Genomic DNA, 57671 nt, shown 5'->3' with positions numbered 1-57671 from the left:
TTGCCGGACGCGCCGGCTCGGCGCTCACCGCCGAGATAGGCTTGATGAAGAGCACAGAGCAGCTCTCCAGCCTGGAGATGATGGCAATCGATCCCCTGCGTCAGGTGATCGCGCCGCGCTTCTGGGCCGGGGTGATCAGCCTGCCGCTACTGGCGTTGATGTTCACCGCCGTGGGTATATATGGTGGCCATCTGGTCGGGGTGGAATGGAAGGGGATCGACAGCGGCAGCTTCTGGTCTATCCTGCAGGCCTCGGTGGAGTGGCGTCAGGACATAGTGAACTGTCTGATCAAGAGCCTGGTATTTGCCGTAGTGGTGACCTGGATAGCCCTGTATCGCGGCTACCATGTGATCCCAAATCCCGAGGGCATCAGCCGGGCGACCACACAAACCGTGGTGCAGTCCAGCCTGGCGGTGTTGGCGCTGGACTTCCTGTTAACGGCCATGATGTTTGGCCGCTGATTAAATTTTGTTTATGGATAAACCTATATATTTGCCGTCGTGGTATGTATAGAACTGAGTGGTAATTGAGTATGTTGACTCGAAAAATTGAACTATTAGTTGGCTTGTTTATTCTGTCGGGCCTGATGGCCTTTCTGGTATTGGTGTTCAACGTGGCCAATGTCGAGGTGAAGCCTGGTCAGAGCCATTACACCCTGTATGCCAAGTTCACCAATGTGGGTGGTCTCAAGGTGCGTTCCCCGGTCAAGGTGGGCGGTGTGGTTGTTGGCCGAGTGACGAACATCAGCCTGGATCCAGAGGAGTTGGTGGCAGTGGTCGAGCTGGCCATGGATAAGCAATACGATCAGTTCCCCGAGACTAGTAGCCTGTCTATCTTGACCTCGGGTCTGCTGGGTGAGCAGTTTTTGGGGCTGACGCCAGGCTTCGTGATGGACGATATTGCCATGCTCAAAGATGGCGATCGTATCGACGATACTCACTCAGCCTTAGTGCTCGAAGATCTCATCGGCCAGTTCTTATACAGTATGAAGTCTAAAGAAAATTAATAGGGACGAATATGAAACAGTTGTTGCAAGTGCTCTTCTCCTCCATGGTGTTGCTGGTTAGCAATCTGGTAAGTGCCGAGGATATATCGGTCAACACCAGGGACCCCTATGCCTTGGTGGAATCTGTGGCCAACAAGACTTTTGCCCGTTTTCATCAGGATTTTGCCACAATTCAGGCCAATCCAGACCATCTTAAGGTGATAGTCTCTGACGAGTTGATGCCTTACATAGATTATAAGTATGCCTCCTATAAGGTGATGGGGCCCTACTTGCGTCAGAGTACGCCGGATCAGCGCGAGCGTTTCGCCGAGGCGTTTAGGAGTTACCTGATCGCCACCTATGCCCAGGCTTTTACCGAGTACACGGACCAGCAGGTGCAGTTCGCGCCGGCTAAGGGGTTCGAGGGCGAGAAGATGGTGGATGTCAATGTGCAGATCATCGAGCAGGGACGTCCACCCATCAAGCTGATCTTCAGGGTGCGTCGCTTGAAAGACGATAGCTGGAAGGCATTCGACCTGGTGGCAGAAGGGGTAAGCCTGCTCTCCTCTAAGAGTGCGGAGATCTCTAACCTTATCCGCCAGAATGGCATAGATGCGGTGATCAAAGAGCTAGAGACTCATACAAATAACCATATCAGCTTGGTTAACAAGGGGACTAAGCTATAATGCTGGCCTTTAATCAGGAGGCGGGGCACTGTCAGGTCAATGGCGAGCTGTCCCAGGCGGCGGTGGTGGAGCTCTGGCCAAGGCTAGAGACACTGCTCAATGGCGCCTGTGAGCGACTGGATCTCTCAGGCGTGTCCTATAGCGATAGCGCCGGCGTCGCCCTCCTGTTGCATCTGGTCGCAGAGCGGCAGGCCAAGAGTAAGCCCCTGATGCTCTGCAATCCGCCGCAGCAACTGAAAAAGTTAATAGATTTATATGATTTACAAGACTTCTTCATCGAAGAAGCCAAATAAAAGGGTTATCCGTTTATGGAATGCAATGAGATTGAACAGCTGCTTAGCCAAGCGCTGGCACTAGATGAAGTACACGTGAGCCAGGATGGGACACACTATAAGATTGTTGCCGTCGGTGAGTGTTTCGACGGTGTGAGCCGCGTCAAGCAGCAGCAGATGATCTACGGCCCTTTGATGGAACATGTGACCAGTGGGGCGCTGCATGCCATCACTATCAATGCCTTTACCCCTACGCAGTGGAAGCGTGAAAAAATCTTCAACATGTAAGGCTAGAGACTCATAGTGGATAAATTAACAATTCAGGCCAGTGGTGCACTGGCCGGTGATGTGGTGATTTCAGGCGCTAAGAACGCCGCCCTGCCGATCCTGATGGCGGGCGTGCTGGCCGAGACAGATTTTGTGGTCAGCAATGTACCTAACCTGAGGGACGTCAATACCAGCTGTGAGCTGCTGCGCTGCCTCGGCGCCGAGGTGAGCCGTAGCGATGAGGGTAAGATCACCATCTCTACTACCCATCTCAACGAGTTCTGCGCGCCTTATGAGCTGGTGAAGACCATGCGTGCCTCTATCTTGATCTTGGGTCCCTTGCTGGCACGTTACGGCACCGCCGACGTCTCCTTACCTGGTGGCTGCGCCATCGGCGCTCGCCCGGTAAACCTGCACCTCAATGGTCTGGAACAGATGGGTGCCCAGATAGAAGTGAAAGAGGGCTATATCAAGGCCCGCGTCGATGGTCGCCTCAAGGGCGCCCATATCTTTATGGATATGATCAGCGTCGGTGCCACCGAGAACCTGCTGATGGCGGCGGCCCTGGCCGACGGCGAGACTGTGATCGAGAACGCGGCCCGAGAGCCCGAAGTTATCGATCTGGCCAACTGCCTCAACGCCATGGGTGCCAAGATCAGCGGCGCGGGTAGCGATACCATTCGCATCCAGGGCGTCGAATCCCTTAGCGGCTGTGAATACCGCGTGATGCCGGACCGTATCGAGACAGGCAGCTTCCTGGTGGCTGCGGCGGTAACCAAGGGTAAGATACGTTGTGTCGATGCCGATCCTAAGACCCTGGAGGCCGTACTGGCTAAGCTGGAAGATGCCGGCGCCAGCATCACCACGGGTGAAGACTGGATCGAACTGGACATGCAGGGCCAACGCCCTAAGGCGGTCAACATCAAGACCATGCCTTATCCAGGCTTCCCTACGGATATGCAGGCGCAGTTCTGTGTGCTCAACGCCCTGGCGGAAGGCACGGCGACCATCACCGAGACAATCTTCGAGAACCGTTTCATGCATGTGCCCGAGCTTATTCGTATGGGCGCCACCATGGAGCTGGAAGGCAATACTTGTATCATCAAGGGTTGTGAGCAGCTCAACGGCGCTCAGGTGATGGCGACGGATCTGCGGGCCTCGGCGAGTCTGGTGATCGCAGGCCTGGTGGCCGACGGGGTAACCACGGTAGATCGCATCTATCACCTCGACAGAGGGTATGAGCATATCGAAGAGAAGTTTAAGGGCCTAGGCGGCGAGGTCGTAAGGGTCAGTTAAACTTAACTTCATCATCGAAAGCCACCCTAGGGTGGCTTTTTTGTCACTGGGATAAACTTGCTGCGATATTGTCTAGGGGGTCACGGCAAGTCATGTTGAGCCGGTGTTAAAGTCTGGTCATGGCGACCTTCATAGTGTTCAACATCTATCTCTTCTACGGTCTGGTGTTCTTCTCCATCGGCTGTGTCGTCGTATTTCGTAACTTTAAGTACAGTCAACTCACTATCTCCCCCACGCTGTGGGCGCTCGCCCTATTTGGCTTTACCCATGCCTTTCATGAGTGGTCCGAGCTATATGTGATTCTGTTTGCCGACGGCATTTCACGGCAATATCAGGTGTTGGTGGAGTGGCTGAGACTACTCAAGTTAGCACTCTCCTTCGCCAGCTTAATGGTATTTGCCTGGCTACTCTTCTCTACCTTATCCCGGCGCATTGCTCGTATCGGCCATGGTGTGATCTGGCTTATCTTGTTGGCCTATCTGGTATCGGTTGTACGCTTCTCTACCTCGCTGGAACTAACCGATGAGATGTTTGCCGAGGCCTCTTACTACACACGTTTGTTGTTGGGGTTTGGTAGTGCCTTTCTTGCCGGTTGTGGGATGGCGATATATGGCTATGGCCTGCTACGAGAACGACATGACTATGGGCAATACTTTGTGGCCACTGGTGGGGGATTATGGCTTTACGGCATACTCGCGGGTCTGGTTGCCACCGACTTGCATATGTCGATTCCTGTGCTGCGTACTCTGGCTAGCGGCCTGGTGCTCGTCACTCTGTTTAAGGCACTCAAAATTTTTGATATTGAGCGGGAGCAACAGACAGAGGCCAAGCTGAAACGAGCGGTGGAGACAGATAAATATAAGGCGATAGGACAGCTTGCCATGGGGGTGGCCCATGAGATCAATAACCCGCTGGCCTCCTCCACGCTGGCGCTGGATCTATTGGAGCGAAAGTATCCATCGCAGGATCCCGCTCAGAAAGAGTATATGCAGCGAGTGCGCCTAGGCATCAATCGCGCCGCCGAGATCAGTCGGGAGTTGTTAGCCTATGCCCGCCCTGCATCGGAGGAGGCGACACGGGTGAGGCTGGTCGAGGTGATAGGTTCGGCGATTAAACTCTTGTCCCATAAGCAAAGAGAGTTCGATATCAGGGTCGATTGTGCCCATGGGCTGAAGATCATGGGGCAGAAAATTAAGCTGGAAGAGTTACTGATTAACCTGCTTAACAATGCCATGGATGCCAGCGATAAGGGCGGCAAGATCTATGTCGAGGCAGTGCAATGCGATACAGGTATTGCGCTGACGGTGAAGGATGAGGGATTGGGGATGGACGAGGCCTGCCGTGCCCGCGCCCTGGAACCTTTCTATTCCACCAAGGCGATAGGTAAGGGCACAGGATTGGGATTGGCCATCTGTGAGTCGATCGTCAGGGCGCATCGCGGCACCATGCGCATCGAAAGCCAACCGGGGCAGGGCACTCAGATATCGATTGTTTTTGAGGAACAAGCATAATGGCGAACGTTTTAATTGCTGAAGATGATGCAGACTTGCGTACCAATATGGTGGATATATTGGAGTTAGAAGGACACCAGATCGTTGCCGTCGAATGCGCGGAGGCGGCGATTTCTGCCTGCGAACATCATTGCTTCGACATCGCCCTATTGGATCTGCTGATGCCTGGAATAACTGGGGTTGAGGCTATCTCTAATCTACGCCAGCTAAACCCTTTTATTGCCGTCATTATTATCACTGCCTATGCTACCGTCGATACAGCGGTCGATGCCATGAAAAAAGGCGCCGATAGCGTGATGACCAAGCCCTTCAATGCCGGTGAATTACTGATGAGTATCAAACGCAGCATTGCCGAGAAGCAGTTATTGAAGTCGGCTGCCGATATCGATCCCGATAGTGTTTATGCGGCCCTGGCAAATCCCTTGAGGCGTATGACGCTCAAACAGCTAGGCACTCATAAGCAGCTTAAATTCATGGATCTTTGTCGTTTAGTGGGCGTAGAGGATCACACTAAGTTTAACTTTCATCTGCGCCAATTAAAGAAGGCAGGTCTGGTGCAACAAAATGAGAGCAAGATCTATATTCTTACAACAACGGGTCAATTTGTTTTACAAAATCACAATCTTTCATGATGGTTATAACTCATTAAAATCATGGCTTTATCATCAATCTGATAAGGAAAGTTCACAATAGGCTGGCTATTGTGAAATCGCCTAATCTATCCCTTTAGTGGTAAGTCGCAAATACTGTGACCATGTCCAAAGAGACATATCAATCGCCCTCCCTGCAAAGTTGGTGATTGTCATAAGCCACGAGAGGATGAACATATGAGCAACCAAATTCCATGTAAAAAGCTATTGCTCGCTAGCATGATATCCATGTTAGTGGCATGTGGTAGCGACAATGATGAAACCATAACTCCCCCACCCGTTGAAGAGAATAATGCTCCCGTTGCCCTAGCCGATAGCGCAATGGTGACAGTTTCAGAAATGGTCAGCATAGATGTACTGGCTAACGATACCGATGCCGATGGCGATACGCTCTCCATAGTATCGGTCAGCAGCGACAGTGTGGTCATCAAAGAGGGTAAGCTTGAGTTTACTGCGGGAACCTCGGCAGGAGAGGTTAAGTTTAATTACACCATTACCGATGGCTCGGATGAGGCGATCGGTGAGGTCACTGTGACGGTTGAGGCATTGCCTGAACCTGAGGCCTTGGCCTATGTGGGGTCGGCCGCCTGCGCCGGTTGTCATAGCGAGCAGCATGCCTCCTTCTCTAAGTCGGGGCATAACTTTAAGATTCAAAAGATCAGTGATGGTGCGCAGCCAAGTTTCCCCTATACGCCAGAAACGACGATTACTGGCGCGATAGATCTCCTGGTCGACTCGACGCCAAACAATACCCTAGGTGCGCCTAGCAGCTATGATGAAGTCAGCTATGTGGTGGGTGGCTATCATTGGAAAATGCGCTGGCTGGATAAAGACGGTTACATAGTGACGGGTAAGGATGTTCAATACAACATTCGTAACGCCGAGGGCGAGCTGAATGTGCCCGATAATCACCCCGCCGATGCCAATGTCATGGGGGACTATAAGACCAGCGAATTTGACTACAAATATAGCTGCGGTAATTGTCATACCACGGGGTGGAAGCGCACCACAGATGTTGCCGGTGGTGACAGTCGTAATCCTGATCGGCAAGACAATTTACCCGGCATGAACGGTACTTTTGCAGAGCAGGGTATTCAGTGTGAGGCTTGCCATGGGGCGGGTAGTTTCCACGTCAAGGCACCTTCGAAGGATAATATCACCAAGATAGCCAGTGCGCGCACGACTGAGGAGTTCCTTGCCGATGACATGGCCTACGGTAAGGCGGTGACCTGTGCCGAATGCCATACCCGAGATGGTGAGAAGGATTATCCCTCTTTCGTCAGCAAGTACAATGATAGCTATCCTAACGGCAGCAAAGTAGGTGGTCGCATCATCGCCAAAGGTGGCTTGGCGCAGCATCATCAAACGGCAGATGAACTCTTAGGCGTAGTTCCACAGGATCACGGTGTATATAAAGCCGGCGATGAAATTGGGGCCAAGAAAGGCATGAGCTGTATTACCTGTCATGACTCACATAAGTCGACTAAGAACCAAGAGAGCAGCGATGGCCTACATATGGGCGCGGTTAAGGCCTGTACCGATTGTCACACCATGGCGTTTGCCGACGGTGGCGGCTCATATGGTCACAGTGCCATAGCCGAATGTACCGATTGTCATATGCCTAAGCTGGCTAAGAGTGCGGTAACGACAGCGCCTAAACTGGGCAATGCTGATGTGGTATTCGGTGATATCAAGTCTCACCTCTTTACCTTAGACCTATCGCCTGATGCCAAACAGTTTAGCGATGATGGCAAGTATCAGATGCCATGGGGTACCGCCAAGTTCACCTGTGGTAATTGTCACGGCGACTACACAGAAAAGGCTGCGGCCTTGGCTAAGATTCACAAATGACCCTTTCACCCATTAAGAGGTTTAACAATAAGTGCGGTAAGCTCGCACGAAAATAAAGTAGAAAAGTAGTTCATTGCCCTTCCCCGTAGCGGTAGAGACCACCTAGGCTAGTGTGCTGGGTGGTCTTTTTTGTCGGATGCTAAGGTCACATCATAGTGAAAATGGTTAGCGGCAGTGAGTCGCAGAAGTTTTACTATCGCCAGACATGCAGAAAATGTGGTCGGGTGTTATGAAATAAATTTAATAGAATCTTCGCTATGCAGATGAATTTATACTTGTAGTATAGAAAGGTAAGCCGAGTTAATTATGCTAAGGAGAGTATATGGCACATGGCAAAAGGATGGCGTTATTAGTCGGGCTGCTTAGTGGCGCCCTGGTTTGTTATGGTGTGGGGATGCATCTGGGGGCCTTGAGCCTGCTGGTGGTCGGCGCACTACTTGAGTGTGGTTTCTGGTTAAGGTTATTTAAGACCCCAAAATAGGTGGGCTCACGGGTAATCACCTCAATATCACCAAATTGCGTAGATAATAAAAAGCCAGCATCAGCTGGCTTTTCTTTTGGGTTCGCTAATCGCTAACCTTTATTCGTTACCCTTTCACTCATTACCTAGGTTTTCCCCTATGGTAACTGGCACCTGATAGTACTTGCCGCTGCGAATGATGGTCATGGTTACCTGAGTGCCAGGAGGCGTCTCGGCAATCCTATCCATCAGCATCTCGACGCCGGGAACCGTTTCGTCGTTAAACTTAGTGATCACGTCTCTGGGTCTCAGCTTGGCCTGGGCCGCAGGCCCCTGATGATCTACGCCGGTGACCATGACGCCGGTCAGATCTGGCAGGTTAAGGATCTGCGCCATCACAGGATTGATCGCCTCGCCTGTGATGCCCAGTGCGCCACGTATTACCCGTCCATCTTTGATTAGCTTGCCCATGATACTGTGGGCGAGCTTGATGGGGATGGCGAAGTTGATACCATGGCCGCCACCCTCGCCACCGATCTGGAAGGCTGCGGTGTTGATGCCGATCAGTCGACCACTGGTATCTATCAGTGCACCGCCTGAGTTACCCGCGTTGATGGCCGCATCGGTTTGGAGGAAATCCAGATATCCCGAACTCAGGCCGTTACGGCCGGTGGCACTGATGATCCCCTGGGTGATGGTCTGTCCCAGGTTGTAGGGGTTGCCGATAGCCAGAACCACGTCGCCGACCTGGGCGGGCACATCTAAGTTGATGGGCACCACGGGCAGGGCATCGCCCTCAATCTTAAGTACGGCCAAGTCAGTGATCGAGTCAGAACCCACCACCTCAGAGGTAAACTTGCGGCCATCTTGCAGGGCGACCACTATCTCGTCAGCCTTCTTGACCACGTGATAGTTGGTGAGTATGTAGCCCTCTTTGCTCATGATCACGCCTGATCCCAGGCCTTGCAGGGAGCCCGAGTTGAGCGGGCGGCTCTGATCTATGCTCAGGCTGTAGATGTTGACCACGGCAGGTGCGGCGCGGCGTACCGCCTGGGAGAAGGAGAGTTCTATCCCATTTTGTCCCCGGCTCTGGAAGAAGTTGCCGTGATTAGCGGTTCCCGTTATCCATGGGGTAATGACCAGAAAGACGGCGGCCATGATGAGGCCGAAAAAAACTGCTTTCGCGATGTAAATTACCGTGTCTTTAAGCGTCATGATTTAAGGTGCTATGGGAAAAGTAGCGTTAGATTAACATGTTTATTTATAGGGCACTATTGGCCTAAGTGCATAAGCAGGTAATAAAAGAGGCCATGACGCGGGTGTGTAAGCTCGGTCATGACCTCTCTGTGAGCCTTATCTGAGAACCAGATAGAGACTGTTGCTACCGCGCAGCAGTTTCAGGGCCACGGCGCCGTGTTGTTCCTTCAGCTCCGCCTTGAGCTCCTTAAGATCTTCGATACGGGTGCGGTTGACCCCAACTATGATATCGCCCTTAAGCAGGCCACTGGCCGCCGCGGGTGAACCCTGGGCGATCTCGGTGATCTCGACCCCTTTCTTGCTGTTTTCAAGGGTCGCGCCTGCCAGCATAGGATGTACTGCGCCCGCCGCGGTTTCTGTCTGCTGGTTAGCCTCGCCTAATACCGCAGTGACCGTCTTCTCGTCGCCGTCGCGGATCAGACCCAGTTTCACCTTGGCGCCGGCGCCCATGGTACCTATCTTGGCTCTCAGCTCCTGGAAGGACTTGATCGGCTTGCCGTTGACGCTGATGATGATGTCGCCGGCCTTGATGCCCGCCTTGTCGGCGGCGCTGTCTGGCATCACCTCATTGACGAAGCCGCCGTGTTGGGAATCTAAGCCGAAGCCCTGGGCCAGCTCGCTATCTAGGTCACGACCACTGACGCCTAGCACGCCGCGGCGCACCTCACCGTGTTCGATCAGCTGATCCACCAGGTTGTTGACCATGTTGGCGGGGATCGCAAAGCCTATGCCTACGTTACCGCCGCCTGGTGCGACGATGGCGGTATTGATGCCGATAAGCTCACCATTGAGGTTCACCAGGGCGCCGCCCGAGTTACCGCTGTTGATGGCGGCATCGGTCTGAATGAAGTTTTCCAGCATCTCGATACCTAAGCCGCTGCGGCCCATGGCGCTGACGATACCCGAGGTGACCGTCTGGCCTAAACCGAAGGGGTTACCTATGGCCACGGCAAAGTCACCGACCTTGAGGTCATCCGAGTCGGCGCGCTTGAGGGCTACCAGGTTCTTGGCTTCAATCTGCAGCAGGGCCACGTCTGACTCGGCATCGGTACCGATAAGCTTGGCCTCGATCTCACGACCATCGTGCAGACCAATTAAAATTTCGTCGGCGCCGTCGATCACATGGTTGTTGGTGACGATATAGCCTTTCTTAGCATCTATGATGACGCCCGAGCCCAGCCCCTTGAAGGGACGCTCCTGTACCTGTTCTCTCGGGGCATTAGGGCCGAAGAAATAGCGGAAGGCATCGGGCAGACGCTGCTTAGAGACATGGGTACCAGATACGGCGACGGCAACTACGGCCGGAGTGGTTTTCTCCAGCATGGGGGCCAGGCTGGGTAGTTCTTGTCCGTCGACAGCCAGTGGAATGGCGGCTTGAGAAACGGCAGGCATAACCATCAGGCTCGCGCCGAGCAGTGCGGCGGAAAGTAGTGATAATTTCGTTTTCATCTATTCATGACTCCAATGTTGCAATTATGAACTTATGGCTCTGTAGATATAAGGCTACTCGGACGTAAATCAAGTGATTAAATAATGCTGTGTTACTCAATCCGACTCTTGCCCTATTAATAAAGTTCAGGTGATTAACAAAGGTTAATTTTTCGTTAGTCTTCATCGACTAGCGAGCAATCAAACCTTGGACATCTCGTTAAAGCGTGTCTGTGTTTGCATTGGTTTAAGCTTGGCTCACATATATCCTGAGATTCATTGTCGTGATACCATTTGGCGGTTGAATTAAGGATAGAAGAGAATATTTTCAGTGTCGCATCTCACCCCCTGGCAGCATTACCAAGCCGATCTACAACGTGATGACTTTTCCTATGATCCTGCCCAGGAGCAGGCGGTCAAGGCCCTGCAACGTGTCTTTGATGAGTTGATCGCAGCGCAGCAAAAGCCCAAGGGAATGGCGAAATTGCTGGGCTTCCTCGCTAAGCCTGCGCCTTCGGTGCAGGGCCTGTATCTCTGGGGCGGGGTAGGGCGTGGCAAGACCTACTTGATGGACACCTTCTATGATGCCCTGCCGGGTGAGCGTAAGCTTAGGGCGCACTTTCATCGTTTCATGCATCAGATCCATCTGGACCTCGACGGCCTCAAGGGGCAACGAGACCCCCTGTTGATAATCGCCAAGCGTATGGCCGAGCGTTATCAGGTGATTTGTTTCGATGAGTTCTTCGTCTCAGACATTACCGATGCCATGTTACTTGGGACCCTGTTTCAGGCGCTATTTTCCGAAGGGGTTGCCCTGGTTGCCACCTCAAACATCATTCCCGACGAGCTCTATCGCAACGGCCTGCAGCGGGCGCGCTTCCTGCCGGCGATTGCGCTGATCAATAAACATTGCCAGGTGCTGAATGTCGACAGCGGCATAGACTATCGCCTGCGCACTCTGGAGCAGGCCGAAATCTATCATTACCCATTAGACCCTCAGGCCGATAAGAACCTGTTGGGTTATTTTCAGCAACTGGCGCCTGAGTCGGAAGTCTCCCACGAGGCCATAGATGTCGATGGCCGCGAGATCGCCATTCGTCAGCAGGCCCAGGGGGTGCTGCTGATCGATTTTCGCGATCTGTGCGACGGTCCCCGCAGCCAGCGCGACTATATGGAGCTGGCCTGTCTCTATCACACTGTGCTGCTCAGCGGTGTCGAGCAGATGGGCAGTCAGAGCACTGGGGATGATATTGCCCGCCGCTTCCTGGCCATGGTGGATGAGTTCTATGAGCGTCACGTGAAGCTGATCATCTCGGCCGAGGTGGCTCTGGAGGAGATCTATACCCAGGGGCTGCTGAGTTTCGAATTCAGGCGCTGCCGCTCGCGTCTGACCGAGATGCAATCCCACGACTATCTGGCCCTGGAGCACCTGCCCTAAGCCGTCGCTTGGATTAAAAAATGGCGCTTTTTGTCCTTTCGGCACCAAATCGTCCCGAAGCTGAGTAAATCATTTAAATTAGCTGAAAAAATTAGGTGATTTTTAACTCAGCTTTGTCTATAATTCGCGACCTGCCCTCGTTACTCCGCCAAAACGGCGGAAGTTGTAAAGCCTTATTCTTTGCTCGAAGGGGCGGAGAATGGCATTTTTTGTGTTGTTATTTATCGAAATAATGGCATGTGAGACAGAATTTAAACTTTGGGTTTTTGTAAATGAAGACTACATATACTGCTACACCAGAAACAGTGACTCGCGACTGGTTCGTTGTTGACGCTGAAGGTAAAACTTTAGGTCGTATCGCTACTGAGATCGCTCGTCGTCTACGTGGTAAGCACAAGGCAGAATACACGCCTCACGTTGATACTGGCGATTACATCATCGTTATCAATGCTGAGAAAGTCACTGTAACTGGTAATAAAGCAGCTGCTAAGACTTACTACTCTCATTCTGGTTTCCCAGGTGGCATCAAGCAGATTACTTTCGATAAGCTGCAAGATCATAAGCCAGAAATGATTATCGAGAAAGCGGTAAAAGGTATGTTGCCAAAAGGTCCTCTAGGACGTGCCATGTTCCGTAAGCTTAAAGTTTACGCTGGCGCAGAGCACAACCATGCTGCACAACAACCTCAAGTTCTTGATATCTAATCCGGGAGTAAGCTAATGTCTGCAACTCAGTACTACGGCACTGGCCGTCGCAAAACATCTACTGCTCGCGTATTCGCTAAAGTAGGTAGTGGTAACATCGTCGTGAACCAACGTCCACTTGACGAATATTTTGGTCGTGAAACTGCTCGCATGGTTGTTCGTCAGCCTCTAGAGCTAGTTGAAATGACTGAAAAGCTAGACATCTATGTAACTGTTAAGGGCGGTGGTATCACTGGCCAAGCAGGTGCAATCCGTCACGGTATCACTCGTGCACTGATGGAACTTGATGAAGCTCTACGTCCTTCTCTACGCGCCGCTGGTTTCGTTACCCGTGATGCTCGTAAAGTTGAACGTAAGAAAGTCGGTCTACGTAAAGCACGTCGTAAGCCACAATTCTCAAAGCGTTAATATTACGCCGCGAAGATTGGAAAAACCCAGCCTTGTGCTGGGTTTTTTTATGGCTGTTTTCTGCTATTTTTAAGGCTCAATTGTTCGCTATGGGAAACACACCTAGATGACATTTCAACTCTTGATGCTGGTTTTGGCCATAGTGCTGATTATCGAAGGGATAGGCCCACTTTTATTTCCGAATCGTTGGCGGGCATATTTGCAGGAAATTTCCAACCAAAATCAACGTGTTTTGCAAAGGTTGGGTGGTGCTTTAGTGACCGCTGGCGTGGTCATATTGATTATTTTTTCATAAATTACTTGCCACTTCCCCCCTAAGATCTGCTAAAATCCCGTTTTAACCACTACCTTGCAGCAAATAATGGGCAAAAACGTTGTAGTTCTCGGCACCCAATGGGGTGACGAAGGAAAGGGTAAGATAGTCGACCTACTTACCGAACAGGCCAAATATGTCGTTCGTTATCAAGGTGGCCACAATGCGGGTCATACACTTGTTATCGATGGTGACAAAACCGTTCTTCATCTTATTCCATCAGGAATCTTACGCGAAAATGTAAAATGCATTATCGGTAATGGTGTTGTGCTTGCGCCCGACGCCCTGATGAAAGAGATCAACATGCTTAAAGAGCGTGGCGTCCCTGTAGAGGAGCGTCTGCTTATCTCCGAAGCATGTCCGTTAATCCTTCCCTTCCATTGTGCCTTAGATATCGCACGTGAAAAAGCACGCGGTAACAAAGCTATTGGTACAACGGGTCGTGGTATCGGTCCTGCTTATGAAGATAAGATCTCTCGTCGCGGTCTTCGCGTTGGCGATCTGTTTAATGCAGAACTGTTCGCCGAGAAACTGAAGGAAGTGATGGCATATCACAACTTCATGTTGACCGAATACTATGATTGCGAAGCGGTTGATTACGAGACCACGCTAAAAGATGCGTTGGCCATTGCCGACTATCTGAAGAGCATGTGTACCGATGTGACTGAGCTGTTGGATCAAGCGCGTAAGAATGGCGATAACATACTGTTCGAAGGTGCTCAGGGCACGTTACTGGATATCGACCATGGTACTTATCCATTCGTAACCTCTTCAAACACTACTGCCGGTGGTGTGGCAACAGGTTCCGGCTTCGGTCCACGTCATCTGGACTATGTCTGCGGTATTATCAAGGCATACACCACCCGTGTGGGTGCGGGTCCATTCCCTACTGAGCTGCAAGACGAGATCGGTGACCACTTAGGTACCAAGGGCCAGGAATTCGGTGCGACCACAGGTCGTAAGCGCCGTCCGGGCTGGTTGGATATCGTTGCCATGAAGCGTGCGGTACAGATCAACAGCATCAGTGGTTTCTGCCTGACCAAGCTCGACGTTTTGGATGGCTTGGAAGAAGTGAAGCTCTGTGTAGGTTATCAGTACCCAGACGGCAGCATAGCTACCGTGACACCGCTGGCAGCCGAAGGCTACGAGCAGGTCACGCCTGTGCTCGAGACTATGCCTGGTTGGAGCGAGAACACCTTTGGTGCGACCTCGATCGATCAACTGCCAGAGGCAGCGATCAACTACATCAAGCGAATCGAAGAGCTACTGGAAACGCCAGTCGATATTATCTCAACGGGTCCCGATAGAAACGAGACCATGATTCTAGTGAATCCGTTTAGTTAATCATAAGGGCCGCGTTAAGCGGCCTTTTTATTTGGAGCGGTTTTAGTTCAGTCGTGAAGCCCCTAACTAAAGCAAGCGCACGAGTGTGAACAGACAGGGCTAACTAGCGATAAGCGTGTAATCTCCTTTAAGCTAACGCCGCAGCGGCCGATAAGATAAGGTATACTGCCTAAGTCTGTCCTAGAGATAAGGCGTGAGATCAACCCTGAGACCTTAATTAATATAAGAGTTAAGGTAAGAGTTAAGGCAAGAGTGATGACGAGATTAGTATGCGTTATTTTGCTGGCCTGTCTATCGACGCTGGCCCAGGCTCAACAAGAGCCACAAGCCCAGGCCGCTAAGGCAACCGACAATAAGCCTGCCGATAAGAAGGCGGAGCTCAAGGCGGTCAACATCTACAGCCAAGAGCAGCTTATCGAGATGATCCGCGACAAGTCTTACCTGACCCGTGTCAAGGGAGACGACTGTCAGCTGGTGCAAGATATCGAGGCCCGCGCCGAGGTGTTGAAGCAGCCGCTGTACCAATATTTATGGGCGGAGATGCTGAATTATGGCATCTGCGTCAAGGCCAACCCGCCACGGGGGATCTCCCTGCTACGCGACGCCGCGGAACAGGGGAGCGCCGAGGCCATGGTCAGGATCGCCGAGTATTACCATGACGGTAAGTTCGTGATCCAAGATAAGGAGCGTGCGGTGCAATACACACTGCCCGCTGCCGCCAGTGGCGATCTGCCAGCGCGCATGATGCTGGTCAGATTGTTTGGCGAAGGCTATGGTAGCCCCAGAGACTATGAGATGGGTTACCACTGGCTATATAACGATGTATTTAGTGATGAGGCGACCAAACAGGAAGCCCTGAAATTATTGATGGTGCTGGAAGCTAAGATGCCCGCAAGTGCAGTTGAGAGGGCTAAGCAGGCGCACCTGAGATCCCGGTAATCGCCCTAAGCCCCTTAGCAACAACAGGAGAGCCTGGGCAAAATTTATGGATAATGAATGATCAAAGATCCGCATTTAAAGCGTGAACAAGAGAAGTACGACAACCCCATTCCTAGTCGTGAGTATATTTTAGATTACTTACGCTCACAGCAATCACCCCTCAATCGCGAGAAAATAGCCCAGGCGCTCAAGTTAGAAGACGAAGAGCAGCTCGAAGCCTTGCGCCGCCGCCTCAGAGCCATGGAGCGTGACGGCGAGCTGGTTTTTACCCGTGGTCAGGCCTATGGCCTGCCCGAGCGTATGGATCTGCTTAGCGGCACCGTATTGGGGCACAAGGATGGCTTCGGCTTCCTCAAACTCGATGAGGGCGGCGACGACCTCTTCATCAACAACCGTGACATGCTGATGTATTTTCACGGTGACAAGGTATTGGCCCAGAAGGCCGGCGTCGATCGTAAGGGGCGCCGTGAGGCCCGCATCGTCCGCCTGACCCATGAGCGCACCGCGCCTCTGGTGGGGCGTTTCCACCTGGATTCAGGCATGGCCTTTGTCATCGCCGACGACAAGCGTATCACCCAGGAGATCCTGGTTCCCGATGACGCTCGCAACGGCGCGCGTCAGGGCGATGTGGTGGTGGTCGAGCTGACCCGCCGTCCCGGCCGCTATATGAAGGCGGCGGGTAAGGTCACCGAGGTTCTGGGCAAAGAGATGGCGCCGGGCATGGAGATAGAGATCGCCCTGCGTAACTATGATCTGCCCCATACCTGGTCGAGCCTGATCGAGAAGAAGCTGCGTAAGATCCCCGACGAAGTGACCGAAGAGGACAAGCTGGGCAGAGTCGATCTGCGTAAGCTGCCCCTAGTTACCATAGACGGTGAAGATGCCCGCGACTTCGACGATGCCGTGTACGCCGAGACCAAGAAGAGTGGCGGCTGGCGCCTATGGGTAGCCATTGCCGACGTGAGCCATTATGTGCGCACCGAGTCGGCGCTGGACAAAGAGGCTCGCGCCCGCGGTAACTCAGTCTATTTCCCATCTCAGGTGATCCCCATGTTGCCGGAGAAGCTGTCTAACGGCCTCTGCTCCCTCAACCCTGGGGTCGACCGCCTCTGTATGGTGGCCGAGATGACGATATCGGCGGCGGGTAAGCTGTCGGGTTACAAGTTTTACCCGGCCGTGATGCACTCCCACGCGCGCCTCACCTATACCCAGGTGGCGGATATGCTCGAGGGCGGCGAGGTGAGCGATGAGCTCAAGCCAATCTTCCCGCATCTAGAGACCCTGCAGTCGCTCTACCTGACACTGGATGAGACCCGAGCCCAGCGCGGCGCCATCGCCTTTGAGACCACGGAAACCCAATTTATCTTCAACGTCGATCGTAAGATCGACCGTATCGAGCCGCGCAGCCGCAACCAGGCCCATAAGATCATCGAAGAGTGCATGATCCTGGCCAACGTGGCGGCGGCCAAGTTTGTGAAGAAGCATAAGGGTGAGGTGCTCTATCGGGTGCATGAGGCGCCGTCGGAGCAGAAGCTCACTAACTTCAAGGACTTCCTCAAGGAGCGCGGCCTCGCCATGGGCGGTGGCCTGGAGCCTGAGCCGGCCGACTACCAGGCCTTGATGGAGCAGGTGGCCGACCGACCCGATGCCGAGCTGATCCAGGTGATGTTGCTGCGCTCAATGCGCCAGGCGACCTACACCCCTGACAACGAGGGCCACTTCGGCCTGGCGCTGGAGGAGTACTCCCACTTTACCTCGCCAATTCGTCGCTATCCGGATTTGATCCTCCACAGGGTGATCCGTTATCTGCTGGCTAAGGAGCGTGGCGAAGCCAGCGACAAGTGGACGCCGGATGGCGGATATCACTACCAGATCGAAGAGTTGGACCTGCTGGGTGAGGAGTGTTCCACCACAGAGCGGCGCGCCGACGAGGCGACCCGCGACGTTAGCGACTGGCTCAAGTGTGAGTTTATGCGTGACCATGTGGGTGACACCTTCGAGGCGGTTATCGCCTCTGTGACCCATTTCGGCATGTTTGTCCGCCTGAGCGATCTCTTCATCGACGGCCTGGTGCATATCTCTACCCTGGGCGGCGACTACTATCACTATGATAATATGCGTCAGCGCCTGGTGGGCGAGGCCTCGGGCCAGGTGTATCAGATAGGCGACCCAGTTACCGTCAAGGTGGCCGCAGTCAACCTGGACGATCGTCAGATCGATCTCATGATGGTGGGCGACGATGGTAAGACGTCGCGCCCCCGCCGCGCCAAGAAGCCGCTGACCGCCCGCGAGCGGGTCAACCTAGAAGGGGCCAAGATGTCCCGCAAGGGTAAAGAGGATGATAAGCCCAGCGGTAAGCGCCGCTCCGGTAGGCGCAGCGATGCTAAGTCTGGCGCGGGTAAGCCCGCAGCCGGCAAGTCAGGTGCGGGCAAGGCTGGTGCGAGTAAGTCGAAGGCCGGGGCCAAGAAATCATCGGCCAAGCCAGGCGCCAAGAAACGTAAGAGCGTGAAGAAACGCAGCAGTAAGAAATAAGAGACTCAAATTAGATGAAGAAACAAGATTTCACCTTCGGTATCCACGCCGTAGAGGCCTTGCTAAAAAATAGCCCTGAGCGAGTGATCGAGATGTGGGTGCTACAGGGACGCGACGATCAGCGTCTGATGCCGCTGCTTGCCATGGCCGCCGAATATGGCGTGTCTGTACAGCAAGCCTCACGCAAGGCGCTGGACGACAAGGCCGGCAGCAGTCAGCACCAGGGGGTGCTGGTACGCGCCAAGCCTGCCAAGCAGCTCAATGACAACGATCTGCTGGCACTGCTGGATAAGACAGACACGCCGTTTCTGTTGATCCTCGATGGCGTCACCGATCCCCACAACCTGGGCGCCTGTCTGCGTAACGCAGACGCCGCCGGTGTACATGGGGTGATCGTGCCGCGTGACAACTCGGTCGGCCTCACGCCCACCGTCAGCAAGGTTGCCTGTGGCGCCGCCGAAGTAGTGCCCCTGTTCCAGGTGACTAACCTGGCGCGCACTATGAAGGCCCTGCAGGACAAGGGTGTTTGGATCGTCGGCGCCGCTGGCGAAGCCGAGCATGACCTCTACAAGGCCGACCTTAAGGGTTCTATCGCCATCGCCATGGGCGCCGAAGACAAGGGCCTGCGCCGCCTGACCCGCGAGAGCTGTGATTCGTTGGCGTCTATTCCAATGGCGGGTAGCGTCTCTAGCCTTAACGTCTCAGTAGCTACTGGGATCTGTTTGTTTGAGGCGGTTCGCCAAAGGTTGGGGTGATCGGGAATTCGATCTTTCAATTTTGAGTCGCTGACTCAAGGTTGATGAATGCCGATGAGGGAGACTTCATCGGCATTTTTGTATCCGATATGGAATCGGATAGTTTTCCTTTGTGTGTAGCGTCTTGTTGCATGCGTACTTATCGAGAGAATTTGAAAGTCGCATCTTCATTGCTATCTATCGCCTGCCCGGCGAGGGATGTGCAAGCACTCTTTTGGCATGGTGAGTGAAGCGAAGCTTCGCGCTCACGAGCGAGAGGCATGGATGCCGAACTGGCTGTTAAACAGGGATGTTGTTTGAATATATCCCTATACGCTTCACGGCGGTACTGACCTACATGGATGTTGGGAATGCCAAAAAATGTAGGGAACATTTTTGGCCATGTCGCCGAGAGCCAAAAGCGTGCTAACACCCGTATCTAAACGTCTCTTCGATTTGGCTTCACTTGGCATCGGTAAATGATGTTGATTAATTTTGAGGAATGCTTTAACTGTATATAGGCCAAATAGTGATGGATTAGTCTCTTCATCAGTTGGTTACATCGGTACTTGGAGTGTAAATTAATTATCGGCAGGGATTTATCCGGTAGGTCGGATAATAAGCCACTAGCTGTAGAAAGGAGATCATTATGCAGTATAAAAACACTCAGCCTGGAATCGCGATGCTTTCAATTATGGGAATTGTTGTATTGGTGCTTGTCTTTGCTTCGGTAACGAAGCCTACCGAACCTATTGGATTTGCGTATTTAATTTTAGGTGTGCTTTCTATTCTTTTTTCATCATTAACCATTAAAGTGGAAGGTGGAGAAGTAAAGTGGTTTTTTGGTCCAAAATTTTGGAATAAATCAATAAAAATATCTGAAATCGAGTCGATCAACAAGATAAGAACGAAATGGTACTATGGGCTGGGAATTCGTTTAATTTCAACTGGATGGTTATATAACGTTTCAGGTCTAACAGCTTTTGAGTTAAAACTTAAAGATGGTACAACGGTTAGTTTGGGGACAAACGAGCCTGAAAACTTAATAAAGGCTATTGAGCAAAGCAGCTAACTATACGGTCATTAAGGACACTGAATAGCTGGCTGGGGTTTGTTCTTCACAAAATCTAGCCAGTTTTTACATTGCAATTTACGAACACGTATCTGGTTAAATCGAAGAGATGATAGATATAGGTGTTTGCACATAAAGCCTGCGGCAGGCAATTGATATACCATCAAACAATGATTGGCTATAACCTTTCAAATACCAAACTCAGGTAGACGTTACTAGTAGTTGATAAACGACTGATATCAGTAACGTCAAATCGAAGAGATGAATAACCGGGTGTAGGTGCGGCTGAGGCCTTCGATTTCAGGGATGAAATCGTAGAGCGCCCAGGGACGGGTTTACAGCGTGCCTCAGCAGTACCTGCACATGAGCCCACTGCAGGTGATAAGCACACCAAGAAGCCATGGTTCAAAGCACCCTTATAAATTTCAATTCGGCTTAACGCATTATATTGAAAACCGTGACTTACCCATTAGGGTGGTAACTACATCATCAAGCTATGGTTGGCTTAAACCTTTCAAATAATAAACGCAGGTAGAAGCTATCATATCTATGCAGCATTGAAACCTTGTGCCTATCAAGGTCAGCTAACCTTTATTTGAAGGTATACAGCAGATTAAAGGTGGTCACGGTATCCGTCTGCTTCGACCCTTCTGGTACCACTTCTGTGTACTTGACGTTCATGCCTATCTTAAACGCCCAGTCTTGGAATAGTGTGTTCTTGTAACTCATATCCAGGGTGACCGTGCTGTTAGATTCGCCGGTTTCGGCGGTGAGATCTGCGTTGAAGCTGGTGTATTCGTGGATCTTCTGCTCGAACTTGGCGGCGGTACGCAAAATTATCTCGCGGTCGGCCTCTGGGTCGGGCACTGACTCGCTCACCTGGGGCAGGTTGTAACGATAACCCGGGCCGACTTCGAGACTCAGCTTAGTGCTGTCGTCGCTGATGGCGTCGAAACCATAACCGGTCGACACGGTGGAGATGCGGGTATAACTACCGAATCTGTCTTCGGTGAAGTCACCGCGGGCGAAGATATAGCCTGAGTAGATCTTGTAGCTCGACTGCAGCTGGACGTCGTACTTCTCCGAGGTGGTCTTTTCCGAGTCGGAGGCGAAGTAGGCCTTGAAGACTCCCTCCTGACGAAAGTCATCTGTGTCGTAGACGAGTTTGGTACGGCCGTTGAAGCTGCTGGACTCAGTGTTACCCGTGTTGATCTGTAGCCCGGCCTCGATCTCGGCAGAGAAATCGCTGGGGGGCTCCTGATAGTCCGGCGGCACGAGTGCCCAGGCGCTGTGGCTGAGACCGAGTGTGATAAATAAACTTGTTGCTCTTAACATTATTTTTATTTTTTGCAGGCGTCTAGAACACAAAAATGACAGCGCACTATCATACCGTTTCACCGGGCGATGGGCAAAGTGAATAACGAAAGATATTGCTTGAGTTTTGGGGTGTGACCATGTACTATTCCGCGGCTTAATTCAGTCACTTTATTTAGTTCCTTGCCTCCATTTGGTCTGACTGAGCCAACAACGAGGCTAGATAACCGTAAGGAGCAAAAAATGCGTCATTATGAAATCGTATTTTTAGTTCACCCTGATCAGAGTGAACAAGTGCCAGGTATGATCGAACGTTACACGGGTATTCTTACCCAAGCTGGCGGTCAAGTTCACCGTTTAGAAGACTGGGGCCGTCGTCAACTGGCTTACCCAATCATCGAACTGCATAAGGCTCACTATGTTCTGATGAACGTAGAAGCGACTGCAGAAGCGGTTGAAGAGCTAGAAACAGCTTTCCGTTTCAACGACGCTGTTCTTCGTAGCATGGTTATGCGTACCAAGGGTGCCATCACCGAAGCTTCTCCAATGGCCAAAGCGAAAGACGAGCGTGAAGCACGTCGTTCTAGCGAAGAGCGCCCTGCTGCTGAAGCACCTGCAGCAACTGAAGAAGCCGCTGAAAAAGCAGCTGAGTAAGTTTATTTGTGGCCACCAATCACTTGGTGTTATCTGGAACCATAACCCGGTCCAGAAGCTTTAGTAGCCCGGCAGGCATCCCACATTGTGTGATCATGCTGGAACACAAATCGCAGGTTTATGAAGCAGAGATGCTGAGAAACGTATACTGCCAGATGCAAGTGATATTAAGTGGCGAACGCTTTAACAGCATCACAGACAAACTGAAAACCGGTGTGGATATTGAGGTCAAAGGTTTCATCGCCCTCCAGAGAGGACGCAATGGTCAAAACCGCTTGGTATTACACGCTGAAAATGTCGAATTGAAAACTTAGGAGACTGTCAAAATGGCACGTTATTTCCGTCGTCGCAAGTTCTGCCGTTTCACTGCAGAAGGCGTTACAGAGATCGATTACAAAGATATCGCTACTCTAAAGAACTACATCACTGAAAGTGGTAAGATTGTTCCTAGCCGTATCACAGGTACAAACGCTAAATACCAACGTCAACTGGCTCGCGCTATCAAGCGTGCTCGTTATCTTTCTCTACTGCCTTACACTGATCTACATCAGTAATAGCGCATCAATTTAGAGGAATTAATAATGAACGTTATTCTACTTGATAAAATCGCTAACCTGGGCAACCTGGGTGACCAAGTGTCAGTTAAAGCTGGTTATGCTCGTAACTTCCTTTTACCTCAAGGTAAAGCGGTAGTTGCTAACGCTGCTAACACTGAAGTATTCGAAGCACGTCGTGCTGAACTAGAAGCTAAGCTAGCTGCTGAACTAGCAACTGCTAACGAGCGCGCTGAGAAGATCAACGCTCTTGAAGCTGTTGTTATCGCTTCTAAAGCAGGCGACGAAGGCAAGCTGTTCGGTTCAATCGGTAACCGTGACATCGCTGATGCAGTAACTGCTGCTGGCGTTGAACTGGCTAAGAGCGAAGTTCGTCTGCCACTAGGTGCTATCCGCACTACTGGCGAATACGAAATCGACGTTCAGCTTCACGCTGAAGTTAAGGCTGCTGTTAAGCTTTCTGTTGTTGCAGAAGACTAATACACAGTTTTAAACGATTTAAAGAACACCGCGCTAATCTGATTAGTGCGGTGTTTTTTTATGCCTTGAATATACGCAGAAGCTAGGTGCGCTCGACCCTATTCTGTTTGCTATGTTTTTCGCGTGCTAACTGTGTGGTCATCAAGGTGAGCCGATACCGGGTATAAGGCTGAAGCCGTCGATCGTTGCATGTGAGATATGACTTGCGGCGACACTTAGGTATGGTGCAGCTGGCGCTGCAGTGCCTGCATTTTCGTCGGTGGCGCGAGATAAAATTCGCCTTACGGGCTGCTCATCCTATGCTTCTTCCTATGCCTCATTGCCATTCTAATAACCTATGGCACTGATGAATTGGCGGCAAGTAAAAAAATACCCGGCGATGCCGGGTATTTGTCGATTGGGTAAACGCTCTGACGTAAGGCTAGTTTCTGACTAGGTCCAACTCGCTAATCAGGTTGTCGGCGTGGTCCACCTCATCCATCATCCACAGAATGTAGCGGAAATCCACGTGCACGGCGCGGGTAATGGTCGGGTTGAAGAACCAGTCCTTGGTGATGGCCTCATAGGTAGAGTCGAAGTTCAGTCCCACCAGTTCGCCCTTGCCGTTAAACACGGGCGAGCCCGAGTTGCCGCCAGTGGTATCGACGCTGGAGAGGAAGTTCACCGGCACAGAGCCAAAGCTTTCAGGCTTGTCCAGGCAAGAGAAGAGACGGCACAGCCAAGAGGCTGGGTCCTGATAGACAGACTCGACCTTGTGGCTGCCATAGCGCTTGGCCTTGATGGCATCCAGTACCTTCTTAGGCGCATCGAATGGCTCGACGCCCGTGTGCTTGGCCACTATGCCTTCTAGGCGGGTGAAGGGCTGCTTGTAGAGGGCGTCCTTCGACTGGTAACCATCCACCATGCCGTAGGTGATGCGCAGGGTGCCGTTGGCATCCGGGTATACGGGCCAGTTGTTGGCCTTGTAGTAGGCGATAACAGCTTCCATGTAACCAGGACGGGCCTTAGACAGCTTACCGGCCAGGGTCTTCTTGGCTTTCTCCTGGGCCAGGTTGGTGTCGTACAGGGCTACGGCGATGCGGATGAACGGATCGGCGCTGGTTTCAAACGCCTTCACATCGGCGTCCATCCAGGCCAGACGTTCGGCCTGATTGGTGAGGCCGGTCAGCGAGTAGAGGCCGTCCAGCTTGTCGCTCAGGCTCACCTCTGGGTCATCCGATTTCAGCATGGCGTCGAGCTCAGGCACGCGGTTGTCCTGAGCCAGGTAGGCGTTGAGATCCTGCAGCCAGAGTGTCTTGTCGACGCTGATGGCGAAGCTGGAGTCGATACGCTTGAGGCGCGCCTTGAACATCTTCATGTCGCGCTCCTGGTAGCCCTCTTCACGCTCGGCATCTGGCTTGGTCTTCTCCTTGGCCAGACGGTAGAGGCGGTTGGCCGCGGCCAGCAGATCGCTCGATTGGGCATTTTCGAAGAAGTAGCGAGTCTGCAGCGCCTGACGCTGTTCTACTAACAGGGCTTCGAGTCGATCGAACTTGGCCTGATAGCTCTGGTACTGACTGTCTGTTGCGAGCCACTTGCGGAAGTCGTCTTCACGACCCTGCTTGATACCGGCGATGTCGGTGGCCTTGAAACCATCGAGCAGACCGTTATATTTCTTCATGCGGTTGGCCATAGAGGCCAGGGTACCGGCATATTTGATCTTGACGCCGGCATCCTGTGCACCCATGGCTTCTATGGTGTCGATACGCTGCTGGTAGCGCGTAGCCAGGGTGGGGTAGAGCCAGTCGCTGGCAAATTTCAGCTCGCTGGTGAGGCGGTAGCGGCTGGTCGAGCCTGGGTAACCGGCCACGAATACACCGTCGCCTGCCTTGACGCCATCGGCGTTGATCTTCAGGTAGCTCTTAGGCTTGAAGGGCACGTTGTCTGATGAGTAGGCCGCCGGCTTGCCGTCCTTGCCCACATAGGCGCGCAGGAAGGTGAAGTCGCCCGAGTGGCGCGGATATTCGTAGTTGTCGATATCGCCGCCGAAGGAGCCGACGCTCTTAGGTGGCGCGTACACCAGACGCACGTCGCGAATGATCAGCTGCTTGATCAGGTAGTATTCCAGGCCGTTGTGGAAGCTGCGCACCGAACAGCGATAGTTGTCGTCGCTCTCACACTCTTTAATCAGTGCCTTACGATTGGCCTGGATCTCTTCGTAGCGTTTTAGCGGGTCGTCGCTGAGGTCTTTGGTGACCTGCTCGCTCACATTGGTGACCGCCTCAGTGATGTAGAGACGTTCGTTAGGGCCGGCAGAAGGTTCGTCCGCTTGTTTGCGCGCCAGGAAGCCATCGGCGATGTAGTTGTGCTCTTTCTTGCTGTTGTATTGAATCGCGCGGTAGGCGCAGTGGTGATTCGTTACAACTAACCCTTGGGGGGACACGAAACTGGCGGTACAATACCCCAGTCCGACAACCGCATTCATCGGATATTGGGTCAGATCGGCGAGTTGTTTTGCTGGAATTTGGATACCGCGTTCGCTCAACTTGTCGGCGATCGATGGCATTTGATACGGTTGCCATTGCCCTTCATCGGCAATCACAACGCCAGATGACAGCATTAAGGCTGCAACCAATGCTTTGCGCATGTTTATTCCTTAATTATTATGTGTAAGTTTGTAGGACGAACAGGTAAGAGGCCTGTTTCTGCTTGACCCGGGTTTTATATCATATTTTGCCTAATCGTTGGAAATTTGGAGAGTTAATGTCACAGCAAGGTGGATTTCAGGCTAAGAAAAAGCCTAGAGATATACAGATCGACGCATTGAAGATGCCGCCCCATTCGATTGAGGCCGAGCAGTCTGTGCTCGGTGGCTTGATGTTGGATTCAGATGCCTGGGATAAGGTGGCCGAGGCCGTGGTGAAGGATGACTTCTACTCCCGCTCCCACAAGATGATCTTTACCGCCATGGAGTCTCTGGTGGCCGCGGGTCAACCTATCGATCTGATCACCGTCTCCGAACAGCTGGAGCTGGAAGATCACTTAGAAGATGCCGGTGGCTTCGCCTACCTGGGCGAGATCGCCAAAAACACCCCGAGTGCGGGTAACATTCTCTCCTATGCCGCCATCGTGCGTGAGCGCGCCGTGGTGCGTGAGATGATCAAGGTGGCCAACGAGATCGCCGATGCCGGTTTTAACCCCGAGGGGCGCAACTCGGGTGAGCTGCTGGATCTGGCGGAAAGCAAGGTATTTAAGATCGCCGAGCAGCGTGCCAACGCCAACGAGGGTCCCGAGGGGATCAAGACTATCCTAGAGAAGACGGTGGATAAGATCGAGGAGCTGTACAACAACCCTCACAACGGTGTGACCGGGGTGTCCAGCGGCTTTGGCGATCTCGACCGCATGACGGCGGGCTTCCAGTCGGGCGATCTCATTATCGTCGCGGCGCGTCCCTCTATGGGTAAGACCACCTTCGCCATGAACCTGTGTGAACAGGCGGCGCTGCACGAAGATAAGCCTGTGCTCATCTTCAGTCTTGAGATGCCCTCTGAGCAGATCATGATGCGTATGCTGGCCTCTCTGGGGCGGGTGGATCAGACCAAGATACGTACGGGTCAGCTCGACGATGACGATTGGGCACGGGTCTCCTCGACCATGGGGATCATGCTCGAGCAGGGCAAGATGTATATCGACGATGGCTCTGGCCTGACGCCGACCGAGGTGCGCAGCCGCGCCAGACGTATCGCCCGTGAATATGGCGGTCTGTCGATGATCATGATCGATTACCTTCAGTTGATGCAGGTGCCCGCCCTGTCCGACAACCGTACGTTGGAGATCGCCGAGATCTCCCGCTCGCTCAAGGCGCTGGCTAAAGAGTTGGAGATCCCGGTGATCGCCCTGTCGCAGCTTAACCGCTCCCTGGAGCAACGTGCCGACAAGCGCCCGGTAAACTCGGACTTGCGTGAATCTGGCTCTATTGAGCAGGATGCGGATTTGATCATGTTTATTTATCGTGATGAGGTGTATAACGACGACTCCGAAGATAAGGGCACCGCGGAGATCATCATAGGTAAGCAGCGTAACGGCCCCATCGGCCGGGTACGTCTGACCTTCCAGGGCCAGTTCTCCCGTTTCGATAATTACGCTGGTCCGCAGTTCGAAGAAGATTAATCCGACTAATACCGATCACACTAAGTGAACAGTTATTTATCACGATTGGTATAAGCTCATAGGGTGAGATTAAACTTGGTTTAATTAGCCCTGTGGGTCGCTATTTTGCGTTACCCTCATCGAGTCTCGACGCCATTAACATTAAGGTTATTGTTTGAAACCCTTTCCCCGAGCAGAGATCAGCGGCGATGCGCTGAAAGCTAACCTGCAGCGATTACGCCAGCTGGCACCCCAGAGTAAGGTGATGGCCGTGGTGAAGGCCAACGGCTATGGTCACGGCCTGTTGAATGTGGCTCACTGCCTGGCCAGTGCCGATGGCTTCGGCCTGGCGCGCCTCGAAGAAGCGCTGGAGCTCAGGGCCGGTGGGGTGACCGCCAAGCTGCTCCTGCTGGAGGGCTTCTTTCGCCCTAGCGATGTCGCTACCCTGGTCGAGCATGATATCGATACCGTGGTGCACCACGAATCCCAGCTCGAGATGCTTGAGGCCGCAAGGCTTGCCAAGCCGGTGACCGTGTGGATGAAGATAGATACCGGCATGCATCGTCTGGGCTTCAACCTAGATCAGTTTGAGGCTGTCTATCAGCGCCTGCAGGCCTGTCCCAACGTGGCCAAGCCCATCAATCTGATGACACATTTTGCCTGCGCCGACGAGCCGAATAATCCCGCCACCGCCGAGCAGGCGCGCCGCTTCGAGCAGATGACGGCAGACCTGCCGGGCGATCGCACCCTGGCCAACTCGGCCGCGACCCTCTACTGGCAGGCGACCCAGGCCGACTGGATCCGCCCGGGGATCGCCCTCTATGGTGTATCGCCTGTGGTCGGCGATCTCGGTCGCAACCATGGGCTGGAGCCCGCCATGGAGCTGGTGTCTCAGCTGATTGCGGTGCGTGACCATAAGGCTGGCGATCCCGTTGGCTACGGCAGTTACTGGCAGGCCAAGCAAGATACCAAGCTTGGTGTGGTGGCCATCGGCTATGGTGACGGTTATCCCCGCAACGCCCCCGAAGGCACTCCCGTCTGGGTCAATGGCCGCCTGGTGCCCGTGGTGGGAAGAGTCTCCATGGACATGTTGACCGTAGATCTCGGCCTGGATGCCACAGACAAGGTGGGCGATACCGCCGTGCTCTGGGGTAAGGAATTACCAGTCGAAGAGGTGGCCGAGCATATCGGCACCATCGCCTATGAGCTGGTGACCAAGCTGACCCCCCGCGTCGCCGTCTGCCTCGAATAACAGGTGTACGCTTTCACAATCGGCGCCCGTCCTGGTGCGCCGCGATTATTGCTAGTTATTCTCTTTATCACGCTACTGGTGGGGGGAGAGGTTCTGGCCGATGATGATCTGGCGCCTCAGGTTCAGATCCGTAGCGACGATGGGATTGAGGCCGAGTATGTGGCCGTGCCCTTTATCTTCGCTACCGAGACCCTTAGCACCTCTGTGGGCGCCGCCGGTGTAGTTAAGCATGCGGGGCAGCGTCAGGCTTCTCTGTTTGCCCTGGGGCTGGGAACGGCCAACGACTCCTGGGTCACCTATCTGGGCGCCTATGACTATCAGCTGCCGGGTATCGATAGCTGGCTGTTTTCCGCCGAGTATTACCGCGCCCGCTATACCGAAGGGATCTTCTATGTACCCGAGCAGGCGCTGACTAGCACGCCTGAGCGGGTCGTGACCCAGGGGGATGAATCCTTTGCCAGGCTGCATCTTAAGTATGTGCTGCCCTGGGGACGAGGCGCAGAGGGGGCGGCTGCCAGTCTGCGAAGCGCACCGATCGGCAGTCATGAATGGAACCCGCTCACCTCAGGGGTGAGCAGCATAGAGTTGACCCCTTTTTATACCGAGCAACGCCTGCAGGGATATGAGTCGTTGCCACAATCGGCAAGGGGCCTGGAGCTAGAGCTGGCCTGGGACAACCGCGACGATCGCGAGAACAGCAAGCAGGGCGGGCGCACTAGCCTGACCTTAACCCGCGACTGGGGCAGTGCCCGTCGTCAGAGCTGGACTACCTGGGAGTTTGAGCAGAGCCTCTACCTCTCCCTGGGCAAGAGTGACTGGTTCGACAGCCGGGTATTGGCCTTTAACTTCTATCTGGCCGATACCCCCACCTGGAATGATTATGACGATGCAAGCCAGGCCTACCGGCGTCCGCCGAGTTTTGCCGGGGTGAGCCTGGGGGGCTTTAAGCGCCTGCGCGGTTACAGCGGTGACAGGTTCACCGGCCGCAGCGCCTTACTCTATGCCGCCGAATATCGGCTCGAGCCCAAGTGGCAGCCCTTAAAGCGCTTGCCTGTGTTTCGCTGGTTCGATATTCCCTGGTGGCAGTGGACGGCGTTTGTCGAGGCGGGTAAGGTGAGCGACGAGTTTGCCTTAGATAGCCTTCACAGCCAGATGAAAACCAGCGTCGGCGCCGGCATCCGTTTCGAGGTGGAAGGTGTGGTGGTGCGCACCGATCTCGCCATCGGCGAGGAGGAAAGCCAGTTCTGGATCATGGTGAACCAGCCTTTCTGATGACTTAGGTCATTAGGCCTTTAGCTCTCGAAGCAGATCTCAATATAGGCGGTGCCGTAGATGCTGCTAAAGGGCATGATGATCTTTTGACCGTCCGACTTGTGGGCTATGGTGTGATCCTTACCGGACACCACTATGGGGGTGGCCATGTCGAACTCGTAACCCTTATCGCTGAGGAGATTCTTGGCGCCGCCGGTAACCATGTTGGTCAGCTCGCCCACCAGATCCGTCACCTCTTCGTCTATGCTCTCGGGCTTCTCGCCCAACATCTTGTTCATGATCTCTAAGATCAAGGACTCTTCGAAGGTGATCGATAGCGAGCCCTTGGTCTGAGGGCCGACCATGCCGATCAGGCCCGACACATCGCCCTTGGCCAGGTTATCTTTCTTCAGGTTAGGTTTGCCGGGTTTGAGCTCCATGTTGGCCATGGTCTTGAGCACATTGAGCAGGGAGTCGAGAAAAGGATTGATAAAGTCTACATTCATCTCAGGTGCAGCCCCTTATGGTGGTAACAGATTGCAGCATATCGGACTTTAAGCTTAGGTGATAAATGGTCTTAAAGCCTGCTTGCTGCCTATCACCATAACATAAAGCCCTGGCGGGGCGACAAATCTTTTACATGTAACTCACTAATGATAAAGATATTTGTGACCGATTAAAGGTTTCTTCCCTCCAAGACGCTTAGCCCTTAGCGCTAAGACTTGCCCCGTGAGCCATTTTCGCGCTAGCCTCGAAAGCATTAACATCCTCTATGTCAGAAGCCACTATGTCTGGAGCCAATATGTCAGGAGCAAGTAGGTCAGAAATCAGTGTGTCAGAAGCCAGTGTGTCAGCCCTTCCCACACACTATACCCATGTGCAGTTTAACGCCCTCGGCGGGCCCGAGGTACTCGAGCTGGCTCAGAGTCTCCTGCCAGCCATAGCGCCGGATCAGGTGCTGATCAAGGTGGAATATGCCGGCGTGAATGGCCCGGATGTCGCCCAGCGCCGCGGCCTCTATCCACCACCGCCTGGCGCCAGCGAGATCTTGGGCTTGGAGGTCTCGGGGACCATAGTCGCCTTAGGCGCCGAGGTAACCGGCTGGCGGCTGGGGGATAAGGTCTGCGCCCTGGTGCCCGGCGGTGGTTATGGCGAGTATGTAACCACCTGGGGCGTGCACTGTTTGCCGATCCCACAAGGGGTAAGCATGGCCCAGGCGGCTGCTCTACCCGAGACCTTCTTCACCGTGTGGGGACACATGTTTATGCGCGGCGGCCTCAAGCCGGGTGAGACAGTATTGATTCATGGTGGTTCGGGCGGAATTGGCTCGGCGGCGGTCACCTTAGCGAAACAATTTGCTGTTAAGGTGCTGGTCACCTGCAGCAGTCAGGAGAAGATTGACTACTGTCTAGGCCTAGGCGCCGACCATGGCTTTAACTATCACGACGAGGATCTGCTTGGTCAGATAAAGGCGGAGGCCCCGAAGGGGGTGGACCTGGTGCTGGATATGGCCTCGGGTGACCTTATCGACCTCAACCTCAAGGTGCTGGCGACAGAGGGACGACTGGTGACCATAGCCCTGCAGCGGGGCAGACGCGCCGAGGTGGATGTGGCAATGCTGATGGCCAAACGTATCTGCTGGACGGGGGCGACCCTGAGGCCGCAATCGGTCGCTGCCAAGCAGACGATCGCCGATGGGCTGCTCGAGTTGGTCTGGCCGAGGTTCGAAGCCGCCGAGGGGGCCGACCTGGTGCCTCATCTGTTTGCCGAATTTGCGCTGGCAGATGTCGCCAAGGCTCACGCCCTGATGGAGTCGGGGCAGCACAGAGGAAAGCTGGTGCTTAAGGTCACGAGCGACTCTCTCTAGCCTTTGCCCTAAGTACCGCCCTCAAGGGGCGGAGGGCTATTTTAACTTTGATATAAAGTGGGCTAGAAAAAACTTGAATAACTGATTTGATCGGCTAAATTCGTTACTAGTAACTACCGAGTGAACATTTTGATAGCAATTGAATAATTTTGATCTATTTGGCTATTGATTTCTGGCGGTATTTATTAAAAATGTGGGTGCTATTGTCTGGAGGCGTTTCTGACGATGGCAGCGACTAAGCTAACTGTTGTCAGCTTTATAATTTTATATTGGTATGTGTTGATTTAAGGGTATTAGCATATATGTATGACACGTCTAAAGAACCTGTTTGGTACGGTGAACTTCGTACGGCTCGAGGCAATACTATCCTCATCCACGACAAAGATTTTCCCGAAGCAAGTGCGGGGCGAGTTTATCTCTATAACACGGTAAGAGATGCCGTGATTGAATATGCAGAGGACATAGTTAAAGTGAACCTGCATGACCTTACGGAAGAGGAACTTAAGGCCGCAAAAGCCGAATTTGACGCGAATTGGTTAGTCACCCGAGCATCCTTCATGCAGCAGCATGCAGGATGGGTTGAAGCGATCCACGCTAAGCCGGCGCCAGCTCCTAAGAAGGCGAAGGTTGAAGTTGAAGAGAGCGCTAGCGACGATGACGACGATGATGTTGAACTCGAAGTCGATAGTCTGGACGATGGTTATGACGATTGGTCTGACGATGATGATCGCAGCTAGGCACTCAACCAGGCACCTAGTTTAGTTAGCCGCCATCCCTAGGTAAGAGGTTCCGGGTCCTCTGGAACCCCTACCTAAATATTCTCCCTATTTTCTTATCCCTTATTCCCATTAGTGCCTCGCTCAGAGCGTATCGAACTGATAGCGACTCATGTGGTGATAGACCTCGCCCGGCATCAGCCAGGGTGTGCCCGGTAGGTGTGCCTGATTGGGCGCGTCGGGCAGCTGCTGTGGTTCGACACATATCGCCTGATAAGAGGCCAGCCTTTGTCCCTGCTTGCCTGGGGTACCCTCGAGGAAGTTGCTGCCGTAGACCTGCACCCCGGGTTGGTTGGTGTAGAGGGTCATGCATCGTCCTGAGTCTGGTGCGCTGATGGTGCCGAAGCGGCTCAGGGCCTTACCGTCATGGTTGGGCGTCAGGTAACAGTGATCGATTCCTCGGGTCGGCTCACCTTCGAGCGCCGCCTTGACGCTGGCGAGGGACTGGCCTTGTCTCAGATCCAGCGGCGTGCCCGTTACCTGAGTCACATCCCTTGGGATCCCCTGCTCGTCTGTGGTGAGGTAGTGCTGGCTGTCACTCTGGATGATATGTCCCAGGCTGCTGCGCTCGCTGGCGCCTTCTAGGTTGAAGTAGCTGTGTTGGGTTAGGCTGATGGGGCAGGGGGCATCGCTGCTGGCGAGGATCTCCACATAGAGATTATTGCCCACCAGACGGTAATCGAGCTGGATGTTGGCGTTGCCGGGAAAGCCCATGTCGCCATCCGGGCTATAGAGGCTGAGGCGTACGCCATCGTTTAATTGGCCGATATGCCACTGCTTGCGATTAAAGCCCTCACGGCCGCCGTGTAGGCAATTATCCTGATGGTTCTTGTCCAAATTGAACTCTCGGCCATCCCGGCTGAGGCGGGCACCGGCGATGCGGTTGGCGTAGCGTCCGGCGATGGCCCCCAGGTGGGCGTCTTGGGTCAGGTAATCTTGGGCGCTGTCGCAGCCCAGCACGATATTGCCTCGCTCGCCCTTGTTATCAGGTACCCAGAGTGAGCGGATAATGCCGCCCAGGCTAAGCACCTCCATGGCCAGGGTGCCATTGTCTATGATGACACGTTCTATCTGGCCACCACGGGGATCGTTCCAGGCATCGAGCGGACGAAAACGTACCATGATTATCTTTTCCTTAAGGGATAAAAGTTGGACCCTATTGTATTATTTAGCCCTCTGATGAGGGCATGAATACGTATGCTAAACAGCAATTTACAGGCCTTTGGCCCGATCAGTAGAGTTCTTCGTCTAGCCTGGAGGCACCGTCGCTCGCCGAGCAGAGGTAGACGCTGGCTTCCAGGCCTGTTGCTGCCTGATATTGCCGCTCCACCGCCTCGACAACGGCGTCGGTGAGATCGTGGTCCACCAGGGCGACGACGCAGCCGCCGAAGCCGCCGCCTGTCATGCGCACACCGCCGCGATCGCCCACCACGGCGTCGATGATCTCCACCAGTTTGTCGATCGCTGGCACGGTAATCTCAAAATCGTCGCGCATCGATTGGTGCGACTGGGCCATGAGCTCGCTCAGCTTAGCGATGTTGCCCGCCTCCAAGGCGTGGGCGGCGTTCTGGGTGCGGCGGTTTTCGCTCAGCACATGGCGCGCCCTGCGGTAACAGACTTCTGGCAGCTCATCCTTGGCCGCTTCTAGGGTGTGCAGCGCCAGGTGGCGCAGGCTCTCGACGCCGAAATGTTCGGCGACCTGCTCGCACTGCTCGCGGCGCAGGTTATATTCGCTGTCTACCAGGCCTCGGGGAACGTTGGAGTTGACTATGATCAGGCTCAGGCTCTCAGGGATGGGCACGGGCTCATAGTCGAGATCCTCACAATCGATCAACAGGGCATGTTCCTCTTGGCCCATGGCGCTGATCATATGATCCATGATGCCACAGGCGCAGCCGACATATTGATTCTCGCCGCGTTGGGCCATCTGGGCCACCGCCAGTGGTGATAGCCTGAGCTGGCTGCAGTCGTTGAGCGCTGTGCCGAAGGCCAGCTCCAGGGCCGCGGAAGAGGAGAGGCCTGCCCCTAGGGGGACGCTACCCACCACGGCCAGATCCATCCCCTTGGCCGGTAGGCCGCTGGCCGATACCGCAGCGGTAAAGCCCTTGAGATAATTGATCCAGCTGTCGTTGGGGTCCATCTCACCCTCCTGGCCGAAGTGCCAGGTGTAGATCTTGCCGGGAAAGGCATCGGATACGGCGCGGAACTTATCATCGTCGCGCTGTTTCACTGCGATGACGGTGCGAAAATTGATGGCGGCGGGTAGGACGAACCCGTCGTTGTAATCTGTATGTTCGCCGATCAGGTTTACCCGGCCAGGTGCCTGATACAGGTCATCGGCCGTGGTACCAAAGGTCTGCACAAAAAGTTTATTGGCGCGCTGTCCGGTATTCGACATTGGTGTTGAACTTCTCAGAAAAAGTTAGTGTTCTCTGCCTGTGAGGCAGTCTTGTTCATGGTGGCATTAACCATGAGTCATCCTTGTCATTTTTATATCACGTCTCTGTCACCGATGTAACTGAGTTTTGTACGCCGGGATCGGGAAAATATCCTCTACAGCCTAGTGGTCGACTAACCAGCCCCTTGGCCGACGGGTTGTCATGGCATCATACCGAGCCGTAATCGACTCGGCTGCGGCTCATTTGGGGGCAGGCCGAATTCGGTGCAACCTAGTCCAGCGTCGGCTCGGCCGCGGGGGCTACGACTGGTCCGGCAAACAGCAGGCGATTCAAGGCCAGGGTGACCAGAATCGTTGTCAGCAGGGTGATCGCCATCAGGTGAATGAAGTGTAGTGGACTCCAGACGAAGGTGAAGAGGGCATAGAGCAGCACCCCGAAGACCTGGCCCCATTTTATCGCCTTGGCGCTAACATTTTTGAAGACCAGCGCACAAATAAAGGCCGCCAGCACAGGCATCGAGTAGAGGCCGTTGAGCTGTTGCAGCAGAGCTATGATGCTCTCCGAGCGGGCGAACAGGGGCACAAGTGCTACCGAGATCAGGGTAAACAGCAGAGCAACCCGAGTGCCTATCTTACGTACGTCGGTATCGGCATTGATGTAGTTCTGGTGGATGTCGCAGGTGTAGAGGGCGGCGGCCGAGTTGAGGCAGGAGTTGAAGGAGCTGAGCACGGCGCCGGCGATCACCGCGGCGAAGGCGCCAGAGAGCCAGCTTGGCAGCAGATCGCCCACCAACTTGCCATAGGCCACATCGCCCACGTCGCCATAGAGCTTGAAGGCGACGATACCCGGCAGCACGACGATCACCGGGATGATCAGCTTCATCACCACGGCGGCGTACAGGCCTTTCTGCGCCTCCTTCACCGACTTGGCGGCTAGGGCGCGTTGGGTGATCACCATGTTGGTGCCCCAGTAGAAGATCTGTATGAAGATCATCCCGGTGAGCAGGGTCGACCAGGGAATGTCCGACTGGCTATCACCGATCAGGGTCAGGCGTTCCAGCGGGACGCCGGAGAGATCCCAGTCCACGGCGTGCATCGCCAGGTAGGAAACCGCCAGCCCCATCAGGATCAGCCCGAGGCCGTTGAGGGTATCTGAGATGGCGATGGCTCTCAGGCCGCCGAAGATGGCGTAGATGGCGCCCACCACGGCGAAGATGATGGCCAGCACGGTGACCGAGATAGAGAGGCCGAACATGGACTTCATAAACAGCGAGCCTGTGTAGAGCACCACCGGCAGCAGGATGAAGGCGTACCCAAGCATGAAGAGTACAGAGACCATGGCGCGGATCCCCTTGTCCTGATACTTACGCTCCAGCAGCTCAGTGGTGGTGGTGCAGTTGTAGCGGTAGTAGATGGGGATCAACCACTTGGCCAGGATGATCAGGCCCAGCGCGGCGGCGATCTCCCACCAGGCGACCAGCAGGGTCTGGGCGCCATTCATGCCGACGATCTGCTCGGCGCTGATGTTGGTCATCATCAAGGAGCCGGCCACCACTATCCAACTCAGGCCGCCGCCGGCGAGAAAGTAGTCGCGACTGTCACTGCTGTCTCGGCTCACCTTGCGACACTTGATATAGGTGATCAGGGCGACCAGCGCCGTGAGGGCGACGAAGATCGCCACCTGTATTGTCTGTTCCATCTGCTTGCTTCCTTATTGTTATTCTCTTGCCAGGGTAGGGATATCGTCATCGCTGCCCACAGGCATCAGGGTAAAGCCGAAGCGGATCGGCTCGGCCTTGATGCGGTAGGGCCCATGCACAGGACGGCCCCAGGAGGTATCACCGCCGACGCCCATCTGGCGGTAATCGATATTCCAGGTGACGAACTCCCTGAGCGGGATCTCGGCGCCGTGGTTTCGGGTGACCGCCACCAGGCCCGACGCGGAGTCCTGAGCATCGCCGCGGCGAAAATCTATGTCGGCCTGGGCGAAGGGCCAGAGGCTGGTCTGTAGCGTCGCGACCTCTTTGCCCTGGTTTCCGGCCACCTCTCCTGCCTTATTTCCGCTCTGGGCCAGGTTAGCGATCGCTAGCCAACCCTGGCTCTCATGATCTGTCACCGCGGCGTAGCGCACCTGGGTACGTTGGCCCGTCTCTTGGGGTCTGGGGTATCTGTGATAGGTTTGCTCGATCGGCAGGGCATACCAGCCCAGGGGATTGCCCGACTGGCGATCGGCATAGGTCTCTTCTGGGCCGCGGCCAAAGTAACTCAGGTACCTGTGCTCAAAGCCTAGCCGGGTGCTGAAGCCGAAGCGGGGCAGATCGGCAAGGGGCTTATCGCTAGGGATAAACTGGCTGTCGATAGCCAGGCGTCCGGCATTATCCAGGCTATAGCGGGTGCGTAGGCTAAAGTCCATCTCGGGATGGGACTGGCTGATGGTCAGGCCAAGGGCGGGAGCTGCGTCGATTGCCGTGACCTCTAGCGCCTTAGCGGCGTCTTGCCAGGCGCCGGCCCACTCGGGCATCTGATTGCCCAGATCGTTATCGGTTGGCGCGCGCCAGAAGTTTGCCATCAGCGGCGCCTTAAGTTGGGGCTCACCCTCTTGGTAAATCTGGGTCAGCCAGCCGCTGCGTTTATCAAACTCATAGCTCAGATCACCCGAGGTGAGGCGATAGCTGTCGCTATCCTCGCTGATCTTGGCCTGGTTTTTCTTTACTTGATAAGCGGCTTTTGCCCCGAAGCGTGGCAGGGCAAACTGCTCGAAGGCGATGCGGTGATCGCTTGGCAGCATCGGCCTAGGCGTATCGACCAGCACCTCGAGCAGCAGGTGATACTCGAAGGGCTCACCTAAGGTTTGTTCGTTTGGCAGGTTAAAGCTCACCCGGGTATGCTCGCCGGGGGGCAGCGTCGGCATGGCCTGGCGCTTGCTGGCCATGGCCTGACCGTCTCGCTGCAGCATCCAGTTCAGGCTCAGGCCGGAGGTGGAGGCAAAGTCGAAGCCGTTGACTAGATTCACCGAGGCCTTATCACCCTCAATCTTAAAGTCTGTCAGCTTGATGGGCTGATAGACCTTTTTTACCTCGCTCAGGTGAGGGTGTGGGTTACGGTCGGGATCCACCAAGCCGTTGTTGAGGAAGTTGCCGTCTGTGGGCATGTCGGGGTGATAGTCCTTGCCGTAGGCCCAGTATCTCTGACCTAAATCGTTGGTGAAAGCCAGCGACTGATCCACCCAGTCCCAGATGAAGCCACCCTGCAGCTGAGGATAGGCCTCGATAACATCCCAGTAGTCTTGCAGGTTGCCCACAGAGTTGCCCATGGCGTGGGCGTATTCGATCATGATCAGCGGCCGGTCGCTGGCGCGCTCGGCGTATTCGCGTATCCGCTCGATGGAGGGATACATGGGGGCGACGATATCAGTGTAAGGCGCCTCGCCTGCCGGCTCATACTGCACCGGGCGGCTGGGATCCCGCCACTTAATCCACTGATAGAGGTGCTCAAACAGCTTGCCTTCACCCGCCTCGTTACCCAGAGACCAGATGATCACCGAGGGGTGGTTCTTGTCTCGCTCGACCATGCGCTCGATACGCGCCTGATGGGCGGGCAGCCAGCTCATCTCGTTGCCCAGTTGGGTCTTTTCGTCTATCGCCAGGGGGTGGGACTCTATGTTGGCCTCATCGATCACATACAGGCCGTAGCGGTCGGCGAGGCTGAGCCAGTAGGGATGATTGGGGTAGTGGCTGGAGCGTACCGCATTGATGTTGTTCTGTTTCATCAGGCGAATATCCAGCTCCATGGTCTCGCGGCTGACCACATGGCCGGTTTGGGGATCTGTCTCGTGACGATCCACGCCGCGTATGGTGATCGCCTTGTTGTTGACCTTAAGCTGACCCTTCTCGATGGCAATCTTACGCACGCCAATCTGCTGGCTGGTCACCTGGAGCGTCTCTCCCTCCTCTGTCCTGAGGGTCAAGATGAGCCGATACAGATTCGGCGTCTCGGCGCTCCACAGCTTGGGGTGCTCCAGGGGCTGGCTGAAGTCGAGCTGGGCATCGCCTTTCAGGCTCAAACGCTGGTTATCCTTTGCGACCTGATTGCCATGGGGATCCAGCAGGCTAGCCTCTAGTACTAGGGTTCTCGTCTCTGGCTGATGGTTGGTGAGATCGACCCTGATGGCAAGCTCGGCGCGGGTGAGGTCTTCATTTAGCTGGCTGACAACCTGGATATCTTCTATGCGCTGCTTGGGCGTGGCGTAGAGGTAGACCTCGCGCTCTATGCCCGTCATTCGCAGCATATCCTGGCTTTCCAGGTAACTGGCGTCACTCCAGCGGATCAGCTGCATGGCGACGAGATTGTCGCCCGCTTGCAGATAGGGAGTGATGTCGAATTCCGCCGGGGTCTTGGCCCCCTGGCTGTAGCCGACCTCCTGGCCATTGACGAACAGGGTCAGGGCCGAGCGCGCCGCGCCTATGTGGATGAACACCTGTTTCTGTTGCCAATGGACGGGCAGGGTAAAGACCTTGCGGTAGAGGCCAGTGGGATTGTGGTCACTCGGCGCATCGGGCCACTTCGTGTCGAAGGGATAGCGCTCGTCGAGGTAGATGGCGTGGCCATAGCCCTGGGTCTCGAGATTGCCCGGTACCTGGATGCTGCCCCAGTGGCTGGCATCAAAATCAGATGTTGCGAAGCCTTTGGGCGTGGCGCTAGGATTCTTAGCCAGATGAAATTGCCAGCGACCATTGAGATCCAGGTAAAGCTGGCTGCGGTCCATCTCGTCCAGTAGCGCCAGGGGCTCAGACTCATAGCCGAAGAAGCTGGCATGGGGCGCCAGCTTGTTGATCTCGAATAGTGTATGGTCCTGCCAGCGTTCGTTGGCTGAAGCTGGTATTGAGAATATCAGCCCAGCGGTCAATGAAAGAGTCAGTGAGAGAGTAGCTGTGAGTCTCAGTGGTAGCGAGAAGCGGTTGATCATTGTGGCGTGTCCTTACGTTGCCAGGTGATGGCAATAAAATCCAAAGTGGGGCTGATGGCGATCCGAGAGGGGCTCTGGTGGTGCGGTGTCGGCGGGTTAAGCTTGGTTACTGCCTGCCAGCCAGACAGATCTTGCTGCGGCGTCTCGGTTATATTTTTATCAGCGCCGGCCAAGGGCGCGTAGGGCCAACAGCGAAGCACAGTGCCCTCTAGGTTAAACAGCCAGCCATCGCTGCTCCAGGCATAGTCTTCGCTGCCCTGGCCCAGGTCGATAAGTGGCGTGTGGCTGCCAGAGCCTGGGTCAAACAGGGTGACCAGCCGCTCACCGTCCATGCGTTTCTTAAGGTAACTGAACTGCCTGATATTTGGCAGGGCGTGCAGGCTGCGCCCGGCATCGCTCACCACGAAGTGGCGCTCGTCGGCGCTTTCGCCATCGCCCTCATAGTAGAGGTTGTATCCATATCTGGCCCAGATCAGGGTGCCGATATCCTCTAGTCTGGCGTAGTAACCTGCGGGGATCAGGCTGTTTACGGCGCGCTCGGGCCTTGCTTTATCGTGCAGTGACTGCCGCCATATGCTCTGATGAGGCACGCCCTGTTCGGCTACATAGCTGAGGCCCTGTGAGGTTAGCTGAGGCGAGTATTCGCTGATCTCTGGGGTGTGGGTTAGGGCGGTTATTGCGCCGGTTTTGATGTCGAAACCGTAGATGTCGTTATGCTCACCGGCGCGATCCGAGGCAAACACCAGCTGTTTGCCATCAAAGCCGAAGGCGGCCTGGTTATCGTAACCCGGGCGATCGCTGACCCTGATGGGCTCGCCGAGACGCCAGTGGGGGGCCTCGGCCTGTTTTGCTACAGGGTAGAGCCAGATGTCATAACCCGCGGCACTGACCTGAGCGGTCACGCCGGCTAGCAGGCAGAGACTTGTCTTGAGTATGTTTCCGAAATTATTGTATTGATTAGTTTTTTGTTTTTTTGTCGGCACAGTATTGTACTTCCCATCTTATCGCAGGATGGCAAGTACAATACAAGATATTTGGAATAATGTATACAATCCAAGGTTTGGGCTCGGTTAGGGCTAGCCTGTGGCCTCCTGGGGCTCGACCGCGATATCGGCCTCATGCTGCTTGCCGGACTTGAGCTCGCAAATCACATGCTCGACAAAACCGGCACCGGCGGCCTCGTAGAGGTTGAAGACGCTGTGCACCCCGGCAGCCTTGAGGGACTGGGCATCCTCACTGTATTGCACTATGGCGCTGAGTTTGCCCTGATAATCCTGGCGTTTAAGCTGCTCTACCGCAAACTGGTTACCCGCGTGATGGGGCATGGCTAGCAGCACCAGCTCCAGGTTTGGCGCCCTGTCCAGCTTCTCCCAGAAGTCGGTATCCGAGGCGTCCCCCTGTACTACGTTGCGTCCCTGCTCGCGGTGGAAGTCCACCAGATCTTGCTTGTGTTCTACCCCCAGGATCTCGCCGTCAAACTGGTTGGCTAACTCGTCGTAGGCGCCGCTACCGATACGCCCCATCCCCAGAATGAGGAAGCGCGGATTGCCCACAGGGATCTGTCTATCTTCGGGATGTAACGGGTGTCTTTCCAGCTTCTGCAACCGACTCTGAAATTTCTGGTACAGGCGGGCCGAGGCGGCGTTAAGCGGCGCGGCAAACAGGAAGCTTAGGCTGAGGGCCACGGCCAGGATCACCATCCATTGCCCAGGTAGCCAGCCCTTGCTGGTGGCCACGGCGGCGACGATCAGGCCAAATTCGCTGTAGTTGCCCAGGTTGAGTGAGGTCATCAAGGATGTGCGCGAGCGCAATCTGAAGTGGGTCAGTAGATAGAGGAAGAGAAGGATCTTCACAGGTACGATAAGCACCAAAAGGGCCGCCAGGCCTATGTCGGCGAAGCTCGGCAGGCCGTTGAGGCCGACCGTGAGGAAGAAGGCCACCAGAAACAGTTCTTTGAAGTAGAAGAGCGACTTGGCCAGCTCAGACGACTTGGCATGACCCGCCAGCAGTATGCCGATGATCAGCGCGCCAAGATCCGGCTTGAGTCCGACCAGTTCGAACAGACCGGCACCCACCACCAGAGCCATCACCAGGCCGAAGAGCACCAGGAGTTCACCGTGACCGACTTTGTCAAACGCCTTGTAGATGAGCGGTCTGGCGAAGGGAAGCAGCAATAGCCCCAGGGCCCAGATCGAGGGAATATCCCCCTTGGAGATGGTGAGGAAGGCGACGGCAAAGATATCCTGCATGATCAGGATACCTATGGCGACGCGGCCATAGAGGGACTGCATGTCACCCTTATCTTCCAGCACCTTGACGGCAAAGATGGTGCTGGAGAAGCTTAATGCGAAGGCGAGTAGGGCCAGTTGATTGAAGGCCAGCCCGCTCAATTGTTCCAGCCCCAGCAGGCCGAACAGCTTGAGCAGGGGCACCAGGAAGATGATGGAGCCCATCAGGTGCAGGCTGGAGCCTGCCCACACCTCGGCCTTAAACAGGCTACGAATATCCAGCTTGAGGCCGATGGCGAATAAAAGCAGGGTGACCCCCAGCTCCGCCAGTTGTTCCAACAGGGGCAGGCTGCTCTCGTCGATACCGAAGAGGAATAATACGAAGCCCGCGACCAGATAACCTATTAACGGCGGTAGACCGATTCGACTGACAAGCATGCCACAGGCTAAGGTGATGATGAGGATGGCGGGTTCCATGTTGCTCCTAGCGTTCCGAGAGATATACCCCTGATTGTATAGGAATTGGGTTAACTATAAATGAAAACTTTGATGAGAGAGCTATCTTTTAGCCGATAATAAAAAACCTCCCGTAGGAGGTTTTTATGTCGTGGCTGTGAGGCCGTCTGAGCCTATTTGGCCAGCAGGTGATCCAGGTGTGCGGCAAACTCCGCTGGCTTCATGAAGCCTGTGACGCGCAGATCGTCGCGGATCTCGCCCTTGGCATCGAACATCAAGAGGGTCGGCAGCCCCAACACATCATAGTGCTCCAGCAGCTCGATATCTAAGGTGTCGTTTTTGGTCACGTCGGCCTGGAGGAACACCATCTGTGACAGGCGAGCCTGTACCTCTGGATCGACGAAGGTGATCTTCTCAAACTCCTTACAGGCGACACACCAGTCGGCGTAGAGATCCAGCATAACGGGCTTACCCTGGGCATTGGCGGCGGCCACCTCGGTCTGTAGATCTGCAAGGCTCTTGATGGTCTTATGGCTCACCTTATGGTTCACGGCGCCCGTTTGGGTCTGGTAACCCAAGCTGTTCATGATCGCCTGGAAACCATAGGAGAAGCTGCCCAGCAGGATAAGTAACAGCAGCACGGAGCGCACCGTCTGTTTCCAGTTAAACTCGGTGAGTTTGTTCTGGTGCATCAGGTAGGCGGTCAGCGTAATGCCCCATAGAGCCCACAGCAGATCCGACACCAGGCCTGTCCAGATACGGCCTATCATCAGGATAGAGACGGCGATCAGCAGGAAGCCGAACACTGTCTTGATCACATCCATCCAGGCACCGGCACGTGGCAGTAGCTTACCCCCGGACGAGCCTATGATCAGCAGCGGCAGTCCCATGCCCATGCTAAGCACATAGAGAGCCAGGAAGCCCTGCAACAGGTCGCCGGTTTGCGCTACATAGACCAGGGCGCCCGATAGCGGCGCCGTGGTGCAAGGCGAGGCCACCAGACCCGAGATAACCCCCATGATAAACACGCCCAGGACGTTGCCGCCCTTCTGGTTGTTGGAGAAACGGTTCATCTTCTCCTGCCAGCTCGCTGGCAGTCGTAGCTCGTACAGGCCGAACATGGAGAGGCTGAGGATGAAGAAGAGAATCGCTAGCACCACCAACACCGCGGGGTGTTGCAGCGCAGCCTGATATTTCATGCCCGCCGAGGCGACGATAAGCCCCAGCAGCGAGTAGGTGATTGCCATCCCCTGCACATAGACCATGGAGAGGCTGAAGGCCTTAGCTGTAGAGAGCTTCTCTCCCTGCCCAACGATAATGCCCGACAGGATTGGATACATGGGGAAGACGCAGGGGGTGAGCGCCAGGCCTATGCCCAGGCCGAAGAAGATGACCAGGGTCCACAGCAGGTTATCGCCAGATAGCATCTGACTGAGGGAGTCCTGCTGGGTGATAGGCGTCTGTTTGTCTTGGGTGTCGCTCGCCACGGGAGCCGTCTTTAGCACCTCGGGGAGCAGGCCCGCGTTGGCGGCGACTTGAGTCAACGGCGCACTACGAGTGGTGGGCGGAAAGCAGAGCTTACCCTCGGCGCAGCCCATGAAGGTTACGCTGATGTTGGCCTGTTCTGCAGCCTCCTTGAGGGCCACGGGCACCTCGATGTAAGAGTAGTAGACCTGCTGCTCGCCGAAATACTCATCGCTGTGGGCCTTGCCCTTGGGCAGCTGGATCTCCCCCAGAGTCGCACCGTCGGCGGCGAACTTGAGCTTGTCGCGATACAGGTAGTAGCCGTCGGCGATTACCCAGCTGATCTTAACCAGGTTGCCTTCTTGTTGGGCATCGAAGACGAAGGCCTGATCCACAGGCATCAGCTGAGGTTCATCTTTTAGAAAATCAAACTTACTGTTGCTGAACAGGCTTTCACTTTGTGCCCCGGGGGCGATCAGCAGCAGGGTCGAGAGGAAGAGGAACAGTATTTTCTTCATGATAGTGAGGTTTCTTTTATCCATGCTAAGTAAGCCGCCGAACCAGTGTGGATCTCGGTGGCGATCAGCTCGGGAACTTGGTAGGGGTGCAGCGACAAGAGGGTTTGCTCCAGCTTGTCGTAATGACGGGCCAGACATTTTATCTGCAGGCTAACCTCTGTCTCCTGGCACACTTCACCCTCCCAGGTGTAGAGTGAGGTGACGGGGGCGGAGATCTGAATACAGGCCGCTAACTTGGCTTCAACTAAGGCGCGGGCCAGGGTGCTGGCCGTCTCATTATCCGGACAGCTGGTGGTGACGAGTAGACATTTTTCCTGCATCTGTCGTTTTTACCCTGTATGGTCATTAATTGGGTGTTAAGGTAACCGGGTTATACTGGCTCTCGACTGTGTCATGAGCGCCAGGGTCTGTTTATCTTTCAGGTTTAATTTTTGTTCAATCTAAACGCGTTTTGCTCAAGGCGCGTGCTGTGTCGCATAGTTATTCTATGTAAAAAGCACGCAACACAGGGCAAGGCGTGTTTAAATGAACCCTTCGGGCAGCTTTTGTAGGCCATTTCTACGGCGTTATCTCCTGTTCATGTAGATTAACTACACTACACAGGCTCTGCCTTGTATAAATCCCCTACAAAATGCTGCAAAAACAAACAGGAAAGGTCAACAGACCCTAGCTACTTTACGTGTTTTGTCGGCGACTTGCATTAAGCTATTGCTAAAATAGTGAGCTTATTCCAAGTTTGTCACCGGGTTAATCCCGGCAAAAGTGTGTCCCGACTTGAAAGTAGACCCGTTCGCCCCCATTTAGTTTTCAATCAAATAGAAATTTCGGTCAGTTTGTGAGGTCAGCGTGTTTTTCATCCTATTGATTATCTTTGTTCTCATACCCGTCATTGAGCTCAATGTGCTGATCCGCGTCGGCGAAACCTTAGGCAGCTGGACCACGGTGGGACTGGTGATATTCACCGCCGTGGTGGGGGTCTCACTGGTGCGCAGCCAGGGGATCCAAACTCTGATGCAGGTGCAGCAGAAACTGTCCCGTGGCGAGGCGCCTGGCCAGGAGATCGTCGAGGGCATGATGCTGGCCATGGCCGGCTTACTGCTGCTGATCCCGGGTTTCGTGACCGATTTTATCGGCCTCCTGCTGTTAACCCCGCTGACGCGCGGACCCATAGCCGCCTTCCTCTACAAGCGGATGCAGGTCAAGGTGAGTCAGCAGGGGGGCTTTCACGGCCAATTTGGTCACGGCCAGTCTAGGCAGGGGCCATTCGGGCCAAATGGTTCTGCCGGTGGCCGCTCGCCCTTCGATCGCTCTCCCTTTGACGAGAAGGGCAACACCTTCGATGGCGACTATGAGCGCAAGCCAGATCCTTCCGACAAGCTCGATGAGGAGCGTCAGTTAGGGGACAAGCCCGAGGACGATAAGGCAAGCGATGAGGACAAGCGCGAGCCGAAATAATTTATTCTTCCCGTTGGGCCATGACTTCCTTGGGGTTTCTGGGGTAGAAGTGGTCCGCCTTCCTGTCGATATGCTGAAAGCGGCGGGTGTTCTTGTAGGGGAGCTTCATGAAGCCTGCAACCCCTTTCCCTTGAATCTTATCCACATGACTGAGGATCCTGTCTAGGCTCGCCCTGAAGGCCGCCTGTTTGCGGGGATTTAACAGCCGCAGATAGCTGTGGATCTTCATATGGTTAGGTAGTACCTCGAAGATGATGCAGCCGGTATGGTGTATCTGGTTGATCCAGCCAAGCTCTGTCATGATCTCCTTGGGCAGCTCCAGGTTTTCGTCTGGGTCGCGGCCATCCTCGAAATAGGAGTGCAGCCTGGATTTATCCTCCAGCGAAGGCACATCGCCCACCTCGAAGGGGAGCTGTTGATCTGGGCTCGGGCTGAAGGGCTGATCTGTGTCGTCGCGCTCCAGATGCAGGGTGTCGCGGGCGTTGAAGAAGCAGGCCTTAAACACCCCGATGCGGCGAATGCCCCGCGCCAGGGTCACCATGTTGTTCACCGCCAGGGTGAGCGCCGCCTTCTCCTCGGCGTTGTAGGTGGCCAGGTTGGAGTCGATAAACACCCCCGACTCCTGCCAGTGGATTGCCAGGCCGCCTACCAGGGAGTATTGGCCCACCCGGCTGACCGCGGCGATAAACCCCTTCTCGGTATCTCCCATGCCCGCCATGAAGTTGCGGTAGTACTTCTCCAGCTGGAGATCGTCCAGCTTCTCTATGGGCTCGTCTTCGTTGTGCTCCCGCAGGAAGGATTTGCGCGAGCTGTAGGTGACTGTCTCAACATCTTTGCCCTGCTTGAGGGTCCACACAGGGATCTCCGGCTGTAGCGGTGGCGTGGGCAGATCCGGCAGGTGCAGGCGATGGCTGTGGGCCATGCTCTTGAGAAAATAGTCTCCGGCGCGGTTGCGGGTAGCCGGATCCTCGCTGAGCATGCCGTCCAGGGTGCGTGCAAGTTCTATGGGCAGGCCTATGCTGCTGGCGGGGATCACCTTGCTGCCGAAACGGCTGGCCTGGCCCGAGGCCAGGGCATAGAGGGTCGCCGCTACTCCCTGCTCGTCGAACCTGGGGCTGGATAGGGCGCCGCTGAGCTGCTCCTCGCCGATGAAATAGACATCCCCCATGCGGGCGTTGGTGTGTTGCTGGTCGCTGGAGAGCAGGTCCATCACATTGCCGTTGACCGGATTGCCCTCGCCGTCACGCTGGGCAAATACCGCCGAGCCCCAGTCGATCAGCGAGAGATGATCCCGCTCCATGTCATATACCAGGTTAGAGGGCTTGATGTCGCCATGCACCAGGGGGCGGCCGTTGTGCAGATAGTTGAGGATCTGTGCCAGCTGGCGGGCGATGCTGACGATGATGCGTACCGGCAGGGCGCCGTGCCTGAGGCAGAGCCTGTCGAGATCTTCCCCCGGTGCCCTGGCCATTACCAGGATCCCTTGCTTACCCACATGCTCAAACTTTATAACCGGCGGCACATTGGGGTGAATCACCTGGGAGAGCATGTAAGCCTCCTCCTCCAGCCTGTCCTGGATCTGCTGGGGCAGGGTGATGCGGGAGAACTTAAATACGTGGGCCTGGCCGTGGCCATTGACGCCGGCAAACACGAAGCCGTAGGCGCCCTTGCCCACCAGTTCGATATCTGAGTAGCCCAGTTTGCTGAGCTGCTGCTTACACAGCCTAATCCACGCCTTGTGTTTGCGGGCGTCATCTGCCTTGAGCAGGTAGATAGACTGCTCTTCGGAGATATAAAAGTGTTGTAGTTCTGGGCTGGGGGCTTGGTTGTTGGGCATGGGGCTTTTCGTTGAATTTCGATATGTTTTTATAGCAAGAAGCGACGGCTGGGCACAATAGCTAGATTTTTCGCCAGTGCGATGCCTAACCGATATTTTTGGGTGTGATCTTGACCTATATCAAATCTGTTACATACACATACAGGTAACCTGAAGCTAATATAAAACTAAGCTTTATTTTTGAGCGAATTTGAAGAGTGAGGAGGGCGAAATGACGGAACTAGATAAAGCCCTATTGATAGAGCTATTGGAATACCCGAGGAAGCGCATCGTGCAGTCGATGGAGCTAAAGTTTTGTCCTCACGCGGGTTTTTTCAATAGCACAGATCCCCAGTGTATCCATTGCCATCAAGGAATGGAGTGTGTCTGGATGAACCATAACGACGAGCTGGTGGCCGTCGAACGTAAGTCGGTAGCCGAGCTGAAGCAGCAGTTGCTGATCGCCGTCGACTTTATCGACTCCAGCCTGACCCCACATCACCTGTCGCGTCGCAACTGCGAGTGTGAAAACTGCTTCTGGCTCAGACGGGTACAGAAAGTCCTGGATATTCAATAACGACTAAGAGAAAAGCTTGCCGAGATAATCGGCAAGCTGGCATCTTTGGCGGTGACGGATTAGAGTAGCCTGCATAATAAGACACTTGTTTATGCGGAGCTAACGATGCAACCCAGTTTTTGGCACGACAAATGGGCCTCACAGCAGATAGGTTTTCACCTGGATGAGGTCAATGCCCTTCTTATCGACTATTGGCCGCAGCTCAAGCTGGCTGCCGGCAGCCAGGTCTTTGTTCCCCTATGTGGTAAAACCTTAGATCTCTGTTATCTGGCTGAGCAGGGGCTGGAGGTGATTGGCTGTGAGCTTAATCAGAGTGCGGTGGAGCAGTTTTTCAGTGAGAATGACCTGCCGGTAGAGCGTCAGACGCAAGGCGAGCATGAGTGTTACCGTACCGAGCAGGTGAGCATCTATCAGGGGGATCTGTTTCGTCTGCCAAAGGAACCCCTGGAAGCGGTGAGCGGCTTCTATGACAGGGCGGCGCTGATCGCCTGGCCGCATGAGATGCGCCTGCAGTATGTGGAGAGTCTGGCCAAGTTGTTGCCCCCTAAGAGTATTGGCTTGCTGATCACCTTAGACTATCCCCAAGAGGCGCTCAATGGTCCGCCGTTTGCGGTATCCGATGCCTGGATTCAGGAGCAGATGAGCCCATACTTCGAGATCGAGTGCCTCAGCACCCAGGATGTGTTGGCACAGAATCCGAGATTCGTGAAGAAGCAGGTGCCCTGGCTGACCGAGTCTGTCTATCGCCTGGTGAGGCGTTAAGCTAAGCGCTTAAATCGAGCGCGTTAGAAAGCAAAAAGGCGACCCTAGGTCGCCTTTTTTCGTCAGAGCCCGAGGCTCATCAGATTAGAAGTTGTAACGAACACCAACGGTGAATACGTTGTCATCTTCTAGATCTAGCTTGAAACCAGCAGCTTTGTAGTCGCCGTCGTACATTGCATAGTGACCATAAACCATAGTTGATTTAGCCACCTTGTAGTCGGCACCAACAACGATAGAAGTGATGTTCACATCTGTAGTGTCAGCAGTTTGGATGCCAGAACGCTTAGCGTATACACCCAGACCAGCTTCATCTTTACCGTATTCGGCTTTCAGGTTAACGCCGTTCAGGTTGTAAGCCACGTTAACGAAGTAAGAGTTACCTTCTAGGTTTGGCATAGCGATGCTTTCAGAGTTTTGGAATAGACCACCAACTTTGAAGTCGCCTAGCTTAACTTGAGCCACACCACGGTATGCGTCGATACCAGCGATAGCTTTGTTGTAAGCACCTGCTACATAGTAGTTTTGTGCCTTGAACTTCTTGTCACCCAGAGTCGCGCTAACAGCGTATTGGCTGTCATCAGACGCTTGGTTGTCTTCCATCAGGTAAGTAGCATTGATGGTTAGCAGGTCAGCAATTTTTGGAGAGTAGTACCAGATACCGTCAGCGCTACGAGTCTGTGCGCCTACTAGACGGTCGATATCGGCGTTTGAGTTACCGAATAGGTCGATGCCACCTTCAGATTGCTTGAATACAGTGTCGTTACGGCCAACAAGGATAGTACCCGCTGCGCTCTTAAGGCCTAGGTAAGTGTTACGAGCCTTGAAAACGTCACTGTTTGTTGAAGTGTTTTCAACTTGGAATTCCATTTGGTAGATCACTTCGATACCGTCAGCGATCTTTTCTGTACCCTTCACACCTAGGTGTGAGAAGTTGTTTTCTAGTACAGTACCTTCTTTGTTTTCACGGGTTGTTAGACCTGTGTCAGAGTTAGTTACGGTTAGGTCTAAACGACCGTAGAAGTTAGGGCCATCGGCTAGCGCGCCGAATGAAGTCAGTGCAATGACAGATGCTACTGATGCAGAGATTAGAGATTTTTTCATGTTTTGTGCTCCCAAGAACTGAGTTCTTTTTCCATTTTTTAATGGTTATTAACATAGTTTCCATAATTTGCTCCGAGGGTCCGTTCTCGTAACAAAGTTGGCCAGAAGTTTACAGTTTTATGTCAGTAAGAGTGTGGCGCAGATCAAATTTCTGCTTATCGGAGTTAGCTTTACGAGGAAATTGTGACAGATCTGCCTCATGCGTTTAAAAATCATCCAATCCTTGTAAATACTAGGTATTACAACTACTCCCAATTGGGTATGCGTTCTACCCTCATTGTAAATAAACTGAAACTTATTAAGAGATTGCTGAAATTGTAGGTATTTTGCTTGGGAAAGCTCAAATATGTTTGGAAAGTGTGCGCTCGCGCACATAAGTTGGGATAAAAAATAGCCTGTAAGCTTGGTTTTTATGGTGGTTTGACATCTGCGTGTTAGGCGAGAAAAAGCACCACTTTTGTCGGGGAGGCCAAGACTCTGGGTAGGCTGAAAGCTGAACCCTATAGGAGCGGGTCTACACCTTATGCTTTGGCGAGCCGACCTTATTTGGCTGAGCTAGATATTGACTGAGCTAGTAATTGACTTAGCTAGTAATTGGCAGAGCTATTCGTTGGCAGAAGCAGAGTAAAGCAGGTCTTGCCGTCATGACTCTCGGCGGTGACGCTTCCGCCGTGAATATCCGCGATGGACTTGACGATGGCCAGCCCCAGGCCTGTACTGCTACCCTCTCTTTGTCTCGCGGCTTCAACCTTATAGAAACGATCAAACAGGTGATTGATATGCTGCTTCGGGATAGGCGTGCCCAGGTTGTTCACCTTAATGCTGGTGGCCTGAGGCGTTTGTTCAATGCCGATGAGGATTTCAGAGCCTGGCTCGGCATGACGCACGGCATTGCCTATGAGGTTGCCCAGCGCCCTCTGCACCATTCCCCTATCGGCAATAAGCGCGGCGCAACCTTCTCTTATGATGGAGACATTTTTTTCATCGGCGAGCAGGCTCATATAATCGATGATCTTGTCTGCTTCCATATTTAGGGCAATTTCTTGTTTCTTGGGTTCAATCAGTCCATTGTCTGACTTGGCCAGCCACAACATATCATTGACCATGACGGTGAGGCGCTCTAATTCTTCCAGATTGGAATAGAGTAATTCCTGGTATTCCTCCGTGCTTCGACCCTGACCCAACAGGACTTCATTTTGCATCGCCAGCGCCGTGAGTGGCGTTCTAAGTTCATGGGCGATATCTGCCGAGAAGTGACTAAGGCGTTTGAAACCCAGTTCGACCTCACCAATCATGTGATTGAAGCTGGCGATCAATTCTGATAATTCAACGGGGGCTAAATCTGGCTTCAATCTCAGATGCAAACGTTCGGTTGTTATCTCGCTGATGTCTTTACTCAATCGTTGCAGTGGGCGCAGGCCGAATCTAATGGCCAGCCAGGCTGCCAGTATGGTTAACAGCCATACCAGGAGTAATGTTGACCAGAGGGTGCGGTGAAACTTACTCAGAAATGCCAGGTGAAAGTCGATCTCGCTGGCCACCACTAACTTACCGGTTGCCCCGTTGGGAAGCGTCACCTCGAGTAAGGTGCCCCGTAGGTGCCGTTGCTGCGCCTCGATGACAACTAGCGCTGTCGCCTCGACTCGCTCTTCGGCGCCTTGCTTGAGAAACTGGGAAAGATCGGATTTTTTATTACTGTAAATCAAATGATTATCATTGCTGTAGAGTGCATAGAAGATGCCGTGATGGCCGACCACCGCTTGTGATAGGGCGGTATCAAGCTGATGGCTATCTTGAGCTATTGATAGGGAGGTCAGGATGCCCTTCACCGAGTTGGCGACTACATTCAATTCTTCCTTATCCTGATGCAGGAAATGCTCTTTAACTTGGACGTCGATCATGACGCCAAGCAATAGGAAGCAGGCGATCAGTGTTCCTCCCACTAAACTGAGCGTACGGGCTTTTAATGAGATCTTCGCATGGCTGCTAAACATGTCAGGCTTCCGTATCCAGTTTATATCCCATGCCACGCACGGTATGGATAAGTTTCATTGCGAAGGGGTCGTCAACCTTGGCCCTTAGTCGCCTGATGGCGACGTCGATCACATTGGTGTCGCTGTCGAAATTCATGTCCCATACTTGCGACGCGATAAAGGCACGAGTGAGTACCTCCCCCTGGTGACGTACCAATAACTCAAGCAGGGAAAATTCTTTATTGGTGAGATGCAGTTTCAGTTGCTCGCGGCTGGCCCGGCGCTTGGCAATATCCAGTTTCAGGGTATCAACGGCTAGGATGTCAGACTGCAGCTGTTTGGTGCCTCTGCGCAGCAGGGTTTTTACCCGCGCCAGTAATTCGGCAAAGGCGAAGGGTTTCACCAGGTAATCGTCGGCGCCGGACTCGAGCCCGTTGATCTTGTCTTCCAGGCTGTCCTTTGCCGTCAGGAACATGACAGGGATATTCGAATTGTTGAGACGGATTTTTTCGAGGATTTGCCATCCGTTCATGTCGGGCAGCATCACATCTAAGATTATTAGGTCAAAGTGCTCAGAGATGGCGCAGTGATAGCCGTCCAAGCCATTTCGACACAAGCTAATGGTATACCCGGCTTCTTCTAGTCCCTTTTTGAGATAGTCGCCAATCTTGCTCTCGTCTTCGATCACTAATATTCGCATTTGCCCGTAAGCCTTTAACTAGGGTTAAGCTGATTTGCCTATTTAACCATGTATTTACTCACATAAGATCAAGATTACAGCTTTGTAATCATCACGTCATTTCTTGGTCAGGTACTGGCCACTACCTTTAACTTATTACACCTAAAATGGGAGTCGAGTATGGACATGAGAGATAGTGAGTCGTTTAGCCTCAGTCGCCGCCGTTTTGTGCAGGGACTGATCGCTGGAACAAGCGTCTTGGACACCAGTATGCCCAGTTTTGCCATGGGGCAACCGACCGCCTATGGCACCAGAAGCCCAGATGTGTTGACGGGTACCGAGTTTGACCTGGTGATCGACCAAGGGCCGGTGAATTTTACCGGCCAGGCCAACACGGGGATCATGATAAATGGCTCGATTCCCGCGCCGACCCTGATCTGGCGGGAGGGCGATACCATTACGCTGCGGGTGACCAATCGGTTATCGGTTCCCACGTCCGTGCACTGGCACGGCATTATCCTGCCCTATCAGATGGATGGCGTTCCCGGCCTGAGTTATGCGGGGATCGGACCAGGCCAAACCTTTACCTATCGATTTCAGGTACAGCAGTCGGGCACCTACTGGTATCACTCACATACTGGCTTCCAGGAGATGTCGGGCATGTACGGCAGCCTGGTTATCCTGCCCCGTGACGGAGACGGGGTGAAGAGCGACAGAGATTTTGTGGTGCAACTGTCGGACTGGACCGATGAAAACCCCATGGAAGTGTTTGCCAAGCTTAAGCAGCAGAGCGACTACTATAATTATGCCCAGCCGACAGTGGCTGACTTCTTCGAAGATGTATCGCGTTACGATCTGCGCACCGCAATGGCTAAGCGCGAGATGTGGAACGAGATGCGGATGAACCCGACTGACTTGGCCGATCTATCGGCGTCCACGCTCACCTATCTATTTAACGGACAGCCCCCCAATGGAAATTGGACTGGCATCTTTAAGCCGGGCGACACCGTCCGTTTGCGCTTTGTGAACGGCGCGAGCAACTCGTTTTTCGATGTTCGTATTCCCGGACTCCTGATGACGGTTATTCAGGCCGATGGACAAAATATCGAGCCGGTATCAGTGGATGAATTTCGCTTCGGTCCCGGCGAAACCTATGATGTTCTGGTCTATCCCAAGGACGATGCCTATACCATTTTTGCCCAGTCGATGGACAGAAGCGGCTATGCCAAGGGGACGCTAGCGGTGCGTGATGGCCAGTCGGCACCCGTTCCCACACTCGATAAGATCCAATGGTTGACCATGGCCGACATGATGGGGGCCATGGACCACCAGTCTTCAATGCAACATGGTGGCATGCAACATCAAGGGCATAGCATGTCGATGGAACAAGGCATGTCGATGAACCATGGCATGGCGATGGAGCACAGCCAGCATCAAGGCATGCATGGGCTCGCGACCCCGTCACAGCAGGTGCGTCACGCCGCCAGCGAGTATGGCCCGTCGGTGGACATGCGCGTCGATATGCCAAGAACCAGCCTAGATGACCCGGGTGCTGGACTGAGAAATAATGGTCGTAGGGTGTTGACGCTAGACGATCTGTGCGCCGTCGATGGTGTGTTGACCGACACCGGCATGCCCGTTCGGGAGCTGGAACTTCACCTCACCGGCAACATGGAGCGTTACACCTGGTCCTTCGACGGACTGGAGTTTGGTAAGAGTACGCCGGTCGCCCTCAAGCATAACGAACGTATTCGTATCATCTTACAAAACGACACCATGATGACCCACCCCATGCACCTGCACGGCATGTGGAGCGATCTCGAAGATGCCCAAGGGCAGTTAAGGGTCAGGCGTCACACGATTCCGGTACAACCCGCTCAACGCCTTAGCTTCTTGGCGACGCCACAGGAGGTCGGGCGCTGGGCCTGGCATTGCCATCTGTTGTTCCATATGGATGCCGGCATGTTCAGGGAGGTACTAGTGTCATGAAAAATCATCACCTAATTCATTCAATCACAGCCGCCTTGTGCTTGCTGTCGGCTCAGGCTGTGGCGGGGAGTGCCGCCATGCCGAGCACGGACGGCGAGGAGCAGCATGAAGCGATGAAAGCATCTTCCATGCATGCTATGCCAGAGATGCAGATGCAGGGCGCCGATGCCCCGGCAGATAGTCGTGACCCCCATGCCTATTCAGGCGGGCACACCCTGAGTGAAGGTCCTTATGCTCTGCCAGAGTCACAACGCCTCAGGTTGGCGGATGAGGATGCCTTTTGGGCCGTCATGGGCGATCGTCTTGAATATGATAACGATGACAATGTCGCCTTTGATCTCTCGGCATGGTACGGCGGTACCTATGACCGAGTGTGGTTAAAGTTAGAGGGAGATTATAACCAGGATGGCCTCGAGGAGACCCAGGCAGAGTTGCTCTGGGGGCATGCTATCAGCAGCTACTTCGATTTTCAGCTGGGGGCACGCTTTGACTACTATGCAGATGGTCAAAACCGTCAATGGCTGGCCCTTGGCGTGCAAGGGTTAGCGCCCTATTGGTTCGAGTTGGATCTAACGGCTTACCTGGGAGAGCAGGGCCGCAGCGCCCTGAGTCTGGAGGCAGAGTATGAGTGGCTGCTGACCCAGCGGCTGATCTTACAACCCAGAGCCGAACTGACCCTGTATGGCAAGGACGATCCGCAAAACGGCATAGGCAGTGGTCTATCCGATGCCAGCCTTGGCCTCAGATTACGCTATGAGTTTTCTCGTCAATTCGCGCCTTATGTGGGTATCGAGCGCAGAGAGACATTCGGCGCAACGGCTGATTATCTCGAGGCGGCCGGTGAATCGGCGGGAGACACCCGTGTGCTGGCAGGGATCCGATTTTGGTTTTAACCCTATTGGTCAAACAACAGAAGGAGTCATTCATGAAAACGAGCATACAAACTTCCCTGGTCGCCGTGTCGGCGCTCTTGTTGTCATTGTCGGCGCAGGCCCATGATCCTAAGGAACATATGACAAAAGGCGAGCAGCCAGACTGCAGCAGCATAATGCAAATGGACCAGAGCCAGATGCATATGAACCAGGACCAGATGCATAAGGATCAGAGTCATATGCACATGAATCAGGACCAGATGCACATGAATAAGGAGGATATGCATAAAGATCAGCATCAGATGGATATGGACGACCCCGTGATGCAGGCGTTGAGGAAAAAGTGCATGAAGGAGCAGCAGGAAAAAGACGATCACCACAAGATGGATCAGCATGACAAGGGTCATTCACACGGGTAATTGGATATCAGGTTTAGCGTCGAGGCAAACCGAATAGGCAGAGGAGAATAATGGCGGTGAGATTAATGGTTTATGTAAAGACGCTAGTGGTGATAGTGCTATTGGGCGTGGTGATTCTGGGCGGGTATCTGTACTCAGGTCTTTATCCCATAGGTGCCGATACGCCACATAACAAGTTGACCTACTGGGCCTTGGAAACCCTGAGGGAAAACTCGGTGGCGCGTGCCGCCAAGGCGATCCCTGTGCCCGTCGATATAGCAACACCGTCTCGATTGTTGGCGGGTGGTCCCGATTACAACGAGATGTGTTCTGGGTGTCACCTCAGGCCGGGACGTGCGCAGAGTGATTTCACTCAGGGACTCTATCCTGCGCCGCCCAACCTGACCCGTTCAGCATCCGAGGGTGAGGCGGATATTGCGCAGAGGCGGCGAGAGCACTTTTGGATCATCAAACATGGCATCAAAGCCTCTGGGATGCCGGCCTGGGGACCCACCCATGATGATGAAAGGATCTGGAATATGGTGGCCTTCCTCGAGCGTTTGCCCGAGCTGACGCCAGAGCAATATCAGATCCTGACGGCCAGAGATGAGGAAGATGGCGGTGGTCATCACTGACGTGCTATAGCCAGGTCGAGCCTTTAAGCCTGATGTTTTATGGACTGAATGCACCAAGCTGGGTTCGACTGACGCCTCGATCATCTAAGAGGCGATAGGAGGGTAAAATGAAATTAAATGAAGCGGCATTTGCCTTTGCCTGCGCACTTGCCTTCGCCTTAGCCTGGATAGTCTGTTCCCTCTTGGTTGTGGCCATGCCCATGATGATGTCTGACATGACGGGGCATATGTTGCATACCGACTGGCAGACTATGGGGTGGCAGCTAACCTTCAGTGGATTTGTGCTTGGCGGCATCGTCTGGGCGCTGGTCGCCGGTCTTATAGGATGGTTAATCGCCATATTCTATAATCGGTTTTCCACGAGCGATTGACGCGCCAGCAGGTCATTCGAATCTTTTGTGCGGCAACCGAGATTGAGTGGCGATTATCACTAAAAAGGCGGCCAGTGGCCGCCTCTTATCAGCAGATAACGATTTATCTAAAAATCCTGCTTTGTTCGCAAGCATTTTTCCTGCGCTATTTCTGAGCGCATACTTGCCTGTGGTTGGTATTAGAAGTCGAAACGCATGCCGATAGTGACAATATCGTCACCCAGATCCTGCTTGGTGCCGGCCAGTTTCAGGTCACCATCATATTTAGTGTAGTGACCATAAAACAGAGTGCTCTTGCTGATGCGGTAGTCGGCACCTATGCTGAACTGTTGTAGATCTACGTCTGACACTGTTTCCATGCCCGCGCCATCTGCGTTACCCACGTAGCGTTTCACATATTTACCCAGGCCTGAGTCATCCTTACCATACATGGCTTTCAGCTTCAGGTTGCCCATCACATAGGCGGCATTGACGAAGTAGGTGTCGCCCTCGAGGTTGGCGTACTTGTTGTCCACGTGTTCACTGTTTTGATACAGGGCACCTAAGATCACCTGACCCAGCTTGACCTGTGCCACGCCGCGATAGGCCTT

Annotated in this window: 54 protein-coding genes (2 of these 54 running past the window's edge); 36 read left to right on the top strand and 18 right to left on the bottom strand. The window is 54.0% G+C overall.

The features are described 5' to 3' along the window. The 10 genes from mlaE to GNT65_RS20505 form a co-directional block, all read left to right on the top strand. A protein-coding gene (gene mlaE / locus GNT65_RS03690) for a lipid asymmetry maintenance ABC transporter permease subunit MlaE (RefSeq protein ID WP_160793764.1) crosses the window boundary here: on the top strand, positions 1 to 461 show its 3' portion. 325 nt of this gene lie to the left of the window's left edge; the window shows 461 of its 786 coding nt (coding positions 326–786); its start codon lies beyond the left edge, outside the window; it ends in the stop codon at positions 459 to 461. A 71-nt stretch (positions 462 to 532) separates the two neighbouring features. After that, positions 533 to 1006 carry an outer membrane lipid asymmetry maintenance protein MlaD gene (mlaD, locus tag GNT65_RS03685; protein WP_160793763.1) on the top strand — a complete coding sequence of 158 codons (474 nt, stop codon included), beginning with the start codon at positions 533 to 535 and terminating at the stop codon, positions 1004 to 1006. An 11-nt stretch (positions 1007 to 1017) separates the two neighbouring features. Then, positions 1018 to 1671 carry an MlaC/ttg2D family ABC transporter substrate-binding protein gene (locus tag GNT65_RS03680; RefSeq protein WP_160793762.1) on the top strand — a complete coding sequence of 218 codons (654 nt, stop codon included), beginning with the start codon at positions 1018 to 1020 and terminating at the stop codon, positions 1669 to 1671. Then, positions 1671 to 1964, top strand: a complete 294-nt coding sequence (locus GNT65_RS03675; protein ID WP_160793761.1) for an STAS domain-containing protein — start codon at positions 1671 to 1673, stop codon at positions 1962 to 1964. The genes GNT65_RS03680 and GNT65_RS03675 overlap by 1 nt, the downstream gene beginning before the upstream one ends. A 15-nt stretch (positions 1965 to 1979) precedes the next feature. Further along, entirely contained in the window at positions 1980 to 2231 is a 252-nt protein-coding gene (locus GNT65_RS03670; RefSeq protein ID WP_160793760.1) for a BolA family protein, read from the top strand. 15 nt (positions 2232 to 2246) lie between these two features. Further along, complete coding sequence (murA, locus tag GNT65_RS03665; protein WP_160793759.1) at positions 2247 to 3506, top strand: UDP-N-acetylglucosamine 1-carboxyvinyltransferase; 1260 nt, start codon at positions 2247 to 2249, stop codon at positions 3504 to 3506. A gap of 119 nt (positions 3507 to 3625) precedes the next feature. Beyond that, positions 3626 to 5017, top strand: coding sequence for a sensor histidine kinase (locus GNT65_RS03660; RefSeq protein WP_160793758.1), 1392 nt, complete (start codon positions 3626 to 3628; stop codon positions 5015 to 5017). Beyond that, a complete protein-coding gene (locus GNT65_RS03655) occupies positions 5017 to 5649 on the top strand; it encodes a response regulator (protein ID WP_160793757.1) in 633 nt (210 codons plus the stop codon). Before GNT65_RS03660 ends, GNT65_RS03655 begins: the two co-directional genes overlap by 1 nt. A 246-nt stretch (positions 5650 to 5895) precedes the next feature. Continuing rightward, positions 5896 to 7518 (top strand): Ig-like domain-containing protein, encoded by a 1623-nt coding sequence (locus GNT65_RS03650; RefSeq protein ID WP_244952088.1) that lies wholly within the window; start codon positions 5896 to 5898, stop codon positions 7516 to 7518. A 322-nt stretch (positions 7519 to 7840) separates the two neighbouring features. After that, positions 7841 to 7999 (top strand): hypothetical protein, encoded by a 159-nt coding sequence (locus GNT65_RS20505; protein WP_181006145.1) that lies wholly within the window; start codon positions 7841 to 7843, stop codon positions 7997 to 7999. 114 nt (positions 8000 to 8113) lie between these two features. On the opposite strand, the gene degS is transcribed toward GNT65_RS20505, so the two are convergent. Both degS and degQ read right to left on the bottom strand, forming a co-directional pair. Then, the gene (degS, locus tag GNT65_RS03645; protein ID WP_160793755.1) at positions 8114 to 9193 is read right to left on the bottom strand and encodes an outer membrane-stress sensor serine endopeptidase DegS; all 1080 of its coding nucleotides are present in this window, start codon (positions 9191 to 9193) and stop codon (positions 8114 to 8116) included. Between the two features lie 138 nt (positions 9194 to 9331). Continuing rightward, entirely contained in the window at positions 9332 to 10684 is a 1353-nt protein-coding gene (gene degQ, locus GNT65_RS03640) for a Do family serine endopeptidase DegQ (protein ID WP_160793754.1), read from the bottom strand. Between the two features lie 310 nt (positions 10685 to 10994). Between degQ and zapE the strand changes: the two genes are divergently transcribed. The 9 genes from zapE (at position 10995) to GNT65_RS03595 (ending at position 20147) form a co-directional block, all read left to right on the top strand. Further along, a complete protein-coding gene (gene zapE, locus GNT65_RS03635) occupies positions 10995 to 12101 on the top strand; it encodes a cell division protein ZapE (RefSeq protein ID WP_160793753.1) in 1107 nt (368 codons plus the stop codon). A 272-nt stretch (positions 12102 to 12373) separates the two neighbouring features. After that, positions 12374 to 12805 (top strand): 50S ribosomal protein L13, encoded by a 432-nt coding sequence (gene rplM / locus GNT65_RS03630; protein ID WP_160793752.1) that lies wholly within the window; start codon positions 12374 to 12376, stop codon positions 12803 to 12805. 15 nt (positions 12806 to 12820) lie between these two features. Then, positions 12821 to 13213 (top strand): 30S ribosomal protein S9, encoded by a 393-nt coding sequence (rpsI, locus tag GNT65_RS03625; protein ID WP_011867089.1) that lies wholly within the window; start codon positions 12821 to 12823, stop codon positions 13211 to 13213. A 106-nt stretch (positions 13214 to 13319) separates the two neighbouring features. Beyond that, positions 13320 to 13508 carry a DUF2065 domain-containing protein gene (locus GNT65_RS03620; RefSeq protein ID WP_033539412.1) on the top strand — a complete coding sequence of 63 codons (189 nt, stop codon included), beginning with the start codon at positions 13320 to 13322 and terminating at the stop codon, positions 13506 to 13508. 66 nt (positions 13509 to 13574) lie between these two features. Next, positions 13575 to 14870, top strand: coding sequence for an adenylosuccinate synthase (locus tag GNT65_RS03615; protein WP_160793751.1), 1296 nt, complete (start codon positions 13575 to 13577; stop codon positions 14868 to 14870). 300 nt (positions 14871 to 15170) lie between these two features. Continuing rightward, entirely contained in the window at positions 15171 to 15809 is a 639-nt protein-coding gene (locus GNT65_RS03610; protein ID WP_420853496.1) for a tetratricopeptide repeat protein, read from the top strand. A gap of 57 nt (positions 15810 to 15866) precedes the next feature. Next, positions 15867 to 18341 (top strand): ribonuclease R, encoded by a 2475-nt coding sequence (gene rnr, locus GNT65_RS03605; RefSeq protein WP_160793749.1) that lies wholly within the window; start codon positions 15867 to 15869, stop codon positions 18339 to 18341. Positions 18342 to 18355: 14 nt separating this feature from the next. Continuing rightward, positions 18356 to 19096 carry a 23S rRNA (guanosine(2251)-2'-O)-methyltransferase RlmB gene (gene rlmB, locus GNT65_RS03600; protein ID WP_160793748.1) on the top strand — a complete coding sequence of 247 codons (741 nt, stop codon included), beginning with the start codon at positions 18356 to 18358 and terminating at the stop codon, positions 19094 to 19096. Positions 19097 to 19724: 628 nt separating this feature from the next. Beyond that, a complete protein-coding gene (locus GNT65_RS03595; RefSeq protein ID WP_160793747.1) occupies positions 19725 to 20147 on the top strand; it encodes a hypothetical protein in 423 nt (140 codons plus the stop codon). A 591-nt stretch (positions 20148 to 20738) separates the two neighbouring features. Here the strand turns inward: GNT65_RS03595 and GNT65_RS03590 are convergent. Beyond that, on the bottom strand, positions 20739 to 21482 hold the full coding sequence (locus tag GNT65_RS03590; RefSeq protein WP_160793746.1) for a DUF481 domain-containing protein: 744 nt from the start codon (positions 21480 to 21482) through the stop codon (positions 20739 to 20741). 222 nt (positions 21483 to 21704) lie between these two features. Between GNT65_RS03590 and rpsF the strand changes: the two genes are divergently transcribed. From rpsF to rplI, 4 genes are read left to right on the top strand one after another with little or no spacing between them, the layout of a single operon-like run. Continuing rightward, positions 21705 to 22115: a 30S ribosomal protein S6 gene (rpsF, locus tag GNT65_RS03585; RefSeq protein WP_160793745.1), complete on the top strand. Its 411-nt coding sequence runs from the start codon at positions 21705 to 21707 to the stop codon at positions 22113 to 22115. Positions 22116 to 22123: 8 nt separating this feature from the next. Further along, on the top strand, positions 22124 to 22429 hold the full coding sequence (gene priB / locus GNT65_RS03580; RefSeq protein WP_144202728.1) for a primosomal replication protein N: 306 nt from the start codon (positions 22124 to 22126) through the stop codon (positions 22427 to 22429). Positions 22430 to 22441: 12 nt separating this feature from the next. Beyond that, positions 22442 to 22669, top strand: coding sequence for a 30S ribosomal protein S18 (gene rpsR / locus GNT65_RS03575; RefSeq protein WP_011867078.1), 228 nt, complete (start codon positions 22442 to 22444; stop codon positions 22667 to 22669). A 27-nt stretch (positions 22670 to 22696) separates the two neighbouring features. Continuing rightward, a complete protein-coding gene (gene rplI / locus GNT65_RS03570) occupies positions 22697 to 23149 on the top strand; it encodes a 50S ribosomal protein L9 (protein WP_160793744.1) in 453 nt (150 codons plus the stop codon). 421 nt (positions 23150 to 23570) lie between these two features. Here rplI and GNT65_RS03565 read toward each other — a convergent pair whose 3' ends face one another. Then, positions 23571 to 25775: a S46 family peptidase gene (locus tag GNT65_RS03565; RefSeq protein ID WP_160793743.1), complete on the bottom strand. Its 2205-nt coding sequence runs from the start codon at positions 25773 to 25775 to the stop codon at positions 23571 to 23573. A 116-nt stretch (positions 25776 to 25891) separates the two neighbouring features. On the opposite strand from GNT65_RS03565, the gene dnaB reads away from it, so the two are divergent. The 3 genes from dnaB to GNT65_RS03550 all read left to right on the top strand — a co-directional run bounded on the left by dnaB (position 25892) and on the right by GNT65_RS03550 (position 29801). Further along, positions 25892 to 27298 carry a replicative DNA helicase gene (gene dnaB / locus GNT65_RS03560; RefSeq protein WP_160793742.1) on the top strand — a complete coding sequence of 469 codons (1407 nt, stop codon included), beginning with the start codon at positions 25892 to 25894 and terminating at the stop codon, positions 27296 to 27298. A 154-nt stretch (positions 27299 to 27452) separates the two neighbouring features. Further along, positions 27453 to 28529, top strand: a complete 1077-nt coding sequence (gene alr, locus GNT65_RS03555; RefSeq protein WP_160793741.1) for an alanine racemase — start codon at positions 27453 to 27455, stop codon at positions 28527 to 28529. Between the two features lie 3 nt (positions 28530 to 28532). Then, the gene (locus GNT65_RS03550; protein WP_181006144.1) at positions 28533 to 29801 is read left to right on the top strand and encodes a BamA/TamA family outer membrane protein; all 1269 of its coding nucleotides are present in this window, start codon (positions 28533 to 28535) and stop codon (positions 29799 to 29801) included. A gap of 20 nt (positions 29802 to 29821) precedes the next feature. Here GNT65_RS03550 and GNT65_RS03545 read toward each other — a convergent pair whose 3' ends face one another. After that, the gene (locus tag GNT65_RS03545; protein ID WP_160793740.1) at positions 29822 to 30286 is read right to left on the bottom strand and encodes a chemotaxis protein CheX; all 465 of its coding nucleotides are present in this window, start codon (positions 30284 to 30286) and stop codon (positions 29822 to 29824) included. Positions 30287 to 30627: 341 nt separating this feature from the next. On the opposite strand from GNT65_RS03545, the gene GNT65_RS03540 reads away from it, so the two are divergent. Together GNT65_RS03540 and GNT65_RS03535 are read left to right on the top strand one after the other, a co-directional pair. After that, positions 30628 to 31647, top strand: a complete 1020-nt coding sequence (locus GNT65_RS03540) for a zinc-binding dehydrogenase (protein WP_160793739.1) — start codon at positions 30628 to 30630, stop codon at positions 31645 to 31647. A 302-nt stretch (positions 31648 to 31949) separates the two neighbouring features. After that, complete coding sequence (locus tag GNT65_RS03535; protein ID WP_160793738.1) at positions 31950 to 32384, top strand: hypothetical protein; 435 nt, start codon at positions 31950 to 31952, stop codon at positions 32382 to 32384. A 123-nt stretch (positions 32385 to 32507) separates the two neighbouring features. On the opposite strand, the gene GNT65_RS03530 is transcribed toward GNT65_RS03535, so the two are convergent. From GNT65_RS03530 to cutA, 8 genes are all read right to left on the bottom strand, one after another. Beyond that, positions 32508 to 33545 (bottom strand): aldose epimerase family protein, encoded by a 1038-nt coding sequence (locus tag GNT65_RS03530; RefSeq protein WP_160793737.1) that lies wholly within the window; start codon positions 33543 to 33545, stop codon positions 32508 to 32510. Between the two features lie 109 nt (positions 33546 to 33654). Further along, positions 33655 to 34821: a galactokinase gene (galK, locus tag GNT65_RS03525; RefSeq protein ID WP_160793736.1), complete on the bottom strand. Its 1167-nt coding sequence runs from the start codon at positions 34819 to 34821 to the stop codon at positions 33655 to 33657. A gap of 271 nt (positions 34822 to 35092) precedes the next feature. Further along, complete coding sequence (locus GNT65_RS03520; protein WP_160793735.1) at positions 35093 to 36520, bottom strand: solute:sodium symporter family transporter; 1428 nt, start codon at positions 36518 to 36520, stop codon at positions 35093 to 35095. 18 nt (positions 36521 to 36538) lie between these two features. Next, complete coding sequence (locus GNT65_RS03515) at positions 36539 to 39787, bottom strand: glycoside hydrolase family 2 TIM barrel-domain containing protein (protein ID WP_160793734.1); 3249 nt, start codon at positions 39785 to 39787, stop codon at positions 36539 to 36541. Further along, a complete protein-coding gene (locus GNT65_RS03510) occupies positions 39784 to 40770 on the bottom strand; it encodes a TolB family protein (protein WP_160793733.1) in 987 nt (328 codons plus the stop codon). The genes GNT65_RS03515 and GNT65_RS03510 overlap by 4 nt, the downstream gene beginning before the upstream one ends. A gap of 93 nt (positions 40771 to 40863) precedes the next feature. Then, positions 40864 to 42492 (bottom strand): cation:proton antiporter family protein, encoded by a 1629-nt coding sequence (locus tag GNT65_RS03505; protein WP_160793732.1) that lies wholly within the window; start codon positions 42490 to 42492, stop codon positions 40864 to 40866. Positions 42493 to 42644: 152 nt separating this feature from the next. Continuing rightward, on the bottom strand, positions 42645 to 44453 hold the full coding sequence (locus GNT65_RS03500) for a protein-disulfide reductase DsbD (protein WP_160793731.1): 1809 nt from the start codon (positions 44451 to 44453) through the stop codon (positions 42645 to 42647). Beyond that, the gene (gene cutA, locus GNT65_RS03495; RefSeq protein ID WP_160793730.1) at positions 44450 to 44773 is read right to left on the bottom strand and encodes a divalent-cation tolerance protein CutA; all 324 of its coding nucleotides are present in this window, start codon (positions 44771 to 44773) and stop codon (positions 44450 to 44452) included. The genes GNT65_RS03500 and cutA overlap by 4 nt, the downstream gene beginning before the upstream one ends. A 526-nt stretch (positions 44774 to 45299) precedes the next feature. Here cutA and GNT65_RS03490 point away from each other — a divergent pair. Then, positions 45300 to 45908 carry an FxsA family protein gene (locus GNT65_RS03490; protein ID WP_160793729.1) on the top strand — a complete coding sequence of 203 codons (609 nt, stop codon included), beginning with the start codon at positions 45300 to 45302 and terminating at the stop codon, positions 45906 to 45908. A 1-nt stretch (position 45909) separates the two neighbouring features. Here GNT65_RS03490 and GNT65_RS03485 read toward each other — a convergent pair whose 3' ends face one another. Then, positions 45910 to 47745, bottom strand: coding sequence for a protein kinase domain-containing protein (locus GNT65_RS03485; RefSeq protein WP_160793728.1), 1836 nt, complete (start codon positions 47743 to 47745; stop codon positions 45910 to 45912). A gap of 211 nt (positions 47746 to 47956) precedes the next feature. On the opposite strand from GNT65_RS03485, the gene GNT65_RS03480 reads away from it, so the two are divergent. Further along, on the top strand, positions 47957 to 48301 hold the full coding sequence (locus tag GNT65_RS03480) for a hypothetical protein (protein WP_160793727.1): 345 nt from the start codon (positions 47957 to 47959) through the stop codon (positions 48299 to 48301). A gap of 105 nt (positions 48302 to 48406) precedes the next feature. Next, positions 48407 to 49063, top strand: a complete 657-nt coding sequence (locus tag GNT65_RS03475; RefSeq protein ID WP_160793726.1) for a thiopurine S-methyltransferase — start codon at positions 48407 to 48409, stop codon at positions 49061 to 49063. 84 nt (positions 49064 to 49147) lie between these two features. On the opposite strand, the gene GNT65_RS03470 is transcribed toward GNT65_RS03475, so the two are convergent. The 3 genes from GNT65_RS03470 to GNT65_RS03460 all read right to left on the bottom strand — a co-directional run bounded on the left by GNT65_RS03470 (position 49148) and on the right by GNT65_RS03460 (position 52837). After that, positions 49148 to 50164 carry a porin gene (locus tag GNT65_RS03470; protein ID WP_160793725.1) on the bottom strand — a complete coding sequence of 339 codons (1017 nt, stop codon included), beginning with the start codon at positions 50162 to 50164 and terminating at the stop codon, positions 49148 to 49150. Positions 50165 to 50751: 587 nt separating this feature from the next. Then, entirely contained in the window at positions 50752 to 52158 is a 1407-nt protein-coding gene (locus GNT65_RS03465; RefSeq protein WP_160793724.1) for a heavy metal sensor histidine kinase, read from the bottom strand. A gap of 1 nt (position 52159) precedes the next feature. Beyond that, a complete protein-coding gene (locus GNT65_RS03460) occupies positions 52160 to 52837 on the bottom strand; it encodes a heavy metal response regulator transcription factor (protein WP_160793723.1) in 678 nt (225 codons plus the stop codon). Between the two features lie 159 nt (positions 52838 to 52996). Between GNT65_RS03460 and GNT65_RS03455 the strand changes: the two genes are divergently transcribed. The 5 genes from GNT65_RS03455 (at position 52997) to GNT65_RS03435 (ending at position 57081) form a co-directional block, all read left to right on the top strand. Further along, positions 52997 to 54805: a copper resistance system multicopper oxidase gene (locus GNT65_RS03455; RefSeq protein ID WP_160793722.1), complete on the top strand. Its 1809-nt coding sequence runs from the start codon at positions 52997 to 52999 to the stop codon at positions 54803 to 54805. Then, positions 54802 to 55698, top strand: coding sequence for a copper resistance protein B (locus tag GNT65_RS03450; RefSeq protein WP_160793721.1), 897 nt, complete (start codon positions 54802 to 54804; stop codon positions 55696 to 55698). The genes GNT65_RS03455 and GNT65_RS03450 overlap by 4 nt, the downstream gene beginning before the upstream one ends. Positions 55699 to 55730: 32 nt before the next feature. Next, on the top strand, positions 55731 to 56096 hold the full coding sequence (locus tag GNT65_RS03445) for a hypothetical protein (RefSeq protein ID WP_160793720.1): 366 nt from the start codon (positions 55731 to 55733) through the stop codon (positions 56094 to 56096). 50 nt (positions 56097 to 56146) lie between these two features. Then, on the top strand, positions 56147 to 56710 hold the full coding sequence (locus tag GNT65_RS03440) for a c-type cytochrome (RefSeq protein ID WP_181006142.1): 564 nt from the start codon (positions 56147 to 56149) through the stop codon (positions 56708 to 56710). A gap of 107 nt (positions 56711 to 56817) precedes the next feature. Then, positions 56818 to 57081 carry a DUF5676 family membrane protein gene (locus tag GNT65_RS03435; protein WP_160793719.1) on the top strand — a complete coding sequence of 88 codons (264 nt, stop codon included), beginning with the start codon at positions 56818 to 56820 and terminating at the stop codon, positions 57079 to 57081. A 179-nt stretch (positions 57082 to 57260) separates the two neighbouring features. Here the strand turns inward: GNT65_RS03435 and GNT65_RS03430 are convergent, their stop codons facing one another. Further along, positions 57261 to 57671, bottom strand: partial view of a porin gene (locus tag GNT65_RS03430; protein WP_160793718.1) — the 3' portion only. 648 nt of this gene lie beyond the right edge of the window; 411 of the gene's 1059 nt are visible here — the last part of the coding sequence; the start codon falls outside the window, past its right edge; its stop codon occupies positions 57261 to 57263.

The organism is Shewanella insulae (assembly GCF_009831655.1).
Lineage (GTDB): Bacteria > Pseudomonadota > Gammaproteobacteria > Enterobacterales > Shewanellaceae > Shewanella > Shewanella insulae.
Note: the sequence above shows the minus strand (reverse complement) of the source record. Positions and strands in the feature narration are given on the sequence as shown.

Bases quoted from the DNA above. Each gene is read 5' to 3' on its own strand.
- mlaD (WP_160793763.1), top strand. From the start codon at position 533: ATGTTGACTCGAAAAATTGAACTATTAGTTGGCTTGTTTATTCTGTCG.
- GNT65_RS03680 (WP_160793762.1), top strand. From the start codon at position 1,018: ATGAAACAGTTGTTGCAAGTGCTCTTCTCCTCCATGGTGTTGCTGGTT.
- GNT65_RS03675 (WP_160793761.1), top strand. From the start codon at position 1,671: ATGCTGGCCTTTAATCAGGAGGCGGGGCACTGTCAGGTCAATGGCGAG.
- GNT65_RS03670 (WP_160793760.1), top strand. From the start codon at position 1,980: ATGGAATGCAATGAGATTGAACAGCTGCTTAGCCAAGCGCTGGCACTA.
- GNT65_RS03660 (WP_160793758.1), top strand. From the start codon at position 3,626: ATGGCGACCTTCATAGTGTTCAACATCTATCTCTTCTACGGTCTGGTG.
- GNT65_RS03655 (WP_160793757.1), top strand. From the start codon at position 5,017: ATGGCGAACGTTTTAATTGCTGAAGATGATGCAGACTTGCGTACCAAT.
- GNT65_RS03650 (WP_244952088.1), top strand. From the start codon at position 5,896: ATGTTAGTGGCATGTGGTAGCGACAATGATGAAACCATAACTCCCCCA.
- GNT65_RS20505 (WP_181006145.1), top strand. From the start codon at position 7,841: ATGGCACATGGCAAAAGGATGGCGTTATTAGTCGGGCTGCTTAGTGGC.
- degS (WP_160793755.1), bottom strand. From the start codon at position 9,193: ATGACGCTTAAAGACACGGTAATTTACATCGCGAAAGCAGTTTTTTTC.
- degQ (WP_160793754.1), bottom strand. From the start codon at position 10,684: ATGAAAACGAAATTATCACTACTTTCCGCCGCACTGCTCGGCGCGAGC.
- rplM (WP_160793752.1), top strand. From the start codon at position 12,374: ATGAAGACTACATATACTGCTACACCAGAAACAGTGACTCGCGACTGG.
- rpsI (WP_011867089.1), top strand. From the start codon at position 12,821: ATGTCTGCAACTCAGTACTACGGCACTGGCCGTCGCAAAACATCTACT.
- GNT65_RS03620 (WP_033539412.1), top strand. From the start codon at position 13,320: ATGACATTTCAACTCTTGATGCTGGTTTTGGCCATAGTGCTGATTATC.
- GNT65_RS03615 (WP_160793751.1), top strand. From the start codon at position 13,575: ATGGGCAAAAACGTTGTAGTTCTCGGCACCCAATGGGGTGACGAAGGA.
- rnr (WP_160793749.1), top strand. From the start codon at position 15,867: ATGATCAAAGATCCGCATTTAAAGCGTGAACAAGAGAAGTACGACAAC.
- rlmB (WP_160793748.1), top strand. From the start codon at position 18,356: ATGAAGAAACAAGATTTCACCTTCGGTATCCACGCCGTAGAGGCCTTG.
- GNT65_RS03595 (WP_160793747.1), top strand. From the start codon at position 19,725: ATGCAGTATAAAAACACTCAGCCTGGAATCGCGATGCTTTCAATTATG.
- GNT65_RS03590 (WP_160793746.1), bottom strand. From the start codon at position 21,482: ATGTTAAGAGCAACAAGTTTATTTATCACACTCGGTCTCAGCCACAGC.
- rpsF (WP_160793745.1), top strand. From the start codon at position 21,705: ATGCGTCATTATGAAATCGTATTTTTAGTTCACCCTGATCAGAGTGAA.
- rpsR (WP_011867078.1), top strand. From the start codon at position 22,442: ATGGCACGTTATTTCCGTCGTCGCAAGTTCTGCCGTTTCACTGCAGAA.
- rplI (WP_160793744.1), top strand. From the start codon at position 22,697: ATGAACGTTATTCTACTTGATAAAATCGCTAACCTGGGCAACCTGGGT.
- GNT65_RS03565 (WP_160793743.1), bottom strand. From the start codon at position 25,775: ATGCGCAAAGCATTGGTTGCAGCCTTAATGCTGTCATCTGGCGTTGTG.
- dnaB (WP_160793742.1), top strand. From the start codon at position 25,892: ATGTCACAGCAAGGTGGATTTCAGGCTAAGAAAAAGCCTAGAGATATA.
- GNT65_RS03545 (WP_160793740.1), bottom strand. From the start codon at position 30,286: ATGAATGTAGACTTTATCAATCCTTTTCTCGACTCCCTGCTCAATGTG.
- GNT65_RS03535 (WP_160793738.1), top strand. From the start codon at position 31,950: ATGTATGACACGTCTAAAGAACCTGTTTGGTACGGTGAACTTCGTACG.
- GNT65_RS03530 (WP_160793737.1), bottom strand. From the start codon at position 33,545: ATGGTACGTTTTCGTCCGCTCGATGCCTGGAACGATCCCCGTGGTGGC.
- galK (WP_160793736.1), bottom strand. From the start codon at position 34,821: ATGTCGAATACCGGACAGCGCGCCAATAAACTTTTTGTGCAGACCTTT.
- GNT65_RS03520 (WP_160793735.1), bottom strand. From the start codon at position 36,520: ATGGAACAGACAATACAGGTGGCGATCTTCGTCGCCCTCACGGCGCTG.
- GNT65_RS03515 (WP_160793734.1), bottom strand. From the start codon at position 39,787: ATGATCAACCGCTTCTCGCTACCACTGAGACTCACAGCTACTCTCTCA.
- GNT65_RS03505 (WP_160793732.1), bottom strand. From the start codon at position 42,492: ATGGAACCCGCCATCCTCATCATCACCTTAGCCTGTGGCATGCTTGTC.
- GNT65_RS03500 (WP_160793731.1), bottom strand. From the start codon at position 44,453: ATGAAGAAAATACTGTTCCTCTTCCTCTCGACCCTGCTGCTGATCGCC.
- cutA (WP_160793730.1), bottom strand. From the start codon at position 44,773: ATGCAGGAAAAATGTCTACTCGTCACCACCAGCTGTCCGGATAATGAG.
- GNT65_RS03485 (WP_160793728.1), bottom strand. From the start codon at position 47,745: ATGCCCAACAACCAAGCCCCCAGCCCAGAACTACAACACTTTTATATC.
- GNT65_RS03480 (WP_160793727.1), top strand. From the start codon at position 47,957: ATGACGGAACTAGATAAAGCCCTATTGATAGAGCTATTGGAATACCCG.
- GNT65_RS03475 (WP_160793726.1), top strand. From the start codon at position 48,407: ATGCAACCCAGTTTTTGGCACGACAAATGGGCCTCACAGCAGATAGGT.
- GNT65_RS03470 (WP_160793725.1), bottom strand. From the start codon at position 50,164: ATGAAAAAATCTCTAATCTCTGCATCAGTAGCATCTGTCATTGCACTG.
- GNT65_RS03465 (WP_160793724.1), bottom strand. From the start codon at position 52,158: ATGTTTAGCAGCCATGCGAAGATCTCATTAAAAGCCCGTACGCTCAGT.
- GNT65_RS03460 (WP_160793723.1), bottom strand. From the start codon at position 52,837: ATGCGAATATTAGTGATCGAAGACGAGAGCAAGATTGGCGACTATCTC.
- GNT65_RS03455 (WP_160793722.1), top strand. From the start codon at position 52,997: ATGGACATGAGAGATAGTGAGTCGTTTAGCCTCAGTCGCCGCCGTTTT.
- GNT65_RS03450 (WP_160793721.1), top strand. From the start codon at position 54,802: ATGAAAAATCATCACCTAATTCATTCAATCACAGCCGCCTTGTGCTTG.
- GNT65_RS03445 (WP_160793720.1), top strand. From the start codon at position 55,731: ATGAAAACGAGCATACAAACTTCCCTGGTCGCCGTGTCGGCGCTCTTG.
- GNT65_RS03440 (WP_181006142.1), top strand. From the start codon at position 56,147: ATGGCGGTGAGATTAATGGTTTATGTAAAGACGCTAGTGGTGATAGTG.
- GNT65_RS03435 (WP_160793719.1), top strand. From the start codon at position 56,818: ATGAAATTAAATGAAGCGGCATTTGCCTTTGCCTGCGCACTTGCCTTC.